General features: G+C 71.4%; 63 protein-coding genes and 1 tRNA gene (1 of these 64 running past the window's edge). 53 read left to right on the top strand and 11 right to left on the bottom strand.

The genetic code is table 11. From position 1 onward, the window contains the following. The first annotated feature begins 3 nt into the window (after positions 1–3). Complete coding sequence (locus tag JN535_RS18040) at positions 4–408, top strand: hypothetical protein (protein WP_205207189.1); 405 nt, start codon at positions 4–6, stop codon at positions 406–408. Between the two features lie 156 nt (positions 409–564). Here JN535_RS18040 and JN535_RS18035 read toward each other — a convergent pair whose 3' ends face one another. Genes JN535_RS18035 through JN535_RS18025 form a run of 3 tightly spaced genes read right to left on the bottom strand, consistent with a single transcriptional unit; the run spans position 565 to position 3178 of the window. Beyond that, positions 565–1233 carry a response regulator transcription factor gene (locus JN535_RS18035; RefSeq protein WP_205207188.1) on the bottom strand — a complete coding sequence of 223 codons (669 nt, stop codon included), beginning with the start codon at positions 1231–1233 and terminating at the stop codon, positions 565–567. After that, on the bottom strand, positions 1230–2849 hold the full coding sequence (locus JN535_RS18030; RefSeq protein ID WP_240201390.1) for a sensor histidine kinase: 1620 nt from the start codon (positions 2847–2849) through the stop codon (positions 1230–1232). Before JN535_RS18030 ends, JN535_RS18035 begins: the two co-directional genes overlap by 4 nt. Next, a complete protein-coding gene (locus tag JN535_RS18025) occupies positions 2846–3178 on the bottom strand; it encodes a hypothetical protein (RefSeq protein WP_205207187.1) in 333 nt (110 codons plus the stop codon). Before JN535_RS18025 ends, JN535_RS18030 begins: the two co-directional genes overlap by 4 nt. Before the next feature lie 113 nt (positions 3179–3291). On the opposite strand from JN535_RS18025, the gene JN535_RS18020 reads away from it, so the two are divergent. Beyond that, positions 3292–4065 carry a methyltransferase domain-containing protein gene (locus JN535_RS18020; protein WP_205207186.1) on the top strand — a complete coding sequence of 258 codons (774 nt, stop codon included), beginning with the start codon at positions 3292–3294 and terminating at the stop codon, positions 4063–4065. Positions 4066–4113: 48 nt separating this feature from the next. On the opposite strand, the gene JN535_RS18015 is transcribed toward JN535_RS18020, so the two are convergent. The 5 genes from JN535_RS18015 to JN535_RS17995 all read right to left on the bottom strand — a co-directional run bounded on the left by JN535_RS18015 (position 4114) and on the right by JN535_RS17995 (position 9101). After that, positions 4114–5133, bottom strand: a complete 1020-nt coding sequence (locus JN535_RS18015; protein WP_205207185.1) for an adenosine deaminase — start codon at positions 5131–5133, stop codon at positions 4114–4116. A 102-nt stretch (positions 5134–5235) separates the two neighbouring features. Then, positions 5236–5907 (bottom strand): response regulator, encoded by a 672-nt coding sequence (locus JN535_RS18010; RefSeq protein ID WP_240201389.1) that lies wholly within the window; start codon positions 5905–5907, stop codon positions 5236–5238. Further along, entirely contained in the window at positions 5904–7229 is a 1326-nt protein-coding gene (locus tag JN535_RS21630) for a sensor histidine kinase (protein ID WP_307868923.1), read from the bottom strand. The genes JN535_RS18010 and JN535_RS21630 overlap by 4 nt, the downstream gene beginning before the upstream one ends. Then, on the bottom strand, positions 7216–8088 hold the full coding sequence (locus JN535_RS18000; protein ID WP_205207184.1) for an ABC transporter permease: 873 nt from the start codon (positions 8086–8088) through the stop codon (positions 7216–7218). Before JN535_RS18000 ends, JN535_RS21630 begins: the two co-directional genes overlap by 14 nt. Continuing rightward, on the bottom strand, positions 8085–9101 hold the full coding sequence (locus JN535_RS17995; RefSeq protein ID WP_205207183.1) for an ABC transporter ATP-binding protein: 1017 nt from the start codon (positions 9099–9101) through the stop codon (positions 8085–8087). Before JN535_RS17995 ends, JN535_RS18000 begins: the two co-directional genes overlap by 4 nt. A 206-nt stretch (positions 9102–9307) precedes the next feature. Between JN535_RS17995 and JN535_RS17990 the strand changes: the two genes are divergently transcribed. From JN535_RS17990 to rplA, 5 genes are all read left to right on the top strand, one after another. Then, positions 9308–9380: transfer RNA gene (locus JN535_RS17990), tRNA-Trp, on the top strand. A 160-nt stretch (positions 9381–9540) separates the two neighbouring features. Beyond that, positions 9541–9768, top strand: coding sequence for a preprotein translocase subunit SecE (gene secE / locus JN535_RS17985; RefSeq protein ID WP_307868925.1), 228 nt, complete (start codon positions 9541–9543; stop codon positions 9766–9768). Between the two features lie 114 nt (positions 9769–9882). Further along, the gene (nusG, locus tag JN535_RS17980) at positions 9883–10668 is read left to right on the top strand and encodes a transcription termination/antitermination protein NusG (protein WP_205207181.1); all 786 of its coding nucleotides are present in this window, start codon (positions 9883–9885) and stop codon (positions 10666–10668) included. A gap of 96 nt (positions 10669–10764) precedes the next feature. Next, on the top strand, positions 10765–11196 hold the full coding sequence (rplK, locus tag JN535_RS17975; protein ID WP_021482529.1) for a 50S ribosomal protein L11: 432 nt from the start codon (positions 10765–10767) through the stop codon (positions 11194–11196). A 164-nt stretch (positions 11197–11360) separates the two neighbouring features. Beyond that, positions 11361–12077 (top strand): 50S ribosomal protein L1, encoded by a 717-nt coding sequence (gene rplA / locus JN535_RS17970; RefSeq protein ID WP_047233800.1) that lies wholly within the window; start codon positions 11361–11363, stop codon positions 12075–12077. A 100-nt stretch (positions 12078–12177) separates the two neighbouring features. On the opposite strand, the gene JN535_RS21305 is transcribed toward rplA, so the two are convergent. Continuing rightward, entirely contained in the window at positions 12178–13500 is a 1323-nt protein-coding gene (locus tag JN535_RS21305) for a glycosyl hydrolase family 18 protein (protein ID WP_205207180.1), read from the bottom strand. 452 nt (positions 13501–13952) lie between these two features. On the opposite strand from JN535_RS21305, the gene JN535_RS17960 reads away from it, so the two are divergent. From JN535_RS17960 to JN535_RS17750, 43 genes are all read left to right on the top strand, one after another. Continuing rightward, positions 13953–14588, top strand: a complete 636-nt coding sequence (locus JN535_RS17960) for an RNA polymerase sigma factor (protein WP_047233802.1) — start codon at positions 13953–13955, stop codon at positions 14586–14588. Next, positions 14585–15082 carry a hypothetical protein gene (locus JN535_RS17955; RefSeq protein WP_205207179.1) on the top strand — a complete coding sequence of 166 codons (498 nt, stop codon included), beginning with the start codon at positions 14585–14587 and terminating at the stop codon, positions 15080–15082. The genes JN535_RS17960 and JN535_RS17955 overlap by 4 nt, the downstream gene beginning before the upstream one ends. 143 nt (positions 15083–15225) lie before the next feature. Beyond that, positions 15226–17058 (top strand): S8/S53 family peptidase, encoded by a 1833-nt coding sequence (locus JN535_RS17950; RefSeq protein ID WP_205207178.1) that lies wholly within the window; start codon positions 15226–15228, stop codon positions 17056–17058. 32 nt (positions 17059–17090) lie between these two features. Next, entirely contained in the window at positions 17091–19670 is a 2580-nt protein-coding gene (locus JN535_RS17945) for a CHAT domain-containing protein (protein WP_205207177.1), read from the top strand. Positions 19671–19962: 292 nt separating this feature from the next. Beyond that, the gene (rplJ, locus tag JN535_RS17940; RefSeq protein ID WP_021483443.1) at positions 19963–20493 is read left to right on the top strand and encodes a 50S ribosomal protein L10; all 531 of its coding nucleotides are present in this window, start codon (positions 19963–19965) and stop codon (positions 20491–20493) included. A 114-nt stretch (positions 20494–20607) separates the two neighbouring features. Further along, positions 20608–21000, top strand: coding sequence for a 50S ribosomal protein L7/L12 (rplL, locus tag JN535_RS17935; protein WP_024840305.1), 393 nt, complete (start codon positions 20608–20610; stop codon positions 20998–21000). A 511-nt stretch (positions 21001–21511) separates the two neighbouring features. Further along, positions 21512–25024 (top strand): DNA-directed RNA polymerase subunit beta, encoded by a 3513-nt coding sequence (rpoB, locus tag JN535_RS17930; RefSeq protein WP_205207176.1) that lies wholly within the window; start codon positions 21512–21514, stop codon positions 25022–25024. Positions 25025–25140: 116 nt separating this feature from the next. After that, a complete protein-coding gene (locus JN535_RS17925; protein ID WP_205207175.1) occupies positions 25141–29022 on the top strand; it encodes a DNA-directed RNA polymerase subunit beta' in 3882 nt (1293 codons plus the stop codon). 456 nt (positions 29023–29478) lie between these two features. Then, positions 29479–29853, top strand: coding sequence for a 30S ribosomal protein S12 (rpsL, locus tag JN535_RS17920; RefSeq protein ID WP_021479869.1), 375 nt, complete (start codon positions 29479–29481; stop codon positions 29851–29853). After that, on the top strand, positions 29853–30323 hold the full coding sequence (gene rpsG, locus JN535_RS17915; RefSeq protein WP_021479870.1) for a 30S ribosomal protein S7: 471 nt from the start codon (positions 29853–29855) through the stop codon (positions 30321–30323). The genes rpsL and rpsG overlap by 1 nt, the downstream gene beginning before the upstream one ends. Positions 30324–30440: 117 nt before the next feature. Then, positions 30441–32543: an elongation factor G gene (fusA, locus tag JN535_RS17910; RefSeq protein ID WP_205207174.1), complete on the top strand. Its 2103-nt coding sequence runs from the start codon at positions 30441–30443 to the stop codon at positions 32541–32543. Positions 32544–32670: 127 nt separating this feature from the next. Beyond that, positions 32671–33867 carry an elongation factor Tu gene (gene tuf / locus JN535_RS17905; RefSeq protein ID WP_024840309.1) on the top strand — a complete coding sequence of 399 codons (1197 nt, stop codon included), beginning with the start codon at positions 32671–32673 and terminating at the stop codon, positions 33865–33867. A gap of 505 nt (positions 33868–34372) precedes the next feature. Further along, on the top strand, positions 34373–34681 hold the full coding sequence (gene rpsJ, locus JN535_RS17900; RefSeq protein WP_012867945.1) for a 30S ribosomal protein S10: 309 nt from the start codon (positions 34373–34375) through the stop codon (positions 34679–34681). 14 nt (positions 34682–34695) lie between these two features. Next, on the top strand, positions 34696–35358 hold the full coding sequence (gene rplC, locus JN535_RS17895) for a 50S ribosomal protein L3 (protein ID WP_047233811.1): 663 nt from the start codon (positions 34696–34698) through the stop codon (positions 35356–35358). 5 nt (positions 35359–35363) lie between these two features. Continuing rightward, positions 35364–36068: a 50S ribosomal protein L4 gene (gene rplD / locus JN535_RS17890; RefSeq protein ID WP_047233829.1), complete on the top strand. Its 705-nt coding sequence runs from the start codon at positions 35364–35366 to the stop codon at positions 36066–36068. Continuing rightward, positions 36065–36355 (top strand): 50S ribosomal protein L23, encoded by a 291-nt coding sequence (gene rplW / locus JN535_RS17885; RefSeq protein WP_021479876.1) that lies wholly within the window; start codon positions 36065–36067, stop codon positions 36353–36355. Before rplD ends, rplW begins: the two co-directional genes overlap by 4 nt. Before the next feature lie 31 nt (positions 36356–36386). Beyond that, the gene (gene rplB, locus JN535_RS17880) at positions 36387–37223 is read left to right on the top strand and encodes a 50S ribosomal protein L2 (protein ID WP_087471313.1); all 837 of its coding nucleotides are present in this window, start codon (positions 36387–36389) and stop codon (positions 37221–37223) included. Positions 37224–37238: 15 nt separating this feature from the next. Continuing rightward, on the top strand, positions 37239–37520 hold the full coding sequence (gene rpsS / locus JN535_RS17875; RefSeq protein ID WP_021479878.1) for a 30S ribosomal protein S19: 282 nt from the start codon (positions 37239–37241) through the stop codon (positions 37518–37520). Positions 37521–37578: 58 nt separating this feature from the next. Next, positions 37579–37950: a 50S ribosomal protein L22 gene (gene rplV / locus JN535_RS17870; RefSeq protein WP_021479879.1), complete on the top strand. Its 372-nt coding sequence runs from the start codon at positions 37579–37581 to the stop codon at positions 37948–37950. Continuing rightward, positions 37950–38795: a 30S ribosomal protein S3 gene (gene rpsC, locus JN535_RS17865; RefSeq protein ID WP_205207173.1), complete on the top strand. Its 846-nt coding sequence runs from the start codon at positions 37950–37952 to the stop codon at positions 38793–38795. The genes rplV and rpsC overlap by 1 nt, the downstream gene beginning before the upstream one ends. Positions 38796–38798: 3 nt before the next feature. Next, complete coding sequence (rplP, locus tag JN535_RS17860) at positions 38799–39218, top strand: 50S ribosomal protein L16 (RefSeq protein WP_047233815.1); 420 nt, start codon at positions 38799–38801, stop codon at positions 39216–39218. Then, on the top strand, positions 39218–39454 hold the full coding sequence (gene rpmC / locus JN535_RS17855; protein WP_021480429.1) for a 50S ribosomal protein L29: 237 nt from the start codon (positions 39218–39220) through the stop codon (positions 39452–39454). The genes rplP and rpmC overlap by 1 nt, the downstream gene beginning before the upstream one ends. A gap of 11 nt (positions 39455–39465) precedes the next feature. Further along, the gene (gene rpsQ, locus JN535_RS17850; RefSeq protein WP_047233816.1) at positions 39466–39756 is read left to right on the top strand and encodes a 30S ribosomal protein S17; all 291 of its coding nucleotides are present in this window, start codon (positions 39466–39468) and stop codon (positions 39754–39756) included. A 206-nt stretch (positions 39757–39962) separates the two neighbouring features. Beyond that, the gene (gene rplN, locus JN535_RS17845) at positions 39963–40331 is read left to right on the top strand and encodes a 50S ribosomal protein L14 (protein ID WP_021480431.1); all 369 of its coding nucleotides are present in this window, start codon (positions 39963–39965) and stop codon (positions 40329–40331) included. Between the two features lie 2 nt (positions 40332–40333). Beyond that, on the top strand, positions 40334–40675 hold the full coding sequence (rplX, locus tag JN535_RS17840; protein WP_021480432.1) for a 50S ribosomal protein L24: 342 nt from the start codon (positions 40334–40336) through the stop codon (positions 40673–40675). Then, positions 40675–41244 (top strand): 50S ribosomal protein L5, encoded by a 570-nt coding sequence (gene rplE / locus JN535_RS17835; RefSeq protein WP_240201388.1) that lies wholly within the window; start codon positions 40675–40677, stop codon positions 41242–41244. Before rplX ends, rplE begins: the two co-directional genes overlap by 1 nt. Position 41245: 1 nt before the next feature. Next, a complete protein-coding gene (locus JN535_RS17830; protein WP_021480434.1) occupies positions 41246–41431 on the top strand; it encodes a type Z 30S ribosomal protein S14 in 186 nt (61 codons plus the stop codon). An 82-nt stretch (positions 41432–41513) separates the two neighbouring features. Next, positions 41514–41912 (top strand): 30S ribosomal protein S8, encoded by a 399-nt coding sequence (rpsH, locus tag JN535_RS17825; RefSeq protein ID WP_021480435.1) that lies wholly within the window; start codon positions 41514–41516, stop codon positions 41910–41912. Between the two features lie 19 nt (positions 41913–41931). Then, positions 41932–42468 (top strand): 50S ribosomal protein L6, encoded by a 537-nt coding sequence (gene rplF / locus JN535_RS17820; protein ID WP_205207172.1) that lies wholly within the window; start codon positions 41932–41934, stop codon positions 42466–42468. A gap of 2 nt (positions 42469–42470) precedes the next feature. Then, positions 42471–42842: a 50S ribosomal protein L18 gene (gene rplR, locus JN535_RS17815; protein WP_205207171.1), complete on the top strand. Its 372-nt coding sequence runs from the start codon at positions 42471–42473 to the stop codon at positions 42840–42842. 40 nt (positions 42843–42882) lie between these two features. Next, positions 42883–43539, top strand: coding sequence for a 30S ribosomal protein S5 (rpsE, locus tag JN535_RS17810; protein WP_024840322.1), 657 nt, complete (start codon positions 42883–42885; stop codon positions 43537–43539). Next, on the top strand, positions 43539–43721 hold the full coding sequence (gene rpmD / locus JN535_RS17805) for a 50S ribosomal protein L30 (RefSeq protein ID WP_021480439.1): 183 nt from the start codon (positions 43539–43541) through the stop codon (positions 43719–43721). Before rpsE ends, rpmD begins: the two co-directional genes overlap by 1 nt. 2 nt (positions 43722–43723) lie before the next feature. After that, positions 43724–44275, top strand: a complete 552-nt coding sequence (gene rplO / locus JN535_RS17800) for a 50S ribosomal protein L15 (RefSeq protein ID WP_205207170.1) — start codon at positions 43724–43726, stop codon at positions 44273–44275. Between the two features lie 307 nt (positions 44276–44582). After that, entirely contained in the window at positions 44583–45881 is a 1299-nt protein-coding gene (secY, locus tag JN535_RS17795) for a preprotein translocase subunit SecY (protein ID WP_205207169.1), read from the top strand. 50 nt (positions 45882–45931) lie between these two features. Continuing rightward, the gene (locus JN535_RS17790; protein ID WP_205207200.1) at positions 45932–46489 is read left to right on the top strand and encodes an adenylate kinase; all 558 of its coding nucleotides are present in this window, start codon (positions 45932–45934) and stop codon (positions 46487–46489) included. Positions 46490–46523: 34 nt separating this feature from the next. Next, positions 46524–47360: a type I methionyl aminopeptidase gene (gene map, locus JN535_RS17785; RefSeq protein ID WP_205207168.1), complete on the top strand. Its 837-nt coding sequence runs from the start codon at positions 46524–46526 to the stop codon at positions 47358–47360. Positions 47361–47634: 274 nt separating this feature from the next. Beyond that, on the top strand, positions 47635–47856 hold the full coding sequence (gene infA, locus JN535_RS17780) for a translation initiation factor IF-1 (RefSeq protein ID WP_012867920.1): 222 nt from the start codon (positions 47635–47637) through the stop codon (positions 47854–47856). Positions 47857–47951: 95 nt separating this feature from the next. Next, on the top strand, positions 47952–48065 hold the full coding sequence (rpmJ, locus tag JN535_RS17775) for a 50S ribosomal protein L36 (RefSeq protein ID WP_003956441.1): 114 nt from the start codon (positions 47952–47954) through the stop codon (positions 48063–48065). Positions 48066–48302: 237 nt separating this feature from the next. Further along, positions 48303–48677: a 30S ribosomal protein S13 gene (gene rpsM, locus JN535_RS17770; protein ID WP_021479758.1), complete on the top strand. Its 375-nt coding sequence runs from the start codon at positions 48303–48305 to the stop codon at positions 48675–48677. Between the two features lie 113 nt (positions 48678–48790). Continuing rightward, positions 48791–49195: a 30S ribosomal protein S11 gene (rpsK, locus tag JN535_RS17765; RefSeq protein WP_021479759.1), complete on the top strand. Its 405-nt coding sequence runs from the start codon at positions 48791–48793 to the stop codon at positions 49193–49195. A 217-nt stretch (positions 49196–49412) separates the two neighbouring features. Then, positions 49413–50432 carry a DNA-directed RNA polymerase subunit alpha gene (locus tag JN535_RS17760; protein WP_021479760.1) on the top strand — a complete coding sequence of 340 codons (1020 nt, stop codon included), beginning with the start codon at positions 49413–49415 and terminating at the stop codon, positions 50430–50432. Positions 50433–50506: 74 nt separating this feature from the next. Further along, the gene (gene rplQ / locus JN535_RS17755) at positions 50507–51079 is read left to right on the top strand and encodes a 50S ribosomal protein L17 (protein WP_205207167.1); all 573 of its coding nucleotides are present in this window, start codon (positions 50507–50509) and stop codon (positions 51077–51079) included. Between the two features lie 197 nt (positions 51080–51276). Further along, positions 51277–52053, top strand: coding sequence for an alpha/beta fold hydrolase (locus tag JN535_RS17750; protein ID WP_307868920.1), 777 nt, complete (start codon positions 51277–51279; stop codon positions 52051–52053). 5 nt (positions 52054–52058) lie between these two features. Here JN535_RS17750 and JN535_RS17745 read toward each other — a convergent pair whose 3' ends face one another. Further along, the gene (locus JN535_RS17745) at positions 52059–52829 is read right to left on the bottom strand and encodes an ROK family protein (RefSeq protein ID WP_205207166.1); all 771 of its coding nucleotides are present in this window, start codon (positions 52827–52829) and stop codon (positions 52059–52061) included. A gap of 113 nt (positions 52830–52942) precedes the next feature. Here JN535_RS17745 and truA point away from each other — a divergent pair, with 113 nt between their 5' ends. Next, positions 52943–53869 carry a tRNA pseudouridine(38-40) synthase TruA gene (truA, locus tag JN535_RS17740; protein WP_205207198.1) on the top strand — a complete coding sequence of 309 codons (927 nt, stop codon included), beginning with the start codon at positions 52943–52945 and terminating at the stop codon, positions 53867–53869. 25 nt (positions 53870–53894) lie between these two features. Here the strand turns inward: truA and JN535_RS17735 are convergent, their stop codons facing one another. Continuing rightward, positions 53895–54296 carry a DUF5709 domain-containing protein gene (locus tag JN535_RS17735; protein WP_205207165.1) on the bottom strand — a complete coding sequence of 134 codons (402 nt, stop codon included), beginning with the start codon at positions 54294–54296 and terminating at the stop codon, positions 53895–53897. 137 nt (positions 54297–54433) lie between these two features. On the opposite strand from JN535_RS17735, the gene JN535_RS17730 reads away from it, so the two are divergent. Continuing rightward, a complete protein-coding gene (locus JN535_RS17730) occupies positions 54434–54994 on the top strand; it encodes a DUF937 domain-containing protein (protein ID WP_205207164.1) in 561 nt (186 codons plus the stop codon). 109 nt (positions 54995–55103) lie between these two features. After that, positions 55104–55597: the beginning of an ABC-F family ATP-binding cassette domain-containing protein gene (locus tag JN535_RS17725; RefSeq protein ID WP_205207163.1), read on the top strand. 1201 nt of this gene lie beyond the right edge of the window; only the first 494 of its 1695 coding nucleotides appear in the window; it begins with the start codon at positions 55104–55106; its stop codon lies off the right edge, out of view.

Here is a 55597-nt window from a genome sequence, read left to right as displayed (position 1 = left end):
ATCATGAAGGCACGCAGCGCATGGATCGTCACCGGGGCGCTCGGCGCGGTCGGCCTCGGGGCCACGGTGGCCACCGCCCAGGGCGCGTTCGACGCCCCGGAGCCCGCGACCGTCTCGCCGTCGGTCCAGGTGAGCACGTCCTCGAGCACGCCCACCGACGCGCCCGCCGCGTCCGCGACGCCCAGCCCGACCGACGTCCAGAACGGGACGTCGATCACGACGGTCACGGCCAACACCTCCGCCTCCCCGAGCACCGCGGGCTCGGCGAACACGTCCGGCTCGGCCGTGACGAGCCAGACGCCGAACACGCCGAACACGCCGCCGACGGCGAACACCCCGAACACGCCTCAGACGCCCAACACCCCGCCCAGCCCCGTCACGCCGCCGTCGCCGCAGTCGGCCGACTGACGTCGGCGCCCGGCTGATCGGCCGGACAGCGCGGCCGGTCCGAACCCGGGTCCGCGGTCACGAGGGACCACCTCGCGACCCGCGGGCCCGGGTTCGGCGTGTCAGGGTTGCGCCGTACCCGTCGGGGCGACCGGCCCCGCTCGGCGGGTCGGCGGGTCAGCGGGTGGCGTCGGCGAGCCGGTAGCCCATGCCGCGCACGGTGACGAAGTGCTCGGCGCCGAGCTTGTTGCGCAGGTAGCGCACGTAGACGTCGACGACGTTCGAGCCGGGGTCGAAGTCGTACCCCCACACGCGCGACAGGAGCTGCTCGCGGCTGAGCACCTGGCCGGGGTTGCGCAGGAACGCCTCGGCGAGCGCGAACTCGCGCGCCGAGAGATCGACGTCGCGGTCGGCGGTGCGCGCGCGGCGCGTGCGCAGGTCGAGGCTCAGGCCTCCGTGCGTGAGGACCGTGACCTCGCCCGCGGGCTCGCCGCGCAGGCGCAGCCGGATGCGCGCGAGGAGCTCCTCGAAGCGGAACGGCTTGGCCATGTAGTCGTCCGCGCCGCCCTCCAGGCCGGCCACGGTGTCCGTGACCGACGTGCGCGCGGTGAGGATGATGACGGGGATCGCGTTGCCGGTCTCCCGCAGGCGGCGCAGCACCGTGAAGCCGTCCTGGTCCGGCAGGCCGAGGTCGAGCACGAGGAGCGCGAAGTCGCCCGTGCTCGCCAGGTCGAGCGCCTCGCGGCCGGTCGCGACGGTCGTGCTCGCGTAGCCCGCCGAGCGCAGGCCCTTGGCGACGAACGACGCGATCCGCGTCTCGTCCTCCGCGACGAGGATCTGGCTCACCGGGTGGTCCTTCCGTCGGGGGAGGTGGGCGGGGGCGTGCGCGCGGGGAGCACGGGCGTGACGGCCGACGGCGCGCTGGGCACCGTCGGCGCGGTCGGCGCCGGCGCGGGCGGGCCGGACGGTCGTCCCGGGGCGGCGTCGTGCGGTCCCCCGAGGTCGGGGGAGGCGGCGGCGAGCGGGAGGTCGAGCGTGAACGTGGACCCGACGCCGGGCGTCGACGCGACGAGCACCCGGCCGCCGTGCCCCTCGGCGATCGCCGCGACGATCGCGAGCCCCAGCCCGGCCCCCTCGGGATGGGTCGCTCCCGGTGTCGTCGCCTGGGCGAAGCGCTCGAAGATCCGTCCCTGCTGCTCGGGCGCGATCCCGACGCCCTCGTCGCGGACCCACACGCGCACGCGCGCGCCGTCGTCAGACACCGCCGAGCCGAGCGCGACGACGGACCCGGGCGCCGAGAACTTCACCGCGTTCGCGGCGAGCTGCAGGAGCGCCTGGGTGAGGCGCTGCCCGTCGGCGCGGACCGCCACGTCGGCCCGCGCGTCGACGAGCCAGCGGCGGTCGCCGAGCGTGCGGACCTTGTCGTGCACGTCGTCGAGGAGGCGACCGAGGTCGGTGTGGAGCGGCCGGACGAAGTCGGGCCGGCCGGCGGTCGCGAGCGTCACGAGGTCGTCGACGAGGCGGTTCATGCGGTCGAGCTCGTCGAGCGCGAGGTCGCGCGTCTCGGACGCGTCGGCGGCGTCGCGCGGGTCCATGAGCTCGAGGTGGCCGCGCACCACGGTGAGCGGCGTGCGCAGCTCGTGCCCGACGTCGTCGATGAGACGGCGCTGCGACTCGAACGACCCCTCGAGCCGGTCGAGCATGCCGTTGACCGTGCGCGACAGGTCCGAGAGGTCGTCGTTGCCGGTCACGGGGATGCGGGCGGACAGGTCCGTGTCGCCGATGCGCTGCGCGGTGCGCGAGAGCGTCCGAATCGGCTGGAGCAGGCGCCCGGCGACGACCCAGCCGACGACGCCGATGAGCACGAGCGCACCGAGCGCGACGACGGCGTAGGTCCGGAACACCTGCGCGAACTCGGCGTGCTCGGCCGAGCGGTCGTAGGCGAGCACGAGCGCCGCGGGCGCCTGGTCGGGCGCCGCCCCCGTGCCGCCGACCGGCTGCACGGGGGCGACGAGGGCGCGGTAGTCGGCCGTCGCGGTCCGCGGCGAGCGCAGCACGACGTCGTCACCCGCCACGAGCGGCGCGAGCGCGGTGACGAGCTCCGGGTCCTCCTCGAGCCGGAGCCGCACCTCCTGCTGGGAGACGAGGGGCGTGCGGCCCTCCCGCAGCCCGAGGACGCCCTCGTTGTGCGCGGGCACCGTGAGCTGGATCGAGGCGACGACGACGTCCTCGGCCGACGTGAACGGCTCGCCCGTGACGGGGTTGACGCCGGAGTCGGCGAGCCGCTTCAGCTCGTTCGCGCTCCGGGTCAGGCTCTCGTCGATGCGCGCGTCGATCTGCCCGCGCTGCAGGAACCAGGCGGCGCCGCCCGCGAGCAGCAGCGCGAGGGCGGAGAGCCCGAGGAACGCCGTGAGCATGCGGGTGCGGACGGTCAGCCCCGCGCGGGGCGGTCGGGGGCTCATCCGTCGCCCTGGTCGGATCCGCTGCGGCCGTCGTCCCCGTCGTCGTCCCCGTCGTCGTGGGACCCGTCGTCGTCCCGGTCGTCGTCCCCGTCGTCGCTCGACGGCGGGGCAGGTGTCACGCGGTCGTCGTCATCGTCGTCGTCGGGCGAGATGGGCGGTGTGGGGTCGCCCGTGGCCGTCGGGGCGGGGGTCGTGGGTGCGGGCGTCACGATCACGGCACCCCCGACCTCGCGGTCCTGGGGTCGCGCGGCCAGCGCGCCGGCGGTGGCCGCGCCCCCGAGCACGAGCACGAGCGCCCCCGCGAGCCACGCGACGGTCCGACGAGTCATGGGGCCAGTATCCGAGAGCAGGATGAGACGCACATGAGAAGGGCGGGGGAGCGTGATATCTTGACGTCAAGAATGTTGATATCGAAAGATGATGGCCGACGACTGGAGCACCGATGCCCCGCGACTGGGACCCCGCCCTCTACCTGAGCCACGCCGACGAGCGCTCACGGCCCCTTGCCGACCTCGTCGCACGCGTGCCCGTCGACGACGTCCGGACCGTCGTGGACCTCGGTTCCGGGCCCGGTCACCTGTCGGCCCTGCTGCACGCGCGCTGGCCGGCGGCGACGATCACGGGCGTCGACGCGTCGCCCGCCATGGTCGAGCGCGCGCGCCGGGACGCGTCCGCCCCTTGGGTCCGGTACGAGCTCGCCGACGTGCGCACCTGGGCGCCGCCCGCCCCGGCCGACGTCGTCGTGAGCAACGCGACGCTCCAGTGGGTCCCCGACCACCTCGGCCTGCTCGACAGGCTCGCTGACCACGTGGCGCCCGCCGGGGCGCTCGCCTTCTCGGTCCCGGGCAACCACGACGCCCCGAGCCACCGCCTGCTCCGCGAGGTCGCCGCCCGGCCGCGGTACGCGGCGCACGCGGCCGTCGTCGAGCGCCCCGCCGCGCACGACCCGGAGGTGTACCTCGACCGGCTCGCCGGGCTCGGCTGGGGCGTCGACGCGTGGGAGACGACCTACCTCCACGTGCTCCACGGGCCCGACCCCGTCCTGCGCTGGATCTCCGCGACCGGCGCGCGCCCCGTCCTTCAGTCGCTGCCCGACGCCGAGCGCGCCGCGTTCGTCGCCGAGTACGCCGCGGCGCTCCGGGAGGCGTACCCCGAGCGCGGGTACGGCACCCTCCTGCCCTTCCGCCGCGTCTTCGTCGTCGCGACGCGCGCCTGACGCCGCCCCGCCGCGTGCCCGACCGCGAGCCGGCCGGCGCCGCCGCGGTCAGCCCGTCGCGAGCCAGTCGTCGACGCCGGCCAGGAGCCGCTGCTTCGTGGCCGCGGACGCGCGGCTCGCGCGGATCGACGACCGCGCGAGCGCGGCGAGCTCGTCGTCGGAGAACCCGTGCTCGTGGCGCGCGGTCTCGTACTGCGCGACGAGCCGTGAGCCGAAGAGGAGCGGGTCGTCGGCGCCGAGCGCGACGCGGGCGCCCGCGTCCACGAGCGCCCCGAGCGGGACCTGCCCCGCGTCCTCGTAGACCCCGAGCGACACGTTGGAGGCAGGGCAGACCTCGAGCGCGATCCCGCGGTCCACGAGGTCGTCCAGCACCCGCCGGTCCTCCGCCGACCGCACGCCGTGGCCGAGACGGTCCGGGACGAGCTCCCGGACGACCTCGTGCACGTGCGCCGGGCCGAGCAGCTCGCCGCCGTGCGGCACCGACGCGAGCCCGGCCCGGCGCGCGATCGCGAACGCGCGCGCGAACTCCGCCGTGTCCCCGCGGCGCTCGTCGTTGCTCAGGCCGAACCCCACGACCTCGCCGGCCCCCTCGCCCGCGTACTGCGCCGCGAGGCGCGCGAGCGTGCGTGCGTCGAGCGGGTGCCGCATCCGGGAGGCGGCCACGACCACCGCGACCTCCGTCCCCGTCGCGGCGCTCGCGGACCGCGCCGCGTCGAGCACGATCTCGACGGCCGGCGTGATGCCCCCGACGAACGGCGCGTACGACGTCGGGTCCACCTGGATCTCGAGCCGCCCCGACCCCTCGGCCGCGTCGTCCTGCGCGGCCTCGAGCACGATGCGCCGCATGTCGGCCTCGGAGCGCACGCACGCGCGCGCGGCGTCGTACAGACGCTGGAACCGGAACCAGCCCCGCTCGGTCGGCGGCAGGCGCAGCGGGTCGCCGTCGACGAGCGCGTGCGGCAGCCGCACGCCGTACTGCGCGGCGAGGTCGCGCAGCGTCTCCGGGCGCATCGACCCGGTGAAGTGCAGGTGCAGGTGGGCCTTGGGAAGCGTCGCCAGGTCTCGCACACGGGGAGTCTGTCACGCGGACCCGGCCCCCGCCGTCGGGCACGAGCCACGTCCCGGACGGCGGCCGGCCCCCTGCGCGGGGCCGCCGCGCCGGCCGTCGGATCAGGTCCCGGTGAGGAACCCGCGCTGCATGGCGACCGTCACCGCGGCCGTCCGGTCGTCCACCCCGAGCTTGGCGAACGCGCGCAGCAGGTGCGTCTTCACGGTCGCCTCCGTGATGAACAGCTCCTGCCCGACCGCCGCGTTCGACAGCCCGCGCGCGACGAGGCGCAGCACCTCGATCTCCCGGTCGGTGAGCCGCTCGGCCGCTCGGACCGACGTGACGAGCCGGGTCGCGACGCTCGGCGCGAGCACGGTCTGCCCGCGCGCCGCGGCGCGCACCCCGGCGACGAGCTCGTCCCGCGGCGTGTCCTTGAGCAGGTAGCCGGTCGCCCCGGCCTCGACGGCGCGCAGGATGTCCGCGTCGGTCTCGTACGTCGTGAGCACGACGACGCGGGGCGCGGTCGGCGCGCCGCCGCGCCCCGCACGCCGGCCGGGCGTGCCGACGATGGCCGCCGTCGCGCCGACGCCGTCGAGCACGGGCATCCGCAGGTCCATGAGCACCACGTCGGGCGCCAGCTCGCCCGCGAGCGCGACCGCCTGCGCGCCGTCGCCCGCCTCGCCGACGACCTCCAGGTCGGGCTCGGCGGCCAGCATGCCGGTGATCCCCGAGCGCACGACCGGGTGGTCGTCCACGACGAGCACCCGGACGATGCCGTTCGCGGCCGGGCTCATCGGGCGTCTCCCGCCCGCGTCGTCGCGCGCCTGCCGGTGGACGGCCCGTCCGGCGACGCGCCGGCGGGCAGGCGGACCGCCACACGCGTCCCGCCGGCGGGGGCCGGACCCACCTCGAGGCTCCCGCCCTCCGCGGCCACGCGCTCCCGCATGCCCCGCAGGCCGTAACCCTCGGTGAACCCCGACGCGTCGGCGGGCAGGCCGCGCCCGTCGTCGGTCACCTCGAGCACCGTGCCCGCCCGGTCCTGCCGGAGGTCGACGCGCACGCAGGACGCGTCCGCGTGGCGCCGGACGTTCGTGAGCGCCTCCTGGGCGGAGCGCAGCAGCACGACGTCCTCGGCGCTCGACAGGCGCAGGGCCTGCGGGGCCGTGAGCTCGACGCGCGTCCCGGTCTCCTCCGCGAACCGGTCCGCGAGCCGGCGCAGCGCCTCGCCGAGCGTGCCGCCCTGGAGCGGGGCCGGGGCCGAGGCGGCGACGAGGGCGCGCGCCTCCGCGAGGTTGTCCCGCGCCGTCGACTCCACGAGCGCCAGGCGTTCGCGCGCCGCGTCCGGGGCGCCCCGGTCGAGGTCGGCGCTCGCGGCCTGGGCGAGCATGACGACGCTCGTGAACCCCTGGGCGAGCGTGTCGTGGATCTCCTGGGCGACGCGCTCGCGCTCGGCGAGCACCCCCGCCTCGTGCGAGGCCCGACCGAGCTCGGCCTGCGTCGCGCGCAGCTCGTCGACGAGCCGCGCGTGCCGCTCGGCCTGCCGCATCGTGTGCGCCGTCCACAGGCCGAGGCTCAGGGCGAACGCCAGCGCGACGCCCATCTGGGGCGCGGAGCTCGCGAGCTCGTCGGGCTCGACCCTGCCCGTCTCCGGGTCGAACGCGAGCGCGAGGGCGGTTCCCGCGGCGAGCACGACGCACAGCACGACCTGCGCCCACAGGTGCTCCGAGAGCATCCAGACCTGCGTGAACACGGCGAACAGCAGGAGCGTGCCGAGCGCGTCCTGCCCCACGACGACGAGCGTGCACGCGATCGCGACGACGAGGTACACGTGCGCCGTCACCTGGTCCCGCGTCCGCGCGGCCCGCCGTCCCCAGCCGAGGTACCCGACGAGGATCACCGCCAGCGCCGTGACCGAGACGGCGAGCGCCGTGCCGCGGACGCCCGCCGTGAGCAGCGCGAGCGCGCTGAGCACGACGATGACGTAGAACGCGACGTCCCACCACCGCACGTCGCGCTCCCAGGTGCCGTCGAGCTGGGCGGTCGCGGCGTCGGCGGACGACCCTGCGACCACCCCCGGGACCGCCCCGCCCGGCGACGGCGTCTCAGCCGTCGTCACGACGCCGCCACCGGAACGAGCGCGCACCGACCACGAGCCCCACGACCAGCCATGCGACCAGTACAGCAGCGGTCGCGCCGTGCTGCCACGACCCGGACGGCTCGAGCGCGGCCGCCTGCTCGGGGAGGAACACCGAGCGCATGCCCTGGGCCATCCACTTGAGGGGGAACAGCGACGCGACGGTCTGCATCCAGGACGGCAGGGCGAAGAACGCGAAGAAGACCCCGGAGACGAACTGGAGCACGAGCACGACGGGCGTGACGACCGCGGTCGCCGACTTGCCCGAGCGCGGGAGCGAGGAGAACGCGACGCCGCACACCGCGCCGGCAGCGCACCCGAGCACGAACACCCACGCGAACGTCGCGAGGCGCGCGCCGCCGTCGGACATCTCCCAGGGCATGGGGACGTCGTAGACCGTCGCGGCGAGCGCCAGGAGCAGCGCGGTCTGCACGACGGACGTCAGCAGGACGAGCCCGACCTTGCCGTAGAAGTACGCGGACGGGGGCAGCGGGGTGGAGCGCAGGCGCTTGAGCGAGCCGTCGTCGCGCTCGACCGCGATGGAGATCGCGAGGGACTGGAAGCTCGTGAGCATGACGCCGGTCGCGATCATGCCGGGCAGGAAGTACTGCGCGAACGGCACGGAGTAGGCGGCCGTGCCCTGGTCCTGCCCGTCGAACACCGTCGCGAAGATCGCCAGCATGAGGAGCGGGTAGGTGAAGATGAAGATCACGGCGTCGCGCTCGCGGAAGAACGCGCGCAGCTCGGCGCGGGTGCGCTCGACCCCCAGCCGGCCGGCGCCGGGAAGGGCGGCGGGCCGGGCGGAGCGCACGGACCGGACGACGGTCGGGGCGGTGGTCACGGGCGGGCCTCCTCGGGGACGACGGCGGTCGTGCCGTCGGGCGTCGGGCCCTCGGCGGGTGCGTCGAGGGAGTCGGGTGCGGTCGTGCGGGCAGGCGCGGCGACGGCTGCCGCGGCCGGCTCGCCGATGAGCTCGAGGTAGACGTCCTCCAGGCTCGGGCGGGTCACCGCGAGTCCGGGGATCTCGCCGTCGGGTCCGGCGTACCGCGCGGCGAGGGAGGCGACGAGCGCTGTGGGGGAGTCGGTGCGCTCCGACCGCCACGTGGCGTCGTCGAGCCAGCGGACCTCCGGTCGGCGCGCGTCCGGGCCGCCGAGGCGGTCGGGCGCGTCGAGGGCGACGACCCGGCCCGCGCGCACGACCGCCGCGCGGTCGGCCAGGTGCGCGGCCTCGTCCAGGTAGTGCGTGGTGAGGAGGATCGTCGTCCCGTCCTCGCGCAGCGAGCGCACGAGCGCCCAGAAGGCGCGGCGCGCCTGGGGGTCGAACCCGGTCGTGGGCTCGTCGAGGAACAGCAGCTCCGGGCGCCCGACGATGCCGAGCGCGACGTCCAGGCGGCGACGCTGACCGCCGGAGAGCTGGCGCGTGCGGGTCCGGGCCTTCTCCCGGAGCCCGACGGCGTCGATCACCTCGTCGGGGTCGCGCGGCGCGGGGTAGAACGTCGCGAAGTGGCGGACGATCTCGGCGACCGTGAGCTCGGCCTGGTCCCGCGAGTCCTGGAGCACGACGCCGATGCGCGAGCGCCACGCGCGGCCCGCGGACTGCGGGTCCTCGCCGAGCACGCGGACGTCGCCCGCGTCGCGCCGCCGGAAGCCCTCGAGGATCTCGACGGTCGTCGTCTTGCCCGCGCCGTTGGGGCCGAGCACCGCGAAGATCTCGCCGCGCTCGACCCGCAGGTCGATGCCGTCGACGGCCTGCTTGGCGCCGTAGGCCTTGCGCAGCCCGCGCACGTCCACGGCCGGTGCGCTCGGCCGGGCGCCGGTGCTGCCCGTACCGGAGGGGAGGGGTGTCGTCGTCATGGGGCCAGCCTGTCGGCGGGGTCCGGGCGCCCGCGACGCCCGTTCGTCCGGACCTCGTGTCCACCGATCGGTGGACGGTGGTTCGACCAGGGGCCTCGCGTCGCGTACAGTAATCCCTCGGTGGTTGACGCCCGCCACGCTGGTCCGCGCCCGTGAGACGTGTCTCGTCCCGGGGCCGGGGGCTCGTGCGGCGTCGTCGAGCACGAAGGGTAGTGGCGCAATTGGTAGCGCAGCGGTCTCCAAAACCGCAGGTTGCAGGTTCGAGTCCTGTCTACCCTGCACGGCGTGGCTCTCGTGGGACCTTCCCGGGATCCGCGCGCGGCCCGGCACCGGGTCGCACCGAGGGTTCGAGCAGGTCCCGTACGTGAGCGATGGGGAAGAACGAGTGAGCGAATCGCCGTCAGAGGCCGTGGGTGCAGGCGGCGCACGCGCCGACGAGGTGAAGAAGAAGGGCCGTCCCTCCACGGACAAGAAGCCCAACATCTTCGCGCGCATCGCCCTTTTCGTGCGCCAGGTGGTCGCCGAGCTCCGCAAGGTCGTCACGCCGACGCGCTCGGAGCTCATCACCTACACGACGGTGGTGCTGGTCTTCGTGGTCGTGGTCATGGCCTTCGTGACCGTCCTCGACCTCGGGATCGGCAAGGCCGTCATGTGGATCTTCGGCTAGCGAGCCAGCATCGCCCGGTCAGGCCGGGTCTCCACGGCAGTCGGCGCCCCTCGGGGCGCCGTCGGCGCTTCCAGAAGAAGTCATCGAGCAGTTCGTCAGAAAGCAGGTTCGTTCGTGTCCCAGGAGTCGCTGGACCAGACGGAGAACGTCGACCCGACGCAGCCCGAGGGTGCCCAGGACGACGTCGAGGAGACCACGGACGCCCCGGCGGTCGACGAGGCTGACGAGACGGTCGAGGACGCGTCGCAGGACGAGGCGTCGGAGGGTGAGCGCCCGGTCGACGAGGACGGCGACGTCATCGAGGACCCGGTCGCGGAGTTCAAGCGCACGCTGCGCTCGCAGCCGGGCGACTGGTACGTCATCCACTCCTACGCGGGCTACGAGAACCGTGTGAAGGCCAACCTGGAGAACCGCATCCAGAGCCTGAACATGGAGGACTACATCTTCCAGATCGAGGTCCCCATGGAGGAGGTGGCCGAGATCAAGAACGCGCAGAAGAAGATCGTCCGACGCGTGCGCATCCCCGGCTACGTCCTCGTCCGCATGGACCTCACCGACGAGTCGTGGGGCGCGGTGCGCCACACGCCCGGTGTCACCGGCTTCGTCGGCCACACCCACCAGCCGGTGCCGCTGACGCTCGACGAGGTCTTCTCGATGCTCGCGCCCATGCTGGCCCCCGCCCCGGAGCCGGGCAAGCCCGCCCAGGCCGCCGCCAAGGCGCCCGTCGAGGTCGACTTCACGGTCGGCGAGTCGGTCACCGTCACGGACGGCCCGTTCGACACGCTGCCCGCCACGATCTCCGAGATCAACGTCGAGAACCAGAAGCTCAAGGTCCTCGTCTCCATCTTCGGCCGGGAGACCCCGGTCGAGCTGTCGTTCAACCAGGTCGCCAAGATCTGACGCGCGGGCGGCCCGAGCCGCCCCGCGTGAGCGCAGTACTGCAACCGGGTCATCGCCCACGGCGTCGGCCCACGAGAAGAAAGCCAGGGAAGAGTCATGCCTCCCAAGAAGAAGGTCTCCGGCCTCATCAAGCTCCAGATCCAGGCCGGTGCGGCGACGCCCGCCCCGCCGATCGGCCCCGCGCTCGGTCAGCACGGCGTGAACATCATGGAGTTCTGCAAGGCCTACAACGCGGCGACCGAGTCGCAGCGCGGCAACGTCATCCCCGTGGAGATCACGGTCTACGAGGACCGCTCGTTCACCTTCGTGACGAAGACCCCGCCGGCCGCGGAGCTCATCAAGAAGGCCGCGGGCGTCCAGAAGGGCTCGGCGACGCCGCACACCACCAAGGTCGCGAAGATCACCGCGGACCAGGTGCGCGAGATCGCCCAGACCAAGCTCGAGGACCTCAACGCGAACGACCTCGACGCCGCGTCGAAGATCATCGCCGGCACGGCCCGCTCGATGGGTATCACCGTCGAGGGCTGACGACAGACCACGTCCGTCACGGGTCGCCGTCGGCGCCCCGGACGACGTACCGAGGCCGGCGCGCACCGCGTGCCGGCCTCGGGCACGACGTCGATCCGCGCCCGCGGACGACGGTGGCAGGGTCCGCGCGGACCCGCTGACCACGACTGCAGAAGGAGAAGCAGATGGCAACGCGCAGCAAGGCGTACCGCAACGCCGAGGAGAAGATCGACCGCGAGCGTCTCTACGCGCCGCTCGAGGCGGTCCGTCTCGCCAAGGAGACGTCGACCGTGAAGTACGACGCGACCGTCGAGGTCGTGTTCCGCCTGGGTGTCGACCCGCGCAAGGCGGACCAGATGGTCCGTGGCACGGTCAACCTGCCCCACGGCACGGGCAAGACGGCCCGCGTCATCGTCTTCGCGAACGCTGCGAAGGCGGAGGAGGCCCGCGCGGCCGGTGCCGACGAGGTCGGCGGCGACGACCTCATCGAGAAGGTCGCCGGTGGCTACACCGACTTCGACGCCGCCGTGGCGACGCCGGACCTCATGGGCAAGGTCGGCCGCCTGGGCAAGGTGCTCGGTCCCCGCGGTCTCATGCCGAACCCGAAGACCGGCACCGTGACGATGGACGTGGCGAAGGCCGTGTCCGACATCAAGGGCGGCAAGATCGAGTTCCGCGTCGACAAGCACGCGAACCTGCACTTCATCATCGGCAAGGTCTCGTTCGACGAGAAGGCGCTCGTGGAGAACTACGCAGCGGCCCTCGAAGAGGTCCTGCGTCTCAAGCCGTCGTCCTCGAAGGGCCGCTACATCACCAAGGCGACCCTGACGACGACGATGGGCCCCGGCATCCCGCTGGACCAGTCCAAGACGACGAAGCTGCTCGAGGACGACGCCGCCTGACGGCAGTCCTCCCGCGGGTGGTCCTCCACCCGTACCACGCACGACGGCGCGGCACCCTGCGAGGGTGCCGCGCCGTCGTCGTCTCAGCGGGACGGTCGGGTCAGCAGGCGCCGAGGTCCTTCCAGACGCCCCACTGCCCGCTCTGCGTCGGTTTCTCGTTCGTCGTCCACCACTTGGCCTCGTACGTGCGGCCCTGGAAGGAGACGCGGTTCCCACCGGTGTACACGGCCGACGCCGACCACGCCGGTGCGGTGCACGTGCCCGGGTCGGTCGGGTCCGTGGGGTCGGTCGGGTCCGTGGGGTCCGTCGGGTCCGTGGGGTCGGTGGGGTCCGTCGGGTCCGTGGGGTCGGTGGGGTCCGTCGGCGTGGTCGGGCCGCTCGCGAGGCGCGAGCCGATGACGGAGGCGACCTGGTAGTTGTTCGTCTTGTCCCAGTTGATCGACCAGGTCATGACGCCGCCGATCTTGCCGTACGGCGTCGCGGGCTTGAACGCGCCGCACCCGGTGCCGACCTCGAGGCAGTCGACGGCCTTCACGACGTTGGCGAGCGGCTGGTAGCCACCGCCCGCGGCCTTCTGGACCGCCGGCACGCCGATGCCGACCTGGTCGGGGCGCAGCCCCATCTCGAGCTGGATGCAGGTGAGCGCGGTGAGGAAGTCGACGGTGCCCTGCGAGTAGACCTGCTGGTTGCAGCCCATCATCGAGCCCGAGTTGTAGTACTGGGTGTTGACGATCGTGAGGATGTCCTTGATCGCCAGGGTGAGCTGGTAGTACCCCATGCTCGTCGCCTGGTAGTCGATGGTCTGCGGCGCCATCGTGAGGATGAGGCTCGGACCGGCCTTCGCGGAGAGCTGGCGCAGCGCACTCGTCATGTAGGTCGCGTTGATGCCGTGCTCGAGGTCGATGTCGACGCCGTCGAAGCCGTACTCCTGCATGAGGCCGTACGCGGTGTCGGCGAAGTTCTTGGCCTCCGTCGCGTTGGAGACGATGACGTTGCCCTTCTCGCCGCCGACCGAGAGCACGACCTTGCGACCCTGCGAGCGGATCGTCGCGACGTCGGCCTTGAACTGCGCCTCCGTGTAGCCGCCGAGCTCGGCGCTGGCGAGGTTGAACGTGATGCCACCGGGCGTGCCGGCGAGGTTGTCGGCGAAGGCGATCGCCACGAGGTTGTACGCCTGCGGGATCTCCGACAGGCGCATGGTCACGGAGCCGTTGTCGAAGTTGTGCCAGTAGCCGGTGAGCCACTGCGTGCTGCCCGGCGCTGCCGCGGCGGGCGCTGCCACGGCCGGAGCCGGGGCGGCCGTCGCGGGAGCCGCGGCCAGGGCGCCGCCCGCGGCGACGGTCGCGGCGGCGACGACGGTGGCGAGGGCGCGCAGCGCGCGCCCGGTGCGGCCGCGCGTGCGGCCGGAGAGGACTGTTCTCACGGAAGTGCTCCTCGTGCTCGGGCGGGGCGCGACGTCGCGGCCCGCCGGTCCGCACCCGCGGTGGGTGCAGGGGTCGTCACGACGCTAGGAGCCCGCGCCGCGCCGTGGCATGAGGGATTCCCCGGCAGTTCAGCAGGCCCGCGTACGGGAGAACCCCTAGACGATGATCCCCGCACGGGCGATCCTGAGGCCGGAGGACACGTCGCCGGGATCGGTGCGCGACGGATGTATCAGGCGGAGGACCTGTCCCTCCTGTCCCGGTGGAGGAGCGTCGGCCCGACGCTCCCGCCCGCGTGTCGAAGGAGCGAGATGGGACGCAGCCGCACGAGCCGCGAGGGGCGTGACCAGTGACGATGGTTGTCGACCCCACCGGCCCGGCTCTAGAATCAGGCGCTTCCGGGGACCCCCCGTCGATGCCTGACCGGACGAGCGTGCCGAGGACGGTGCCCCCCATGACGAGAACGACCGACGAGGTGGCCGACACCGACGAACCGGGTCTGAGCCTGGGGGACCGGGGCGCGTTCGCGCTCCTCGAGTACCGCGACGGTCGCCCCCACGCCCTCGGCGAGTTCGTCCGCGAGGCGACGCCGCTGCTCTGGCACACGGTCCGCGCCCAGGGCGTCGAGCGCGAGCAGGCCGACGACATCGTCCAGACCGTGTGGGTCGCCCTCGTGCGCAACGCGATGACGATCAAGGAGCCGCACGCCGTCCTCAAGTGGCTGCTCATCACGGCCAAGCGCGCCGCGTGGGAGGCGGTGCGCAAGCACCGCGACGAGGCGAAGCGCCGCACCGAGCTCCCCGACGACACGGACGAGGGCGTGCCGGAGCTCCCCTCGGGCGACCCGACGCCGGACGTCGAGGTGCTCCGCAACGAGCGCGACCGCACGCTGTGGGCCGCGCTGGACCAGCTGCCGGACCGCTGCCGGCGGCTCCTGCGACTCGTGTCGCTCGCCGACCGACCCGACTACAAGGCCATCTCGGCCGCGATCGGCATGCCCGTCGGGAGCATCGGCTCCACGCGCGGCCGCTGCCTCGCCAAGCTGCGCGACATCATCGACGACCAGGGGGAATCGTGGGAAGCATCATGAGCACCGAGCCGACGCACAGCCCCGACGAGCCGCTCGACGCCGTCGACCTCGCGCTGCTTGCGGAGCTGGCGCGCATCGCCGAGGAGGTCGACCCCGTGCCCGACGGCCTCGTGGAGCGGTCCCTGTTCGCGATCACCCTCGCCGGCCTCGAGGCCGAGGTCATGGAGCTGGAGTACGTCCAGGTCCCCGAGATGTCCGTGCGGGGCGACGCGCCACCCGTCGAGGCGCGCACCATCACGTTCACGTCCGAGTCCGTCACGGTCATGATCTCGCTGTCGCCGACCGACGACGGCCGCATCCGCATCGACGGCTGGGCCGCCCCGGCCACGGCGCTGCGCGTCGAGCTGCACCGCCCCGGCACCGTGAGCGAGACGACGAGCGACGACGACGGCCGCTTCGTCTTCGACGCCGTCGACCGCGGCCCGGCGAGCCTCGTCGTGCGCCGCGCCGACGGTGCCGGCGGCGCCGTGAGCACCCCGGTCGTCGAGCTGTAGCCGACCTCGTGCCGCGGGCGACCTCTCGCCCGCGGCACGACGGCGTCCCGACCCACCCTTTCCGCGCACCCGTGCGCGAACCGCTGCCGTCGACGACGACGCCCGCGGGCACCGACTGAACGTCATCCCTCGAGGAGGAGCACGTGAGCGAGACCCCTGAACCCCCCGCCGTTCCGCGGGCCACCACGTACGCCGGGCGCGCGATGCGCCTGCTGGACCCCGTGGAGACCCGTCCGCGGCGCGGGCGCCCCCCGTTGCAGTCGACCTGGTACGTCGCGGACCGCCTCATCGTGCAGGGCCCTCCGCCGCGAGCGCTGCGCGACCGCCTGGACCGCACGGCGGACGTCGACGAGCTCGTTGAGTTCGCGGAGGCCGACGACAGGTCCGCGCTCCTGGCGGTCGAGCGGACGGCGCACGAGCTCGGATGGTCGGTCGCGCTCGACACCAGTGGCGACCGAGCTCCGCTGTCCGTCGCCCGGCGCCTCGGAGGGGTGGAGGGAGAAGGCCCCGAGCACGCCGACGACGACGACTACGGGTTCGCCCTGCGACTCGTCCCCGACGACCAGGACGAGGTACCGGACGCCTGGAAGCTCGTCGAACAGCTCGGCGGACGTCTCGACCCCGACGACGGGGACAGCCCGTCGATCACGCTGGACCACGTGATGACCGCGACGCCGTACACCACGCCGCTGCCGTACACGACACCGTTGCCGTACACGACGCCGCTCCCGGTCTCCGCACCGCTGCCGTACACCACGCCGTTGCCGTACACCACGCCGTTGCCGTACACGACGCCGCTCCCGGTCCGGGGTCTGGCCGAGTACGGGCAGGCCGGCACCGGGGGCCGTTCGCCCGTGCAGCGCGTCGGCGGTCCGCCGCGTCGGCGACCGGCGGGTGAGTCCCCGCTGGTCGACCACGAAGGACGTCGGCGCCCGGTGGTCGCCGTGCTCGACACCGGCGTGGGTACGCACCCGTGGTTCGGGGAGTACGACCCCGAGGACCCGACGCGCGGCGACGGCAACGGCGTCGTCCTGAGGTCGGCGACCCTGGACGACGGCCCGATCGGCACGTTCCCGATCGCGGCGCGGCGCGAGGACGACGCCGAGTGGGGTGGCGCGTCGTCGGCCCCGCTGACCGGACCCCTCGACCCCATCGCCGGCCACGGGACGTTCATCGCCGGGATCGTGCACCAGGTCGTGCCGGACGCCCAGATCCTGCCGATCCGGGTGTTCGGTGGCTCCGGCACGGTCCCGGAGTGGGACGTGCTCCAGTCGCTGCGCCGCCTCCTGCGGTTCCACCTGCGCGGGCTGCGAGGCGTCGACGGCTGCTTCCCCGTGGACGTCGCGGTCCTCTCGATGGGCTACTACCACGAGGAGCCGGAGGACGTCGCCTACGACGGTCCGCTGCGTGCGGTCCTGCGGGCGCTGCGGCGCTCCGGGGTGGCCGTCGCCGTCGCCGCCGGCAACGACGGCTCGACGCGGCCGATGTACCCGGCCGCGTTCGCGCCGCACGCCTCGCGCCGGGACGACGAGGTGACCGTGGCGGACGAGGAGCTTTCCCACGACTACCCGCCGCTCCTCGCCGTGGGCGCCAAGAACCCGGACGGGTCCACGGCGCTGTTCAGCAACGAGGGCCCGTGGGTCACCGCGCTCCGTCACGGTGCCGCGCTCGTGAGCACGTTCCCCGTGACGCTCAACGGCCCGACGACCCCGTCGAGGCAGCTGCCGGACACGCGGTTCGGTGGGCTGCGCGCGACCATCGACCCCGAGAGCTTCGCCGGCGGGTTCGGTACCTGGAGCGGGACGTCGTTCGCGGCACCGGCACTCGCGGCCGAGCTCGCCGCGGCCCTCGACGCCGCCCCTGCCGCGGACGGTGACGGTACGCTCGCCTCACAGGTGACGGCCAGGGTCGACGCCGCCTGGGCCGCGGTCACCGCGGCGACGGGGATCGAGAGGCCGGAGCCGCCCGCGACGTGATGCGGCCGCGCCCCGGGGACGGGAGCACGCGGGTGGCGGTCACGACCGTGGCGGAGGCATCCGTCGTGCTCGCGGACGGGCACAGCCTCAACGCCCGTGGCCGACACGCGCACGCGCTGCGACGCTTCCAGGAGGTGATCGACTGGTGCGTCGCCGCGCGTGCGTCGACCGCGCCGGACGAGGAGGAGGGTGCGTCGCAGCGTCGCCACCTCCTCGTCCGGGCTCGGATCGGCCTGGCGATGTGTCGGTTCGAGGTCCACGGGGACGTCGAGGGTGCGCTGTCCCAACTGCGGGCGGCCGAGGCGGAGGCCGACGCGGAGCTCGCTGCTCTCGTCGTGGGCCAGCGCGGCCTCCTGCGCCAGCGGTCGGGCGACGCGCGCGGCGCTCTCCGAGACCTCGACACCGCGCTCGCGCGGGTGCCGACCGGGTGGTCGCGCGATCGCGCCGTGCTGCACATGAACCGGGGAAGCCTGCGGTCCGACCTCGGGCGGCTGGCGGAGGCGGGCGAGGACTTTGCCGCGTCGCTCGAGCTCGCGCATCTGATCGAGAACGACATGTACGCGTCGATGGCGGCGCACAACCTCGGCTGGGTCGTGTACCTCCAGGGTGACCTCCCGACGGCCTTGCGGACCATGGACGAGGCGGCGGAGCGGGCGCCGGACCGGCACGCCGCCGTCGGGCTCATCGACCGGGCGCAGGTGCTGCTCGACGCCGGGCTGCTCACCGAGGCGGACGACGCGCTGCGCGAGGCGCGCGAGCACCTCTCGCGCTACCGCATGCTGCGCGACCTCGCGGAGGTCGAGCTGGTGCGGTCGCGGGTCGTCCTGGGCCTGCGGCGGTACGGTGATGCGCGCCGGCTCGCCCGCTCGGCCTCGCGACGGTTCGAGCGCCTCGGCAACACGCCGTGGATGCTGCGCGCGCGCGTCGCCGAGCTGCAGGCGGCGCTGACGCAGCACCGGTCGGAGCGCGTGACGCCCGCGACGGCACGGCGGCACGCGACCTGGGCGCTCGCCCTCGCGAGCGAGGGCGACGCGCTCGGCGGCGTCGCGGGCCTCGGCGTGACGATCCCGGCGCAGCTTCTCGCTGCCGAGTGGCTCGTGGCCGCGGGAGACGTGCGTGCCGCGCACGAGGTCCTCACGCGGGTCCCCGCGCGTCTCGACCGGGCTCCGCTCCCGGTGCGGCTGCAGCACGAGGCCGTGCGCGCCCAGCTCGCGTTCGTCGCCGGGGACCGTCGCGGCGGTGTTCGTGCGGTGCGTCGCGGCCAGTCGGCCCTCGCCGAGCACCGCGCGCGGCTCGGCTCCGTCGATGCCGTGACGGCGTCTGCGGTGCACGGGGTCCGGCTCGGCAACGTCGACGTCGAGGCGGCGCTGCGGACGCGGCGACCGGGAACCATCTTCGACGCGGTCGAGCGCGGTCGTGCGGCGTTCGCGGGCACGGGCCGCGTGCGACCGCCGTCGGACCCGGTCCTCGCGGACCTCCTCGCCTCCGCGCGCCGTGAGGTCGAGGCCGCCCGTGCGCTCGGCGCTCCGTCGGACCCCTCGCACCTCGCCCGTCGCCAGGACCATCTGCGGGCGGCCCGCCGGTTGCAGGACGACGCGCGTCGCCGGGCCTGGCAGCACGGGGGAGGGGCCGCGACCCCGGTCGCCGCGACGGAGCGCCGGCTCCGGGCCGCCCTCGCCGGGGCGGGCTCCGACGCCGTCGTCGCCGACCTCGTGATCGAGGGCGACGACGTCCTGGCCGTCCGCGTGTCCGCGGCAGGGTCGCGGCTCGTGCGGCTCGCCCCGCGCGCGACGGTCGCGGAGCAGGTGCGCCGCGCCCGGGCCGACTTCGCGGTGCTCTCGAACGTGCTCATCCCCGTCCCGATGCGGGAGGCGGCCGTCGGGTCGCTCACGCGCGCCCTGACCGCGCTCGACGACGCCCTCGTCGTTCCCCTGGAGGTCGACGGCGACCTGCACCTCGCCGCGCGCGACCTGCTGCTCGCGCTCCCGTGGGCCTCGTTGCCCTCGCGGCGAGGCCGGAGGACGTGGGCGAACTCGTGGGTAGACCTGCGGGTCGGGGAGCCGACGCGGCGTGCGGACGAGGCGCTCGTCGTCGCCGGCCCCGGGCTGCGGTTCTCGGGCGCGGAGGCCAAGCTCGTCGCGTCGGTCTGGGAGGGCTCCGAGGCCCTCGCAGGCGAGGACGCCACGTGCGAGGCGGTGGTCGCGGGTCTCCGGACCGCGGGGGTCGTCCACCTCGCCGCGCACGGGACGCACGAGACCGACAACCCGCTCTTCTCCTCGCTGCGCCTGGCCGATGGACCGATGTTCGCGCACGAGCTCGACGGCATCGACCTGCACGGGGTGGTCGTGGTCCTGTCGGCATGCGAGGTCGGGCTCTCGACGCCGCGGATCGGCGGCGAGTCCCTCGGCCTGACGAGCGTGCTGCTGCGCCTGGGCGCGCGTGCGGTGATCGCGAGCGTCGCCCCGCTGCGCGACGACGTCGCCGCGCGCGTCATGCCGTCGCTCCACGCCGAGCTGCGCGACGGCGCCATGCCGGGGACGGCGCTCGCCCGCGCGGTCGCCGACGAGCCCGAGCCCGTCCCGCTCGTGTGCTTCGGCCCGCTGGTGCTCTGACGCGGTGGGGAGCGGAGGCACCCCGGTGAGCGACCGCGGTTTGGAGCACCCGCCGTCGTCCCGTACGATGGGCGTGTACCCAAGACCGCCGGTCGTTCGACCCTGCCCGCAGACTCCGTCTGCAGGACGTGACGGACCGAAGTCCCACCCACGAGGTGGAGGCCAGCGCAGGTAGCGAATCGACGACGTCCGCCCGGCCCCGCCGTGCGTGCGACTGCGAGCCCCGCGCCTGCGCGGGGCTCTTTCTCGTTCCGGGACGGACGCCGGTGGTACCACCACCGGAAGGATTGCCATGGCGAGGCCGGACAAGGCAGCCGCAGTCGCCGAGATCTCGGACAAGTTCCGCGACTCGAACGCTGCCGTGCTGACCGAGTACCGCGGGCTCACCGTCGCGCAGCTCAAGCAGCTGCGTCGGTCGCTCAGCGGCAACGCAACCTACGCCGTGGTGAAGAACACGCTGACCGCCATCGCGGCCAAGGAGGCCGGTGTCGAGGGACTCGACGCCGACCTGCAGGGCCCGTCGGCAATCGCCTTCGTCACCGGGGATCCGGTCGAGGCTGCCAAGGGTCTGCGTGACTTCGCCAAGGCGAACCCCGCGCTGGTCATCAAGGGTGGTGTCCTCGACGGGCGCCCCCTGACCGCCGCGGAGGTCACGAAGCTCGCGGACCTCGAGTCCCGCGAGGTCCTGCTGGCCAAGGCGGCCGGCGCGATGAAGGCCAAGCTCTTCCAGGCTGCCTACGTCTTCACCGCGAACACCGCCCAGGCCGCCCGCGTCATCGATGCCCTGCGTCAGAAGCAGGAATCGGAGGGCGCTGCCGCCTGATCCCGCGCCCGGGGCACGCCCCGGTCCCGTGATCCACGCAGCGCAAGCACACACCCCGCTTCTGGCAGGCCCGCACCGGGCCGCTGCCGAGCACCGACCGAAAGGAACGCCATCATGGCGAAGCTCAGCACCGACGAGCTCATCGAGCAGTTCAAGGGCCTCACCCTCATCGAGCTCAACGAGTTCGTGAAGGCCTTCGAGGAGACCTTCGAGGTCACCGCCGCCGCCCCCGCCGCCGTCGCGGTCGCCGCCCCCGCGGGTGGCGCCGGTGGCGACGCCCCGGCCGAGGAGGAGAAGGACGAGTTCGACGTCATCCTCGAGGCTGCCGGCGACAAGAAGATCCAGGTCATCAAGGAGGTGCGCGCGCTCACGTCCCTCGGTCTCAAGGAGGCCAAGGACCTCGTGGACGGTGCCCCGAAGCCGGTCCTGGAGGGCGCGAACAAGGAGACGGCCGAGAAGGCCAAGGCTGCCCTCGAGGGCGCCGGCGCCACGGTCACCCTCAAGTGATCTCGCCGGCCGGTTCCTGACGGGACCGGTCGCACGCCGCACGAGGCCCGCACCCCGACCGGGGTGCGGGCCTCGTCGTCGTTCGTGCCTCCCGACCGCGCGGGTGGGCGGGAGAGCGTGCGCGTGAGACGTCGTCGGGCACCCGAGCGGCGCACCGGCTTCACGGAACGGCCACGAGTGTGCCACCATGTGCGGGTCGACGACGCAGGACAGCGAGGTCGGCACCAGCAGGTTCGCGGCCCGCGAGACGGGTCGGAGGCGGGCGACGAGGCCCGCGCGAGTACCGGTGAGACGCGCAGGCGTCTGGTTCCGGGCGGGGTCGCACGCCCCGGGGTTGTGTTGCGATGCGTGTTGGGCTATGCTCACGCTTTGCGCTGTCCTGTGCCCCCGATCTCATATACCCCCGACCCCCTCGTCGACGTACGTGCGCGTCCGCGAGGTGTCGTGGCGGCGGTGATCGTGTCCAGCCCGGCGGTGCAGCGTTCTTTCGATCTGCAGGGAAGGACCCCTCTTGGCTGCCTCGCGCACCCCTTCTGCTCCGTCCGCCGACGCCATCGCGAACCGCACCGCGTCGCGTCGCCTCTCCTTCGCCAAGATCTTCGAGCCCCTCGAGGTCCCCGACCTGCTGGGCCTCCAGACCGAGAGCTTCGACTGGCTCCTCGGCAACGAGGCGTGGCAGGCGCGTGTCGCCGCCGCGGCCGAGGCCGGCCGCCAGGACGTGCCCTCGACGTCGGGCCTCGAGGAGATCTTCGAGGAGATCTCCCCGATCGAGGACTTCGGGTCCTCGATGTCCCTGTCGTTCTCCAACCACCGCTTCGAGCCGCCGAAGTACACGGCCGACGAGTGCAAGGAGAAGGACTTCACGTACGCCGCGCCGCTGTTCGTCACCGCGGAGTTCGTCAACTACAACACCGGTGAGATCAAGAGCCAGACGGTCTTCATGGGCGACTTCCCGCTCATGACCGAGCGCGGCACCTTCATCATCAACGGCACCGAGCGCGTCGTCGTCTCGCAGCTCGTCCGCTCGCCCGGCGTCTACTTCGAGCGCGCGGCCGACAAGACGAGCGACAAGGACATCTTCTCCGCGAAGATCATCCCGTCGCGCGGCGCCTGGCTCGAGTTCGAGATCGACAAGCGCGACGCCGTCGGCGTGCGCGTCGACCGCAAGCGCAAGCAGTCCGTCACGGTCCTGCTCAAGGCGCTCGGCCTGACCGAGTCGGAGATCCGCGAGCAGTTCGCCGACTTCCCGTCGGTGCTCGACACGCTCGAGAAGGACCACGTCCACACGCAGGACGAGGCCCTCGTCGACCTGTACCGCAAGATCCGCCCGGGCGAGCCGCCGACCGTCGAGGCCGGCCGCGCGCTGCTCGAGAACTTCTACTTCAACCCGAAGCGCTACGACCTCGCGAAGGTCGGCCGCTACAAGGCGAACAAGAAGCTCGGCATCGACGCGCCGCTCACGGACTCCACGCTCTCCGTCTCGGACGTCGTCGCGACGATCAAGTACCTCGCGGCCCTGCACGCCGACCACGCGTCCATCCCGGGCACCCGCAACGGCGAGGCCGTCGAGGTGCGCGTCGAGACGGACGACATCGACCACTTCGGCAACCGCCGCATCCGCGCCGTCGGCGAGCTCATCCAGAACCAGGTCCGCACGGGCCTGTCCCGGATGGAGCGCGTCGTGCGCGAGCGCATGACGACGCAGGACGTCGAGGCGATCACGCCCCAGACGCTCATCAACATCCGCCCGGTCGTGGCGTCCATCCGCGAGTTCTTCGGCACGTCGCAGCTCTCGCAGTTCATGGACCAGAACAACCCGCTCGCGGGCCTGACGCACAAGCGTCGTCTCTCGGCGCTCGGCCCGGGCGGTCTGTCGCGCGACCGCGCCGGCATGGAGGTCCGTGACGTCCACCCGTCGCACTACGGCCGCATGTGCCCGATCGAGACCCCTGAGGGCCCGAACATCGGCCTGATCGGCTCGCTCGCGTCGTACGGGCGCATCAACCCGTTCGGCTTCATCGAGACCCCGTACCGCAAGGTGACGGCGGGCAAGGTGACCGACGAGGTCGTCTACCTCACGGCCGACGACGAGGACCGCCACGTCATCGCGCAGGCGAACCAGACGCTCAACGCCGACGGCTCCTTCGCGGACGAGCGCGTGCTCGTGCGCACCAAGGGCGGCGAGGTCGAGATCGTGCCCGGCACGCAGGTCGACTACATGGACGTCTCGCCGCGCCAGATGGTGTCGGTCGCGACGGCGCTCATCCCGTTCCTCGAGCACGACGACGCCAACCGCGCCCTCATGGGCGCGAACATGCAGCGCCAGGCCGTGCCGCTGGTCCGCTCCGAGGCCCCGCTCGTCGGGACCGGCATGGAGTGGCGCGCGGCCGTCGACGCGGGTGACGTCGTCGTCGCGACGAAGCCCGGTGTCGTCACCGAGGTCTCGGCCGACCTCGTGCTCGTCGCGAACGACGACGGCACGACCGGCAGCTACCGCATCGCGAAGTTCCGCCGCTCCAACCAGGGCACGAGCTACAACCAGCGCGTGCTCGTCGACGAGGGCCAGCGCATCGAGGTCGGCTCCGTCCTCGCGGACGGGCCGGCGACGGACGAGGGCGAGCTCGCGCTCGGCCGCAACCTCCTCGTGGCGTTCATGTCGTGGGAGGGCCACAACTACGAGGACGCGATCATCCTCAGCCAGCGCCTCGTGCAGGACGACGTGCTCTCGTCGATCCACATCGAGGAGCACGAGGTCGACGCGCGCGACACCAAGCTCGGCCCCGAGGAGATCACGCGGGACATCCCGAACGTCTCCGAGGACGTCCTCGCGGACCTCGACGAGCGCGGCATCATCCGCATCGGTGCCGAGGTCGGCGCGGGCGACGTCCTGGTCGGCAAGGTCACCCCCAAGGGCGAGACCGAGCTCACCCCGGAGGAGCGCCTGCTGCGCGCGATCTTCGGCGAGAAGGCGCGCGAGGTGCGCGACACGTCCCTCAAGGTGCCCCACGGCGAGTCCGGCACGGTCATCGGCGTGCGCGAGTTCAACCGCGAGGACGGCGACGAGCTGCCCGCGGGCGTGAACCAGCTCGTGCGCGTCTACATCGCGCAGCGCCGCAAGATCACGGACGGCGACAAGCTCGCCGGCCGTCACGGCAACAAGGGCGTCATCTCCAAGATCCTGCCCGTCGAGGACATGCCGTTCCTCGCGGACGGGACGCCGGTCGACGTCGTCCTCAACCCGCTGGGCGTCCCCGGTCGTATGAACGTCGGCCAGGTCCTCGAGACGCACCTCGGGTGGGTCGCGAAGCAGGGCTGGGACATCTCGCTGGCCGAGGGCAAGGACCTCTCCTGGAAGGAGAACGTCCCCGAGATCGCCGCGACGTCCGAGCCCGGCCGCCCCGTGGCCACCCCGGTGTTCGACGGCGTCCACGAGGACGCGCTCACGGGCCTGCTCTCGACCACGATCCCGAACCGCGACGGCGACCGCATGGTCGGCGCCGACGGCAAGGCGCGCCTCTTCGACGGCCGCTCGGGCGAGCCGTTCCCCGAGCCGGTGTCGGTGGGCTACATGTACATCCTCAAGCTCCACCACCTGGTCGACGACAAGATCCACGCGCGCTCGACCGGCCCGTACTCGATGATCACGCAGCAGCCGCTGGGTGGTAAGGCGCAGTTCGGCGGCCAGCGCTTCGGCGAGATGGAGGTGTGGGCCCTCGAGGCGTACGGCGCGGCCTACACGCTCCAGGAGCTCCTCACGATCAAGTCGGACGACGTGCCCGGTCGCGTCAAGGTCTACGAGGCGATCGTCAAGGGCGAGAACATCCCCGACTCGGGCATCCCGGAGTCCTTCAAGGTCCTCCTCAAGGAGATGCAGTCGCTGTGCCTGAACGTCGAGGTGCTCTCGAGCGACGGCGTGTCCATCGAGATGCGGGAGTCGGACGACGACGTGTACCGCGCAGCAGAAGAGCTCGGCATCGACCTGTCGCGCCGCCCCAACGCGGCGTCCAGCGTCGACGAGATCTGATCTCGGGCAGGCGGGAGCGGGTCACCCCGCTCCCGCCGACGACCCCCACACCAACCGTCTTTATGGCGTCGGCACCGGCCCCGGCCGGTCCCGGCAGACGAAGGAAGTAGGACAACTTGCTCGACGTCAACGTCTTCGACGAGCTGCGTATCGGCCTGGCCACGGCCGACGACATCCGTGCGTGGTCGCACGGTGAGGTGAAGAAGCCCGAGACCATCAACTACCGCACCCTCAAGCCCGAGAAGGACGGCCTCTTCTGCGAGAAGATCTTCGGCCCGACCCGGGACTGGGAGTGCTACTGCGGCAAGTACAAGCGCGTGCGCTTCAAGGGCATCATCTGCGAGCGCTGCGGCGTCGAGGTGACGCGCTCGAAGGTGCGTCGTGAGCGCATGGGCCACATCGAGCTCGCCGCGCCCGTCACGCACATCTGGTTCTTCAAGGGTGTGCCCTCGCGCCTCGGCTACCTGCTCGACCTCGCCCCGAAGGACCTGGAGAAGGTCATCTACTTCGCGGCGTACATGATCACCTCGGTCGACGAGGAGGGCCGCCAGGAGGACCTCCCCAACCTCCAGAACGAGATCGACCTGGAGAAGAAGGAGATCGCGGACGCCCGCGACAACGACATCAACGCTCGCGCCCAGAAGCTCGAGGCCGACCTGGCCGAGCTCGAGGCCGAGGGTGCCAAGGCCGACGCGCGCCGGAAGGTCCGCGACTCGGCCGAGCGCGAGATGGCGCAGATCCGCAAGCGTGCGGATGCGCAGCTCGACCGCCTCGACCAGGTGTGGGACCGCTTCAAGAACCTCAAGGTCGCCGACCTCGAGGGCGACGAGATGCTCTACCGCGCCCTCCAGGACCGCTACGGCACGTACTTCGAGGGCTCGATGGGCGCCGCGGCGATCCAGAAGCGTCTCCAGGACTTCGACCTGGAGGCGGAGGCCGAGTCCCTGCGCGAGACCATCCGCACGGGCAAGGGGCAGCGCAAGACGCGTGCCCTCAAGCGCCTCAAGGTCGTCAACGCGTTCCTCACGACGACGAACTCGCCCACGGGCATGGTGCTCGACGCCGTCCCGGTCATCCCGCCGGACCTGCGCCCGATGGTGCAGCTCGACGGTGGCCGCTTCGCGACGAGCGACCTCAACGACCTGTACCGCCGCGTGATCAACCGGAACAACCGCCTCAAGCGTCTGCTCGACCTCGGTGCGCCGGAGATCATCGTCAACAACGAGAAGCGGATGCTCCAGGAGGCCGTGGACTCGCTGTTCGACAACGGCCGCCGTGGTCGTCCGGTCACGGGTCCGGGCAACCGTCCGCTCAAGTCCATCTCGGACATGCTCAAGGGCAAGCAGGGTCGTTTCCGCCAGAACCTGCTCGGCAAGCGCGTCGACTACTCGGGCCGTTCGGTCATCGTCGTCGGCCCGCAGCTCAAGCTGCACCAGTGCGGCCTGCCGAAGCAGATGGCGCTCGAGCTGTTCAAGCCGTTCGTCATGAAGCGGCTCGTGGACCTCAACCACGCGCAGAACATCAAGAGCGCCAAGCGCATGGTCGAGCGTGCCCGCCCGGTCGTGTGGGACGTGCTCGAGGAGGTCATCACCGAGCACCCCGTGCTGCTCAACCGTGCACCGACGCTGCACCGCCTGGGCATCCAGGCGTTCGAGCCGCAGCTCGTCGAGGGCAAGGCGATCCACCTGCACCCGCTCGTGTGCGCCGCGTTCAACGCGGACTTCGACGGTGACCAGATGGCCGTCCACCTGCCCCTGAGCGCCGAGGCGCAGGCCGAGGCCCGCATCCTCATGCTCTCGAGCAACAACATCCTCAAGCCGTCGGACGGTCGTCCGGTGACCATGCCCTCGCAGGACATGATCATCGGTCTGTACCACCTGACGAGCGACCGCGAGGGCGCCGAGGGCGAGGGCCGTGCGTTCGGCTCGGTGGCCGAGGCGATCATGGCGTTCGACCAGGGCACCCTGGACCTCAACGCCCGGGTGAAGATCCGCACGACGGACCTCGTCCCGCCGGTCTCCGGCTTCGAGGCCCCCGAGGGCTGGGAGCCGGGTCAGCCGATCCTCTTCGACACCACGCTCGGTCGCGCGCTGTTCAACGAGACGCTGCCCGTCGACTACCCGTACGTGAACTCGGTCGTCGACAAGAAGCGCCTCTCGGCGATCGTCAACGAGCTCGCGGAGCGCTACCCGAAGGTCGAGGTCGCGGCGTCGCTCGACGCGCTGAAGGCGGCCGGCTTCCGCTGGGCGACCCGCTCGGGCGTCACGATCGCGATCTCCGACGTGGCCACCCCGGCGGCGAAGGCCGAGATCCTCGAGCAGCACGAGGAGCGCGCGCTCAAGGTCCAGCAGCAGTACGACCGTGGTCTCATCACGGACGACGAGCGCCGCCAGGAGCTCATCGAGATCTGGACCCAGGCGACGGACAAGGTCGCCTCGGTCATGCGCGAGAACCTCGAGGCGAACGACCGCAACACCGTGTACCGCATGGTCGGCTCGGGTGCCCGTGGTAACTGGATGCAGGTCCGTCAGATCGCCGGTATGCGCGGTCTCGTGGCGAACCCGAAGGGCGAGATCATCCCGCGCCCGATCAAGTCCAACTACCGCGAGGGCCTGTCCGTCCTCGAGTACTTCATCGCGACGCACGGCGCCCGCAAGGGTCTGGCGGACACCGCTCTGCGGACCGCCGACTCGGGATACCTCACGCGTCGTCTGGTGGACGTGTCGCAGGACGTCATCGTCCGCGAGGAGGACTGCGGCACGGAGCGTGGTCTGACCCTGCCGATCGCGGAGGAGCTCGCGGGCATCCTCGTGCGCCACCCGAAGGTGGAGACGAGCGTCTACTCGCGCACCCTCGCGGCCGACCTGGTCGACCCCGACGGGAACGTCGTCGGCAAGGCCGGCGACGACGCGGGCGACGTCCTCATCGACGCCGCCGTGGCCGCGGGCGTGCGCGAGGCCAAGGTCCGTTCGGTCCTCACGTGCGAGTCGCGCGTCGGCACGTGCGCCAAGTGCTACGGGCGCTCGCTCGCCACGGGCAAGCTCGTCGACATCGGCGAGGCGGTCGGCATCATCGCCGCCCAGTCGATCGGCGAGCCGGGCACCCAGCTGACGATGCGTACCTTCCACACCGGTGGTGTGGCCTCCGCGGACGACATCACGCAGGGTCTGCCGCGTGTCACGGAGCTCTTCGAGGCCCGCACCCCCAAGGGTGAGGCGCCCATCGCGGAGTTCTCGGGTCGCATCGCGATCGACGACACGGAGCGCTCGCGCCGTCTGGTCCTCACGCCGGACGACGGCTCGGAGGAGATCGCGTACCCGGTGACGAAGCGTGCCCGCCTGCTCGTGCAGGACGGCGACCACGTCAACGTCGGCACGCAGCTCGTGCAGGGCGCGGTGGACCCCAAGAAGGTCCTGCGCATCCTCGGCCCGCGCGCCACGCAGAAGCACCTGGTGGACGAGGTCCAGGAGGTCTACCGCTCCCAGGGCGTGGACATCCACGACAAGCACATCGAGGTCATCGTGCGGCAGATGCTGCGTCGCGTGACCGTGCTCGACTCGGGCGACTCGCACCTCCTGCCGGGCGAGCTCGCCGAGCGCGGCCGCTTCGAGGACGCGAACCGTCGCGCGGTGGCGGAGGGTGGCCAGCCGGCCTCCGGCCGCCCCGAGCTGATGGGCATCACGAAGGCGTCGCTCGCGACGGACTCGTGGCTGTCGGCGGCCTCCTTCCAGGAGACGACGCGCGTGCTCACCGAGGCGTCGATGAGCGGTCGTCGTGACCCGCTCCTCGGCCTCAAGGAGAACGTCATCATCGGTAAGCTCATCCCGGCCGGTACCGGTCTGCCCCGGTACACCAAGGTCCAGGTCGAGCCGACCGAGCAGGCCAAGACGGAGCTCTACCCGAGCTTCGGCTACGACGAGATCGACTTCCCGGCGCTCGGCATGGGCTCCGGCGAGGCGATCCCGCTCGAGGACCTGGACTTCGGCGACTACCGCTGACGTCTCACGACGGGTGCCCGCCGGCCGTCCACACCTCGTGTCTGGGGCCGGCGGGCACCCGTCGCCGTCTCTCCTGCGGGACGACGACGCGGACCCGGGGGAGCGGCCGCGGTCGCGACCTGCTCCTTTGACTCCTTGCCGAGTGGCAGGTAACCTGGTAAACCGTGCCCGCGCCGTCGGGCCCTCCGTGATGTCCCTGGCGGGGCGGTGTCAGCGAGCGATCGCTCCCACCTCCGCGCAGCGGGCTCCGGACGGGCCGATGTGAGTGCCCGGGCATTCCGGATCCCGGTCCTGGCGGTGCCTCGTGCCCGTGGGCGGGCGACGGACCATCGAGCCGGTGGTAGGTGGCTGCTGCAGCGTGTCTCGCGCTGCGGGTGCCTCGTGCGATCGGCTCCAGCAGCCAGCACGACCACCATCGGGGATAGCCCCGGTAGCTCGAGAAGACACGGAGACGTAGTGCCTACGATCCAGCAGCTCGTCCGCAAGGGGCGGACCTCGAAGGTGGGGAAGTCCAAGACTCCCGCCCTCAAGGGTTCCCCGCAGCGGCGCGGTGTGTGCACGCGCGTGTACACCACCACCCCGAAGAAGCCGAACTCCGCGCTGCGCAAGGTCGCTCGCGTGAAGCTCTCCTCCCAGGTCGAGGTCACGGCCTACATCCCCGGCGTCGGCCACAACCTCCAGGAGCACTCCATCGTGCTCGTGCGCGGCGGTCGTGTGAAGGACCTCCCGGGTGTGCGCTACAAGATCGTGCGCGGCGCGCTCGACACGCAGGGCGTGAAGAACCGCAAGCAGGCCCGCAGCCGCTACGGCGCCAAGAAGGAGAAGAGCTGATGCCTCGCAAGGGCCCGGCCCCGAAGCGGCCGCTCATCGTCGACCCCGTCTACGGGTCGCCCGTCGTCACGCAGCTCATCAACAAGGTGCTGCTCGACGGCAAGAAGTCCACCGCCGAGTCGATCGTCTACGGCGCCCTCGAGGGCGTCCGCGCGAAGACCGACGGCGACCCGGTCGTCGTGCTCAAGCGCGCGCTGGAGAACGTCCGCCCGGCGCTCGAGGTCCGCTCGCGCCGCGTCGGTGGTGCGACCTACCAGGTCCCGGTCGAGGTGCGCCCCGCACGTGCGACGACCCTCGCGCTGCGCTGGCTCACGGACTACTCGCGCGCACGTCGCGAGAAGACCATGACGGAGCGCCTCATGAACGAGATCCTCGACGCGAGCAACGGCCTCGGTGCCGCGGTCAAGCGCCGCGAGGACATGCACAAGATGGCGGAGTCCAACAAGGCCTTCGCCCACTACCGCTGGTAGTCCGCACGACGGGCCCCGGGGACCGAGGCGTCCCCGGGGCCGTCGGCGGGTCCGAGGCCGGTCACCCCGGTCCGAGCAGCGCCCCCGACTCAACCCATCTAACGAGGGAAGCAGACCGTGGCACTTGACGTGCTGACCGACCTGAGCAAGGTCCGCAACATCGGCATCATGGCCCACATCGATGCCGGGAAGACCACGACCACCGAGCGCATCCTGTTCTACACGGGTGTCAACTACAAGCTCGGCGAGACGCACGACGGCGCGTCGACGACCGACTGGATGGAGCAGGAGAAGGAGCGCGGCATCACCATCACGTCCGCCGCCGTCTCGTGCTACTGGAACAAGAACCAGATCAACATCATCGACACGCCCGGCCACGTCGACTTCACGGTCGAGGTCGAGCGCTCGCTGCGCGTGCTCGACGGGGCCGTCGCGGTCTTCGACGGCAAGGAGGGCGTGGAGCCCCAGTCCGAGACGGTGTGGCGCCAGGCGGACAAGTACAACGTCCCCCGCATCTGCTTCGTCAACAAGATGGACAAGCTCGGCGCGGACTTCTACTTCACCGTCGACACCATCATCAACCGCCTCAAGGCGAAGCCGCTGGTGGTCCAGCTCCCCATCGGCGCCGAGAGCGACTTCACGGGCGTCGTCGACCTCCTCGAGATGAAGGCGCTCGTCTGGCACGGGGAGACCCAGCTCGGCGAGGCGTACGACACCGAGGAGATCCCGGCGGACCTCGTCGAGAAGGCCGAGAAGTACCGCGGCGAGCTCGTCGAGGCCGTCGCCGAGGCCGACGAGGAGCTGCTCGAGAAGTACCTCGGTGGCGAGGAGCTGACGGTCGCCGAGCTGAAGGCCGGCATCCGCAAGCTCGTCATCGCGGGCGAGGCGTTCCCCGTCCTGTGCGGCTCCGCGTTCAAGAACAAGGGCGTCCAGCCCATGCTCGACGCGGTCATCGACTACCTGCCGTCGCCCCTCGACGTGCCGGCGATCGACGGTCACGACCCGAAGGACGAGGAGAAGGTCGTCCAGCGTCACCCCGACGCCACGGAGCCGTTCTCCGCGCTCGCCTTCAAGGTCGCGGCGCACCCGTTCTTCGGCAAGCTCACCTACGTGCGCGTGTACTCCGGTCGCGTCGAGCCCGGCCAGCAGGTCGCGAACTCGACCAAGGGCAAGAAGGAGCGCGTCGGCAAGATCTTCCAGATGCACTCCAACAAGGAGAACCCGGTCGACGAGGCGAGCGCCGGTCACATCTACGCGGTCATCGGCCTCAAGGACACCACGACCGGTGACACGCTGAGCGACATGGCGAACCCGGTCATCCTCGAGTCGATGAGCTTCCCGGAGCCCGTCATCGACGTCGCGATCGAGCCGAAGACGAAGGCCGACCAGGAGAAGCTCTCGACGGCGATCCAGAAGCTCGCCGAGGAGGACCCGACCTTCCGCGTCAAGCTGGACGACGAGACCGGTCAGACCGTCATCGGCGGCATGGGCGAGCTCCACCTCGACATCCTCGTCGACCGCATGCGTCGCGAGTTCAAGGTCGAGGCCAACGTCGGCAAGCCGCAGGTCGCGTACCGCGAGACGATCCGCCGCAAGGCCGAGAAGATCGAGTACACGCACAAGAAGCAGACCGGTGGCTCCGGGCAGTTCGCCAAGGTCCAGGTGACCTTCGAGCCGCTCGACACGGCCGAGGGCGAGCTCTACGAGTTCGACAACGCCGTGACCGGTGGTCGCATCCCGCGCGAGTACATCCCGAGCGTCGACGCGGGTATCCAGTCCGCGATGGAGCTCGGCGTGCTCGCCGGCTTCCCGCTGGTCGGGGTCAAGGCGACCCTGCTCGACGGCGCCTACCACGAGGTCGACTCCTCGGAGATGGCGTTCAAGATCGCCGGCTCGATGGTCCTCAAGGAGGGCGTCAAGCGGGCGGACCCGGTTCTGCTGGAGCCGGTGATGGCGGTCGAGGTGCGTACGCCCGAGGAGTACATGGGCGACGTCATCGGCGACCTGAACTCACGTCGTGGAATGATCCAGTCCATGGAGGACGCGACGGGTGTGAAGGTCGTCCGGGCCCACGTACCGTTGTCAGAGATGTTCGGGTACATCGGCGACCTCCGGTCCAAGACCCAGGGCCGCGCCGTGTACTCGATGCAGTTCGACAGCTACGCCGAGGTTCCTCGGAACGTTGCCGAAGAGATCATCAAGAAGACCCGGGGCGAGTGAGTCCCCACAGGTCGAAGACCCGCACAACCATCAACCTGTAGGAAACCGCAACGCCCCGCGGATGTAGGATCTCTCGGTCGACATTCGCAACGTTCGGCACATCTACCCAAGTCCCAGGAGGACCCCAGTGGCTAAGGCCAAGTTCGAGCGGACCAAGCCGCACGTCAACATCGGCACCATCGGTCACGTCGACCACGGTAAGACGACGCTGACGGCGGCGATCTCGAAGACGCTCGCGGACACGTACCCGGACCTGCCGGCGAACGTCCAGCGCAACTTCGACGAGATCGACGCGGCTCCCGAGGAGAAGCAGCGCGGTATCACGATCAACATCGCGCACATCGAGTACGAGACGCCGAAGCGTCACTACGCGCACGTCGACGCCCCGGGTCACGCCGACTACATCAAGAACATGATCACCGGTGCCGCCCAGATGGACGGCGCGATCCTCGTGGTCGCCGCGACCGACGGTCCGATGGCCCAGACGCGCGAGCACGTCCTGCTCGCCCGCCAGGTCGGCGTGCCGTACCTGCTCGTCGCGCTCAACAAGTCCGACATGGTCGACGACGAGGAGATCCTCGAGCTCGTCGAGATGGAGGTGCGCGAGCTCCTCTCCTCGCAGGAGTTCGACGGCGACAACGCGCCGGTCGTGCGCGTCTCCGGCCTCAAGGCGCTCGAGGGCGACCCCGAGTGGACCGCGAAGATCATCGAGCTCATGGAGGCCGTGGACGAGAACGTCCCGGAGCCCGTCCGCGAGCTCGACAAGCCGTTCCTCATGCCCGTCGAGGACGTCTTCACGATCACGGGTCGTGGCACGGTCGTCACCGGCAAGGTGGAGCGTGGCACGCTCGACCTCAACTCGGACGTCGAGATCGTCGGCATCCGCGCGCCCCAGAAGACCACGGTCACGGGTATCGAGACGTTCCACAAGCAGATGGACCAGGCTCAGGCCGGCGACAACACCGGTCTGCTCCTGCGCGGCATCAAGCGCGAGGACGTCGAGCGCGGCCAGGTCGTCGTGAAGCCGGGCTCGATCACCCCGCACACGCAGTTCGAGGCGCAGGTCTACATCCTGGGCAAGGACGAGGGCGGCCGTCACAACCCGTTCTACTCGAACTACCGTCCGCAGTTCTACTTCCGCACGACGGACGTCACCGGCGTCATCACGCTGCCCGAGGGCACCGAGATGGTCATGCCCGGCGACAACACCGAGATGACGGTCGAGCTCATCCAGCCGATCGCCATGGAGGAGGGCCTCGGCTTCGCCATCCGTGAGGGTGGCCGCACCGTCGGCTCCGGCCGCGTCACCAAGATCCTCAAGTGATCTGACGCTGCCTCGCAGCGCTCGTCGAAGGCCCGGTCCCGCCCGCGGGGCCGGGCCTTCGGCCTGCGGTTACCGTCCCCGCGGAGACGGTCCCTGCGGTCACCGTCACAGCCCCCCGGCCGGTCTCGACTTGGACGGGGCGGTCTTCGTGTGGCAGACTGTTCAGGTTGCCTGTTACGGGTGCGCTCTTTCACGTGTCGAACAGTGTGTTGAACCGGTCCTCTCGAGGAGGACCAGGACCCCGGGATCTCGTCCCGGGTCTGCGGGTTGAGCTCTCTGTCGCCATGGATCGAGTACCCCGCGGAACACACGTTCCGACCAGGCTCGCACAAACGTTGTGATCCGGTCCGCGGAGCCGTGCGTCAGCACGGTGCGGACGGTGGATCACATATCCAACGGCCCTGCGCCTCTCGGCGTGTGCGCCCAGGTGCGTCGCGACTACGCGACACGCCCGAGCGCGGGGGTCGGACAGCTAGCGGTTCGAGAGAGAGAGTCAGACGACGCCATGGCGGGACAGAAGATCCGCATCCGGCTCAAGTCCTACGACCACGAGGTCATCGACAGCTCGGCGCGCAAGATCGTCGACACGGTGACGCGCGCTGGTGCAACGGTCGTGGGTCCGGTGCCGCTGCCGACGGAGAAGAACGTCTTCTGCGTCATCCGGTCGCCTCACAAGTACAAGGACAGCCGCGAGCACTTCGAGATGCGCACGCACAAGCGGCTGATCGACATCATCGACCCCACGCCGAAGGCCGTCGACTCGCTCATGCGTCTCGACCTGCCTGCCGACGTGAACATCGAGATCAAGCTCTGAGGCTGGAGGACATCATGACCATTCCCCAGCAGAACGCTCGTCCGGTCACCGCGGTGCTCGGCACGAAGCTCGGGATGACGCAGCTCTGGGACGAGGCCGGTCGCCTCGTGCCCGTGACCGTCGTCGCCGTCGGCACGAACGTCGTGACGCAGGTGCGCACGGCCGACGCCGACGGGTACGCCGCCGTGCAGCTCGCCTACGGGCAGATCGACCCGCGCAAGGTCACGAAGCCGCTCAAGGGCCACTTCGAGAAGGCCGGCGTCACGCCGCGCCGCCACGTCGCCGAGGTCCGCACCACCGACGCCGCCGAGTACTCGCTCGGCCAGGAGATCACCGCGGAGGCCTTCGAGGCCGGTGCCGTGGTCGACGTCGTGGGCACGACCAAGGGCAAGGGCACCGCCGGTGTCATGAAGCGTCACGGCTTCTCCGGCGTGGGCGCCTCGCACGGTGCGCACCGCAACCACCGCAAGCCGGGCTCGATCGGTGGGGCCTCGACCCCGTCGCGCGTGTTCAAGGGCCTGCGCATGGCCGGTCGCATGGGCAACGCCCGCCAGACCACCCAGAACCTGACCGTCCACGCGGTCGACGCCGAGAAGGGTCTGCTGCTCGTCAAGGGCGCGGTTCCCGGCCCCAAGGGCGGCGTCGTCCTCGTGCGCAGCGCCGCGAAGGGAGCGTGAACACCATGTCCGCTCTGACCGTTGACGTACTGGACCCCAAGGGCAAGAAGGCCGGCACCGCCGAGCTCCCCGCCGAGGTGTTCGACGTCGAGCTCAACGTCCCGCTGATCCACCAGGTCGTCGTCGCCCAGCGTGCCGCTGCACGCCAGGGCACCCACGACACCAAGAGCCGCGGCGAGGTCCGCGGTGGTGGTCGCAAGCCGTACAAGCAGAAGGGCACCGGCCGCGCCCGCCAGGGTTCGACCCGTGCGCCGCAGTTCGCCGGCGGTGGCACCGTCCACGGCCCGACGCCGCGCTCGTACGACCAGCGGACGCCCAAGAAGATGAAGGCCGCCGCGCTCCGCGGTGCCCTCTCGGACCGCGCCCGCAACGGCCGTGTCCACGTCGTGACCGGCTTCGGCGTCGACGGCCTGCCGTCGACCAAGACCGCGGTCTCGACGCTCGCCAAGCTCTCCGAGCGCAAGCACGTCCTCGTCGTCACCGAGCGTGGCGACGAGCTGACGATCAAGTCGCTGCGGAACGTCGAGCAGGTCCACCTCCTGGTGGCCGACCAGCTCAACACCTACGACGTGCTCGTCTCCGACGACGTCGTCTTCACGCAGGGCGCGCTCGACGCGTTCCTGGCGGGCCCGGCCACGGGTCGCTCCGCGAAGGCCGTCGCCACCTCCACCGAGGCGGACGAGACTGCTGCCGAGGAGGCCGCGAAGTGACCACCGTGACCAAGGACCCCCGTGACGTGATCCTCGCGCCGGTCGTCTCCGAGAAGAGCTACGGCCTGCTCGACGAGGGCAAGTACACGTTCGTCGTCGACCCGCGGGCCAACAAGACCGAGATCAAGATCGCCGTCGAGCAAATCTTCTCGGTCAAGGTCGCCTCGGTGAACACGATCAACCGCAAGGGCAAGACGCGTCGCACGCGTTTCGGCCTGGGCAAGCGCAAGGACACCAAGCGTGCGATCGTCACCCTCCGCGAGGGCACGATCGACATCTTCGGCTGAGCCGACGAGAGCAGATTGAGGACAGATCCCCATGGGAATCCGTAAGTACAAGCCGACGACGCCCGGCCGCCGCGGCTCGAGCGTCGCCGACTTCGCCGAGATCACGCGCTCGCAGCCGGAGAAGTCTCTGGTCCGCCCGCTCTCGAAGAGCGGCGGCCGCAACAGCTCCGGCCGGATCACCACCCGTCACAAGGGTGGTGGCCACAAGCGTGCGTACCGCGTGATCGACTTCCGTCGCCACGACAAGGACGGCGTGCCCGCCAAGGTCGCGCACATCGAGTACGACCCCAACCGCACCGCGCGCATCGCGCTCCTGCACTACGCGGACGGCGAGAAGCGCTACATCATCGCGCCGGCCAAGCTCAAGCAGGGCGACGTCGTCGAGAACGGCGCGGGCGCGGACATCAAGCCCGGCAACAACCTGCCGCTGCGCAACATCCCGACCGGTACGGTCATCCACGCCATCGAGCTCAAGCCCGGCGGCGGCGCGAAGATCGCCCGCTCGGCCGGTGCGTCGGTGCAGCTCGTCGCCAAGGACGGGCCGTACGCGCAGCTGCGCATGCCCTCCGGCGAGATCCGCAACGTCGACCTGCGCTGCCGCGCGACGGTCGGCGAGGTGGGCAACGCCGAGCAGTCGAACATCAACTGGGGCAAGGCCGGCCGCATGCGCTGGAAGGGCAAGCGCCCGACCGTCCGTGGTGTCGCCATGAACCCGATCGACCACCCGCACGGTGGTGGTGAGGGCAAGACCTCCGGTGGTCGCCACCCGGTGAGCCCGTGGGGCCAGCCGGAGGGTCGTACCCGCCGTCCCAACAAGCCGAGCGACAAGCTGATCGTGCGTCGTCGCCGTACCGGCAAGAAGCGCTGATAGGAGCCTGGAGACATGCCTCGTAGCCTGAAGAAGGGCCCCTTCGTCGACGACCACCTGCAGAAGAAGGTGGACGCTCAGAACGAGAAGGGGACCAAGAACGTCATCAAGACCTGGTCCCGTCGGTCGGTCATCACGCCCGACTTCCTCGGTCACACGTTCGCCGTGCACGACGGTCGCAAGCACACGCCGGTGTTCGTCACCGAGTCGATGGTCGGCCACAAGCTCGGCGAGTTCGCTCCCACGCGGACCTTCCGCGGCCACGTGAAGGACGACAAGAAGGGTCGTCGCCGCTGACCCCCGGGTCAGTCTGGTGACGACCTGGACGGTCAAGAGACAAGAAGGCAGGACAGCAATGGAAGCCAAGGCGCAGGCGCGGTTCGTCCGTGTCACGCCCCAGAAGGCCCGGCGCGTCGTGGACCTCATCCGTGGCAAGCAGGCCTCCGAGGCCGTCGCGGTGCTGAAGTTCGCACCGCAGGCGGCGAGCGAGCCCGTCCGCAAGGTCGTGGAGAGCGCGATCGCCAACGCCCGGGTGAAGGCAGACCGTGCGAGCGAGGCGTTCGAGGAGCAGGAGCTCGTCGTGCGTGAGGCGTTCGTCGACGAGGGCCCGACCCTCAAGCGTTTCCGCCCGCGGGCGCAGGGCCGTGCGAACCGCATCCTCAAGCGCACCAGCCACATCACCGTGGTCGTCGCTCCGCGTGAGAACACGAAGGGAAGTGCCCGATAGTGGGACAGAAGGTTCACCCGCACGGGTACCGCCTCGGCATCACCACCGACCACCGGTCGCGCTGGTTCGCCGACAGCACCAAGCCCGGACAGCGGTACCGCGACTACGTCCGCGAGGACGTCCAGATCCGCAAGCTCATGAGCACCGGTCTCGAGCGCGCCGGCATCTCCAAGGTCGAGATCGAGCGCACCCGTGACCGCGTCCGCGTGGACATCCACACGGCGCGGCCGGGCATCGTCATCGGTCGCCGTGGCGCCGAGGCGGACCGCATCCGCGGCGAGCTGGAGAAGCTCACCGGCAAGCAGGTGCAGCTCAACATCCTCGAGGTGAAGAACGCCGAGGTCGACGCGCAGCTCGTCGCCCAGGGCATCGCCGAGCAGCTCGCGAGCCGCGTCTCGTTCCGTCGCGCGATGCGCAAGGGCATCCAGTCGGCCCAGCGCGCCGGTGCCAAGGGCATCCGCGTGCAGGTCTCCGGCCGCCTCGGCGGCGCGGAGATGAGCCGGTCGGAGTTCTACCGCGAGGGTCGTGTGCCGCTGCACACGCTGCGCGCGTACATCGACTACGGCTTCTTCGAGGCCCGCACCACGTTCGGCCGCATCGGCGTGAAGGTGTGGATCTACAAGGGCGACGTCACCGAGAAGGAGTTCGCCGCGCAGCAGGCCACGGCCGCTCCGCGCCAGGGCCGTGGCGGCCCGCGCGGTGAGCGCGGCGGCGACCGTCGTGGTGGCGGCCGTCGTCCCGAGCGTTCGGCCGAGCGGACCCCCGCGTCCGAGTCGCCGGCGGCGCCCGAGCAGGCTGCTCCCGCCGCGGAGGCGAAGGCCCCTGAGACCGGAACGGAGGCCTGAGTCATGCTGATCCCGCGCAGGCTCAAGCACCGCAAGCAGCACCACCCGTCGCGCTCCGGCGCGGCGAAGGGTGGCACGCAGATCGCGTTCGGCGAGTACGGCATCCAGGCTCTCGAGCCGGCGTACGTCACGAACCGCCAGATCGAGGCTGCTCGTATCGCGATGACCCGTCACATCAAGCGTGGCGGCAAGGTCTGGATCAACATCTACCCGGACCGTCCCCTGACCAAGAAGCCTGCCGAGACCCGCATGGGTTCCGGTAAGGGTTCGCCCGAGTGGTGGGTCGCCAATGTCAAGCCCGGCCGGATCGTCTTCGAGCTGGCCGGTGTCCCGGAGGACCTGGCTCGCGAGGCGATGCGCCGCGCGATCCACAAGCTCCCGATGAAGTGCCGTTTCGTGGTGCGCGAGGGTGGTGGCAACTGATGGCAATCGGAACGAAGGGGCTCGCCCCCGTCGACCTCGACGCCATGGACGACGAGACGCTCGTCGCCGAGCTCAAGAAGGTCAAGGAGGAGCTCTTCAACCTCCGCTTCCAGTCGGCCACCGGCCAGCTGGAGAGCCACGGGCGCCTCAAGGCCGTCCGCCGCGACATCGCGCGGATCTACACGATCCTGCGTGAGCGCGAGCTCGGCATCCGTACCGCGCCGAGTGCCGAGTGAGTGAGGCTGGAATGAGCGAGAACGCAACGAACGCGCCCGAGGCGGCCGAGGAGCGCGCGAACCGCAAGACGCGCCGCGGCTACGTCGTGAGCGACAAGATGGACAAGACCGTGGTGGTCGAGGTCGAGGACCGGGTCAAGCACCCGCTCTACGGCAAGGTCATCCGCCGCACGAGCAAGGTCAAGGCGCACGACGAGCAGAACTCTGCCGGCGTGGGCGACCTGGTGCTCATCATGGAGACCCGCCCGCTGTCCGCGACCAAGCGGTGGCGCCTCGCGGAGATCCTCGAGAAGGCCAAGTGATCCACCGGTCGTGACGGGCGGGCCCCGGCTCGCTCGTCACGACCGCTCTCGTGCCGCACCGCGGTGCGGCAACCAGTGAGGACAGGTCGGGCGGGTCCACCGCCCGGTCCTGGCCGGTTCACCCGCGAGGGACCCGGCACTGACAGCTATCCGTTCGGCAAGGCTCGCCTCGCGCGAGAACCGGCTCGACGACAGGAGTTCATTACATGATCCAGCAGGAGTCGCGACTTCGTGTCGCCGACAACACGGGTGCCAAGGAGATCCTCTGCATCCGTGTTCTCGGTGGCTCGGGCCGTCGCTACGCCGGAATCGGCGACGTCATCGTCGCAACCGTCAAGGACGCGATCCCGGGCGGCAACGTGAAGAAGGGCGACGTGGTCAAGGCCGTCGTCGTCCGCACCGCCAAGGAGCGCCGTCGTCCGGACGGTTCCTACATCAAGTTCGACGAGAACGCCGCCGTGATCCTCAAGAACGACGGCGAGCCGCGCGGGACGCGCATCTTCGGCCCGGTCGGGCGCGAGCTGCGCGACAAGCGGTTCATGAAGATCATCTCGCTGGCTCCGGAGGTGCTCTGACCATGGCCAAGATCAAGAAGGGCGACCTCGTCGTCGTCATCGCCGGCAAGGACAAGGGCAAGCAGGGCCGCGTCCTCGAGGTGCTCACCGACCGTGACCGCGTCATCGTCGAGGGCGTCCAGCGCGTCACGAAGCACACCAAGGTCGGCCAGTCGCAGCGCGGCACGCGGACCGGTGGGATCGAGACCGTCGAGGCCCCGATCCACATCAGCAACGTGATGGTCGTCGACCCGGAGACCAAGAAGGGCACCCGAGTCGGGTACCGCACCGAAGAGGTCGAGCGTGACGGCCGCAAGCGCACCGTGCGCGTGCGTGTCGCGAAGCGCTCCGGGAAGGACATCTGATGAGCACCGAGATCGTCGCCCCCGAGGTGCCCCGTCTGAAGCAGCGCTACCGTGACGAGATCGTCGCCGGTCTGCGCGAGGAGTTCGGGCACGAGAACGTCAACCAGGTCGCCCGCGTCACGAAGATCGTCGTGAACATGGGTGTCGGTGACGCCGCCAAGGACTCGAAGCTCATCGAGGGCGCCATCCGCGACCTGTCCGCGATCACCGGCCAGAAGCCGCAGGTGACCAAGGCCCGCAAGTCCATCGCGCAGTTCAAGCTGCGCGAGGGCATGCCGATCGGCGCGCACGTCACGCTGCGCGGCGACCGCATGTGGGAGTTCCTGGACCGCCTCCTGTCGATCGCCCTGCCGCGTATCCGCGACTTCCGCGGCCTGTCGCCCAAGCAGTTCGACGGGCACGGCAACTACACGTTCGGCCTCACGGAGCAGTCGATGTTCCACGAGATCGACCAGGACAAGATCGACCGTGTCCGCGGTATGGACATCACGATCGTGACCACGGCGACGACCGATGACGAGGGCCGCTCCCTGCTGCGCCGTCTCGGCTTCCCCTTCAAGGAGAACTGACATGGCGAAGAAGGCCCTGATCAACAAGGCGGCCGCCAAGCCCAAGTTCGCGGTCCGCGCCTACACCCGGTGCCAGAAGTGCGGTCGCCCGCACTCGGTGTACCGCAAGTTCGGCCTGTGCCGCATCTGCGTGCGCGAGATGGCCCACCGTGGTGAGCTCCCGGGCGTCACCAAGAGCAGCTGGTAACAACTACGTCGTAGGTCCTGGCGGAGCGCGCCGCACGGCGCGCCTCCGCCCGGATACCACGTCGAGGAAGGGCTAGAGCCCGATGACGATGACCGACCCGATCGCAGACATGCTGACGCGTCTGCGGAACGCGAACTCGGCTTACCACGAGACGGTGACCATGCCGTACTCGAAGCTGAAGTCGCACATTGCCGAGATCCTCCAGGCCGAGGGCTACATCTCCGGCTGGAGCGTCGAGGACGCGACGGTGGGCAAGAACCTCACCATCCAGCTGAAGTTCGGCCCGAACCGTGAGCGCAGCCTCGCCGGCGTGCGCCGCGTGTCCAAGCCGGGCCTGCGCAAGTACGTCAAGTCCACCGAGCTGCCGAAGGTTCTCGGCGGCCTGGGCGTGGCGATCCTGTCCACGTCCTCCGGCCTGCTCACCGACAAGCAGGCCGCCACGAAGGGCGTGGGCGGCGAAGTCCTCGCCTACGTCTGGTAACCCGGAAAGGAGATACGCCATGTCTCGAATCGGCAAGATCCCCGTTCCGGTTCCCGCCGGAGTGGACGTCACCATCAGCGGCGCGCTCGTGACCGTGAAGGGCCCCAAGGGCTCGCTCGAGCACAACGTGCCCGCCCCCATCCAGGTCGCCCAGGAGGACGGCACCCTCGTGGTGTCGCGCCCGGACGACGAGCGCGAGTCCCGCGCGCTGCACGGCCTCACGCGCACCCTCCTGGCGAACATCGTCGAGGGCGTGACGCAGGGCTACGAGAAGAAGCTCGAGATCGTCGGCACCGGTTACCGCGTGACGGCCAAGGGCTCGGACCTCGAGTTCGCCCTCGGCTTCAGCCACCCGGTCGTCGTGACGCCGCCCGCGGGCATCACGTTCGCGGTCGAGAGCCCGACGAAGTTCTCGGTCTCCGGCATCGACAAGCAGCAGGTCGGCGAGGTCGCAGCGAACATCCGCAAGATCCGCAAGCCCGAGCCGTACAAGGGCAAGGGTGTGCGTTACGCCGGCGAGGTCGTCCGCCGCAAGGTCGGAAAGGCTGGTAAGTAACGATGGCTCTGAAGGTTCTCGGCAAGGGCAAGGCCGTCGCGCGTCAGCGCCGCCACCTGCGCCTGCGCAAGAAGATCAAGGGGACCGCCGCTCGTCCGCGCCTCGTGGTGACGCGCTCCACGCGCCACATCACGGCCCAGGTCGTGGACGACTCGATCGGTCAGACGCTCGCGTCGGCCTCGTCGCTCGAGGCGGACCTGCGTGCGCTCGACGGCGACAAGAGCGCCAAGGCCCGCAAGGTCGGCGAGCTCGTCGCCGAGCGTGCGAAGGCCAAGGGCGTCGACGCGGTCGTCTTCGACCGTGGCGGCAACAAGTACCACGGTCGGGTCGCTGCGGTCGCCGACGGCGCCCGCGAGGGCGGTCTGTCCCTGTGACGACGCCGACCATCCCCACACGGAAGCAAAGGATTCTCTGATGGCTGCAGGGCAGCGCAGCAACACCGGCGCCCCCACGGGTGCCGCCAACGAGTCGAGCGACCAGAACGCGCGCGGGGGGCGCCGCGACGACCGTCGTGGTGACCGTCGCGACGGTCGCCGTGGCGACGCAGCCGAGAAGAACGCCTTCGTCGAGCGCGTCGTCACCATCAACCGCGTCGCCAAGGTCGTCAAGGGCGGCCGTCGCTTCAGCTTCACCGCGCTGGTCGTGGTGGGCGACGGCGACGGCACCGTCGGTGTCGGCTACGGCAAGGCGAAGGAGGTGCCCGCGGCGATCGCCAAGGGTGTCGAGGAGGCCAAGAAGAACTTCTTCAAGGTCCCGCGCATCCAGGGCACCATCCCGCACCCCATCCAGGGTGAGGCCGCCGCCGGCGTCGTCTTCCTCCGTCCGGCCGCTCCCGGTACCGGTGTGATCGCCGGTGGTCCGGTGCGCGCCGTGCTGGAGTGCGCGGGCATCCACGACGTGCTGAGCAAGTCGCTCGGCTCGTCCAACGCGATCAACATCGTGCACGCGACCGTCGAGGCCCTGCGCAACCTGGAGCAGCCCGAGGCTGTCGCCGCGCGCCGTGGTCTCCCGCTCGAGGACGTGGCCCCGGCCGCGCTCCTGCGTGCCCGTGCTGCGGGGGTGAACGCCTGATGGCCAGGCTCAAGGTGACCCAGACGAAGTCCGCCATCGGCGGCAAGCAGAACCAGCGCGACACGCTGCGCACTCTGGGCCTCAAGCGGATCGGCGACACCGCCGTGAAGGAGGACCGCCCGGAGATCCGCGGCATGGTCGCGACGGTGGCGCACCTCGTCACCGTTGAGGAGGTCGAGTGACCATGGCTGAGAAGGCCACCAAGGAGACCGCCGAGGCTCCGAAGAAGAAGGCTGCTGCGAAGGCGTCCGCTCCGGCGAAGGCCGAGCAGTCCGCGCAGACCGAGGGTGCCGGCGGCACGCTCAAGGTCCACCACCTGCGTCCGGCTCCCGGCGCCAAGAAGGCCAAGACCCGCGTGGGTCGTGGTGAGGCGTCGAAGGGTAAGACGGCGGGCCGCGGTACCAAGGGTACGAAGGCTCGTTACCAGGTTCCCGAGCGCTTCGAGGGTGGGCAGATGCCTCTGCACATGCGCCTCCCGAAGCTGCGCGGCTTCAAGAACCCGTTCCGCACCGAGTACCAGGTCGTGAACCTGGACAAGCTCGCGGCGCTGTACCCCGAGGGTGGCCAGGTCACCGTCGAGGACCTCGTCGCGAAGGGCGCGGTCCGCAAGGGCCAGCTCGTCAAGGTGCTCGGCACGGGCGAGATCACCGTCAAGCTCGAGGTCGCGGTCGACGCCCTCTCGGGCTCGGCCCGCGAGAAGATCCTCGCGGCCGGCGGTTCGGTCTCGGAGGACTGACACCCCGGACAGGGCCGATGGCGCGCTCGCGCCGTCGGCCCTGTCCGCGTCTGGGGAGGTCCTCCCGCACGACCCGTGGTCCGTCCGGCAGCGCGCCACGGTTAGACTCTCCGACGGTTGTCTTCCCGCACCCCGGGGTGACCGCCGTCACTCGCAGGTCCGCGGCCGGTCCGTCCGGCCGTCGGGACCGACTTGCCGTTCGACGCGGCGCTACGGCTAGGGTGCCTCTTGGCGCCGGTGCCGTGCGTCACACCTCGCCGGGCCTCCCGGCGACACGACATCCCGCCTCGGCGGGCCAGGAGGATAGGTGCTCAGCGCATTCGCCCGGGCTTTCCGGACGCCCGACCTGCGGCGCAAGCTGCTGTTCACGATCGCGATCATGGCGATCTTCCGGGTGGGGTCGTTCATCCCCACGCCGGGTGTGGACTACCCCAACGTCCAGCAGTGCATCGCGGAGACCGCCGACGGCAACGACCTGCTCGGCCTCGTCAACCTCTTCAGCGGCGGCGCACTGCTCCAGCTGTCGATCTTCGCGCTCGGCATCATGCCGTACATCACCGCGAGCATCATCGTCCAGCTGCTGCGCGTCGTGATCCCTCGCTTCGAGGCGCTCCACAAGGAGGGCCAGTCGGGCCAGGCGAAGCTGACGCAGTACACGCGGTACCTGACGATCGCGCTCGCCATCCTCCAGTCGACCACTGTCATCACGACGGCGCGCAACGGCCTGCTCTTCCAGGGTTGCTCGGTCGACGTCATCCCCGACGGCAGCTTCGTCACGATGGCGCTCATGGTCATCACGATGACCGCGGGCACCGGCCTCATCATGTGGCTCGGCGAGCTCATCACCGAGCGCGGCGTGGGCAACGGCATGTCCCTGCTCATCTTCACGTCGATCGCCGCGAGCTTCCCGACCGCGCTCTGGTCGATCGCCGGTGGCGCCAACGGCGCGACGAACTTCATCATCATGATCGCGGTGATCGTGGTCGTCATCGGCCTGGTCGTGTTCGTCGAGCAGTCGCAGCGCCGCGTGCCGGTCCAGTACGCCAAGCGCATGGTCGGGCGCCGCATGTACGGCGGCTCGAGCACCTACATCCCGATCAAGATCAACATGGCCGGCGTCATCCCGGTGATCTTCGCGGCCTCGCTGCTCGCGGTCCCGGGGCTCGTCGCCCAGTTCGGCGACCAGAGCGCCGACTGGGTGATCTGGGTCAGCACGAACCTCGCCGACCCGGCAGCGCCGCTGCACATCGTGCTGTACGTGCTGATGATCCTGTTCTTCTGCTTCTTCTACACGTCGATCACGTTCAACCCGGACGAGGTCGCGGACAACATGAAGAAGTACGGCGGCTTCATCCCCGGCATCCGCGCCGGCCGCCCGACCGCCGAGTACCTCGACTACGTCATCACCCGCATCACCTCAGCGGGCTCCATCTACCTCGCGCTCGTCGCCCTGCTGCCGACGCTGGTCCTCATCGGGCTCGGCGTGAGCACCAACATCCCGTTCGGTGGCTCCTCGATCATCATCGTCGTCGGCGTCGGCCTGGAGACGGTCAAGCAGATCAACTCCCAGCTGCAGCAGCGCCACTACGAAGGGTTCCTCCGTTGAGCAACGCCACCGACGGCCAGTCCGCCGCGCGTCCCGCGCGCCTCGTCATCATGGGCCCGCAGGGCGCCGGCAAGGGGACGCAGGCCGCCCGGCTCGCCGAGCAGCTCTCCATCCCCGCGATCTCGACCGGCGACATCTTCCGGGCGAACATCAAGGGCGGCACGGAGCTCGGTCGGCTCGCGCAGGAGTACACCGCGAAGGGCGACCTGGTGCCCGACTCGGTGACGAACGCGATGGTGCGCGACCGCCTCGCCCAGGACGACGCGGTGCAGGGGTTCATCCTCGACGGCTACCCGCGCAACGCGGCCCAGGTCGTCGAGCTCGACGCGATCCTCGCCGACCTGGGCGTCGCGCTCGACGGCGTCGTGGAGCTCACGGCGGACCGCGACGAGCTCCTCGCCCGCCTCGCGAAGCGCGCCGAGATCGAGGGACGCGAGGACGACACGGAGGAGGCCATCGCCCGCCGCCTCGACATCTACGCCGAGCAGACGGCGCCCCTCACGTCCGCCTACGACGAGCGCGGTCTGCTCGTCCGCGTCGACGGCATCGGCGAGGTCGACGAGATCACCGAGCGCATCGTCGCGGCGCTGACCACGCTCGTCGGCTGAGCGCGGTTCGTCCGCAGGTCTGGAGAGCAGCACGGTGTTCGGTCGCGAACGCATCGAGTACAAGACGCACGACCAGGTCCGGTCCATGCGCAGCGCCGGCCTCGTGGTCGCGCGGGCGCTCTCGACGGTCCGCGAGACGGTGCGTCCGGGCATGACGACCGCGGACCTCGATGCGCTCGCCGCGGCGGTGATCGCGGACGCGGGCGCGACGCCGTCGTTCCTCGGGTACGAGGGCTACCCGGCGTCGTTGTGCGTGTCCGTGAACGACGAGGTCGTGCACGGCATCCCCGGCCCGCGCGAGCTGCGCCCGGGGGACGTCGTCTCCGTCGACTGCGGGGCGATCGTGGACGGCTGGCACGGCGACTCCGCCGTGTCGTTCGTCCTCGGTGAGGGCGATCCTCGGGACGAGGCGCTCGTCGAGGCTACGCGCCGTGCGATGTGGGCGGGCATCGCCGCGCTCGCGACGAGCGAGCGGCTCGTCGACGTGGGCGCCGCGATCGAGGACTCGGTCCAGGCCTCGGGGGAGGCGGACGGCGTCGCCTACGGGATCGTCGAGGACTACGTCGGCCACGGGATCGGCTCGGCCATGCACCAGCCGCCGGACGTCCCGAACTACCGCACGCGTGAGAAGGGACCGCGGCTGCGGCCGGGCATGTGCCTGGCGATCGAGCCGATGGTGACCCTCGGCGACCGGTTCACCGAGGTCTGCGAGGACGACTGGACGGTCGTGACCGACGACGGTGCGCGCGCGGCCCACTGGGAGCACAGCGTCGCGATCCTCGAGGACGGCATCTGGGTCCTCACGTCGCCCGACGGCGGAGCGGCCGAGCTCGCGGAGCTCGGCGTGCGCGTCACGCCGCTCGCCGCCTGACCGCCGTCGCGCTCCAGCGCCGCCCGGCCCAGAGCGGCGGGGGAGTGACGCGTCGCACGACCCTGGACGCCCGTCACGGTTTCGCCTCCCTTGCCGGATGCCGTAGGATGGTCCGTCGGGTGTAGTCCGTGCACGTCGTTCAACCGGCCCCCGTCCCTCGGGACCCGGGCGACCGGCCTCCGCACGCGGCTCCACGCACCTCCCACGATCGGACGACCCTCGGGTCGGGCGTGCGCGGGAGTCCTAGCAGTTCAGACGAGAGTTAGCGGAGGACATGGCAAAGAAGGACGGTGTCATCGAGATCGAGGGCAGCGTGGTCGAGGCCCTGCCGAACGCGATGTTCCGCGTGGAGCTGGCCAACGGTCACAAGGTCCTCGCGCACATCTCGGGCAAGATGCGCCAGCACTACATCCGGATCCTCCCCGAGGACCGGGTCGTGGTCGAGCTGAGCCCGTACGACCTGTCCCGCGGCCGGATCGTCTACCGCTACAAGTAGTCGCCACGCGTCCACCCACTCACCCGCCACGCCACCCGGTCACCGGGGCCGCTCGTCGGTCGCGCCCGGAGCGGGGCACCACTGAGGGAACGAAGATGAAGGTCAAGCCCAGCGTCAAGAAGATCTGCGACAAGTGCAAGGTGATCCGCCGGCACGGTCGCGTCATGGTGATCTGCGACAACCTGCGGCACAAGCAGCGCCAGGGCTGAGCCCGCGCCTGCGCCACAGGTGACGGTCCTCCGGGGCCACGGTCACCGGGCCGCCCGTCACGACGACGGTCGGCCACCAGCGCACCACCACGAACCTGCTCGGCACACCGGACACGAGTCCGGGAGGAGAACGCCACAGGCAGGGGAACCCCCGGCTCGGAGGCCGGGGCCCACGGAGCTCCCCGTGGGAGGGCGGTGCGACAGACCTCCGACGAAGAACGAGGAGCCGAAAGGCACATGGCACGTCTCATCGGCGTCGACCTCCCCCGCGACAAGCGGCTCGAGGTCGCGCTCACCTACATCTACGGCGTCGGCCGTACCCGCGCCCAGCAGACGCTGGCCGCGACCGGCATCAGCCCGGACGCGCGCGTGAAGGACCTCGGCGACGCCGAGCTCGTCGCGCTCCGCGACTACCTCGAGGGCAACTACAAGCTCGAGGGTGACCTCCGTCGTGAGGTGGCCGCCGACATCCGCCGCAAGGTCGAGATCGGCACCTACCAGGGCCTGCGTCACCGCCGCGGCCTGCCCGTGCGCGGCCAGCGCACCAAGACCAACGCGCGCACGCGCAAGGGACCGAAGCGCACCGTGGCCGGCAAGAAGAAGGCCCGCTGAGCCAGTCCGCAGGGCGGGCCCCGCTCGGGTGCTGACGTCGGCCGCACGGTCCACGTCGTCCCGGTCGGAGATCCCCGCGGTCAGACCACCTCAGACCAGGAGAGAAACGAAAGATGCCTCCCAAGACTCGCGCCGCCGCTGGGCGCAAGCCTCGCCGCAAGGACAAGAAGAACGTCCCCGCCGGCCAGGCGCACATCAAGAGCACGTTCAACAACACGATCGTGTCGATCACGGACCCGTCGGGTGCCGTGATCGCGTGGGCCTCCGGCGGCGACGTCGGCTTCAAGGGCTCCCGCAAGTCGACCCCCTTCGCCGCCGGCCTCGCGGCCGAGGCCGCTGCTCGCAAGGCGCAGGAGCACGGCATGAAGAAGGTCGACGTCTTCGTCAAGGGCCCGGGCTCGGGTCGCGAGACGGCGATCCGCTCGCTGCAGTCGGCCGGCCTCGAGGTCGGCTCGATCCAGGACGTCACGCCGCAGGCGCACAACGGGTGCCGCCCGCCCAAGCGTCGTCGCGTCTGACCCTCGTCGTCGGCGTGCCGTCGACGGGCCGCCCGGTCACCGACCGGCCGAGCCCGTCGACGGCGCCCGTCACGGGGCAGCCGCCTCCTGACGGGGCCGACGCTCCCTTCCCGACCGGGTGGACAGAGTCCCGGCCGGGGCCGCGTGCCGCAGGCGCGCACCTCGCCTTGAACCGTGCAGCGTCATATGGCGGACGCTCACCGAAAGGAAACCACCAGTGCTGATCGCACAGCGCCCCACCTTGACCGAAGAGGTCATCTCGGAGAACCGCTCGCGCTTCTCCATCGAGCCGCTGGAGCCGGGCTTCGGCTACACGCTCGGCAACTCGCTGCGTCGCACGCTGCTGTCGTCCATCCCGGGCGCGGCGGTCACCTCCATCCGCATCGACGGTGTGCTCCACGAGTTCACCACCGTGCCGGGTGTGAAGGAGGACGTCACCGAGGTCATCCTCAACATCAAGAACCTCGTCGTCTCCTCGGAGAACGACGAGCCCGTCGTGATGTACCTGCGCAAGCAGGGTGCTGGTGCGGTCACCGCGGCGGACATCGTCCCGCCCGCGGGCGTGGAGGTCCACAACCCCGAGCTGCACATCGCCACGCTCAACGACAAGGGCAAGCTCGAGATCGAGCTCACCGTCGAGCGCGGCCGTGGGTACGTCTCGGCCTCGCAGAACAAGTCGTTCGACGCCGAGATCGGGCGCATCCCGGTCGACTCGATCTACTCGCCGGTCCTCAAGGTGACCTACAAGGTCGAGGCGACGCGTGTCGAGCAGCGCACGGACTTCGACAAGCTGGTCGTGGACGTCGAGACGAAGCCGGCGATCTCGCCGCGCGACGCGCTCGCGTCGGCGGGCAAGACGCTGGTGGAGCTCTTCGGCCTGGCCCGTGAGCTCAACGTCGAGGCCGAGGGCATCGAGATCGGCCCGTCGCCGACGGACGCGGCGCTCGCCGCGGACCTGGCGCTGCCGATCGAGGAGCTCAACCTCACGATCCGCTCGTACAACTGCCTCAAGCGCGAGGGCATCCACCAGGTGGGCGAGCTCGTCGCACGCAGCGAGGCGGACCTGCTGGACATCCGCAACTTCGGTGCGAAGTCCATCAACGAGGTGAAGGAGAAGCTCGCCGAGCTCGGCCTGTCCCTCAAGGACTCGCCGCTCGACTTCGACCCGTCGGCCGCCGCGTACTACGACGGCGACGACGACGAGGCGACGTTCTCGGACACCGAGCAGCAGTACTGAGCCTGCGGCTCTAGACACCTCAGCGCGTCCGGGTCCGCACCTGCGGCGCGATCACTTCCCAAGGAGCACATCCCATGCCTACCCCCGCCAAGGGCCCCCGGCTCGGCAGCGGACCGGCTCACGAGCGTCTGATGCTCGCGAACCTGTCCACCCAGCTCTTCGAGCACGGCCGCATCACGACCACCGAGACCAAGGCGAAGCGCCTGCGCCCGGTGGCCGAGCGCCTCATCACGTTCGCCAAGCGCGGCGACCTGCACGCGCGTCGTCGCGTCCTGCGCGTCGTGCGCGACAAGTCCGTGGTGCACACGCTGTTCACCGAGATCGCCCCGCAGATGGCGGAGCGTGAGGGTGGCTACACGCGCATCACGAAGGTCGGCACGCGCAAGGGCGACAACGCGCCCCTCGCGGTGATCGAGCTCGTGACCGAGCCCGTCAGCCCCAAGCAGGCCGTCGTCCGCGAGGCGGAGAAGGCCGCGGAGAAGGCGAGCAAGAAGAAGGCGGACAAGCCGGCCACGAAGGCCGACGCGGTCGAGGACGCGCCCGTCGAGGACGCGCCCGTCGAGGACGCGCCCGTCGAGGACGCTCCCGCCGAGGACGTCCAGGACGCGCCCGTCGAGGACGCGACCGAGGAGAAGAAGGAGGCCTGAGCCTCCTCGATCGACTCGCGGAGTCCTCCGGGACTCCACGCCGCAGGGCCCGGAACCGTACGGTTCCGGGCCCTGCGGCGTTCCGGGGGACGCGCTGTCCCCGGCGCCGGGCGACGCGGTGCAGATCGGGGAGTGCGGGCGCCCGACGGCGGACCTCCGGCCGAGCGCACGACCGCGCCGCGGCCTAGGGTCGACGGGTGCCCACTCGCGACACCTCCGCCGGTACCGGGCGGGCGGCGTGGCCGCCCGTCGTCCTCGTCCACGGCTCGCGCACGTCGCGGTCGATGTGGCGCGACCAGCTCGCCGCCATGCGCCGCGCGGGGGTCGACGCGCTCGCCGTGGACCTGCCGGGGCACGGCGCGCGGCGCGGCGAGACGTTCACGCTGGACGGTGCCGTGGGGGCGGTCGTGTCGGGGATCGACGACGTGGGCGGCCGCGCGCTCGTCGTCGGTCTGTCGCTGGGCGGCTACGTCGCGATCGAGACCAGGGCGCGGCACCCCGAGCGCGTCGTCGGCCTCGTGGCCGCCGCGTGCTCGACCCCGCCCACCACGCGGCTGCGCGGGGGCTGGCTCCTCGTCGCGCGCGGCATCGAGCGGCTGCCCGACGGCGGAGCGGGGCTGAACCAGGCGCTCGTCGACCGGGCGCTGACGCCCCAGGCCGCGGCCGACCTCGCGGCGGGCGGCTTCGCGCTCGACGTGATGAGCGCGATCCTGCGGGAGGTCGAGGCGGTCGACCCCGCGACGGCCCTCGCCGCCACGGACTCGCCCGTCTGGCTGGTCAACGGCCGGTGGGACCACTTCCGGCTCGGCGAGCGCGGTTTCGTCGAGGCGGCCCGGCGCGGGGGAGCGCCTGCTCGGCTCGTGGTGGTCCCGGGCGCCCGGCACCTCGTGAGCCTCGACGCACCGGTCGCGTTCAACCGGGTCCTGCTCGACGCCCACCGCGCCGTCGCGCCGCGTCGCACCGTCGCGCGCTGAGGCGGTCAGGCGGGCGGCAGGTCCCACGCGCGCGCCCCGCCGACGAGCGCCGCGGAGTTCGGCACGACGACGACGTCGTCGCCGAGGCGGTCGAGGACGCTCGGGGTGATCTGGCGCGAGTTCCCGCCACCCAGGTAGAGCCGGTCCCACCAGAAGACGGGCCGCAGGCCCTCGACGACCGCGAGGACGCGCCGCGACCACAGCCCGTTGCCGAGCCGCCGCCGCTCGGGCTCGCCGACGTACTCGTCGTACGTCGTCCCACGGCGCACCGGGGCGCGCGACCACTCGAGGTGCGGCGCGAGCCGACCACCGTGGAACAGCGCAGAGCCCAGCCCCGTCCCGAGGGTCAGCACGAGCTCCAGCCCGGACGCCGCGACGACGCCCGCGCCGTGCACCTCGGCGTCGTTGAGGACGAGGGCGGGCACGCCGAGGCGCGCGGCCACCGCGGCCTGGACGTCGAAGCTCGTCCATGCCTCGAGGAGATCCGGGTCCACGCGCGAGCGCGGGCCGCTGCGGGTGACGTAGTGCGGCGTGTGCACGACGACGCCGCGCCGGATCATGCCGGGCATGCCGACGGTGACCCGGTCGGCCGGGGGCAGCGTGGCGGCGATCTCGGCGATCGTCTCGACGAGCAGCCCGGGCGGCAGGGGGTAGGGCGTCGGCACGCGGACGGCGGCGGCGTGCGCGGTGCCCGACGCGTCGAGCACGTTCGCCTTGATGCCGCCGCCGCCGCAGTCCACGGCGAGGGTGCGGACGTCTGCGCGGTCGCCGGTCATGGGCGGCAGCGTAGGCACGGCGGCGCGCGCGCCGCACGGCCGGGCGACTACGGTGAACTCCCGTGAGCGACGCCCCTGCCCCCGACGCACGCACCGACGACCCCGCCCTCGGCGTGCCGGCGGCGGCCGCGGGCCCCGGGCCGAGCGGACGGCAGGAGCCGCCCGACGGCGTCGTACGCGTGCGCCTCGACCTCGCCTACCAGGGGACGGACTTCGCCGGCTGGGCGCGCCAGCCGGCGCTGCGGACCGTCCAGGGGTCCATCGAGGACGGGCTCGCGACCCTCCTGCGCGGCCCAGCGCCTCGCCTGACCGTCGCCGGGCGCACCGACGCGGGAGTGCACGCGCGCGGACAGGTCGCGCACGTCGACCTCTCGCGGGACCAGTGGGAGGCTCTCCCCGGTCGCTCCGATCGGTCGCCCGGGGACGCGCTCGTCGCGCGGCTGGGCGGGGTGCTCCCGGGGGACGTCGTCGTGCACCGCGCGGCGCCCGCACCCGTGGGCTTCGACGCGCGGTTCTCCGCGCTCCACCGCGCGTACACGTACCGGGTCGCGGACGACCCGGCGCGGCGCGACCCGCTGCGGCGGGCGTGGGTCCTGTGGAACCGGCGCCCGCTCGACGTCGCCGCGATGGACGCCGCCGTGCGGCCGCTGCTCGGGGTCCGCGACTTCGCCGCGTTCTGCAAGCCGCGTCCCGGCGCGACGACGATCCGCGAGCTCCAGCACCTGTCGTGGTCGCGTCCTGCGGACGGGCCCGACGCGGGCCTCGTCGTCGCGCACGTCCGCGCGGACGCGTTCTGCCACAACATGGTGCGCGCGCTCGTCGGGGCGTCGCTCGCGGTCGGAGAGGGACGGCGCGGGGTCGACTGGCCCGCGCAGCTCCTCGCGAGCCGCCGTCGCGACGCAGGGGCCGGCGTCGTCCCCGCCCACGGGCTCGTGCTCGAGGAGGTCACCTACCCGCCGGACGACGAGCTCGCGGCACGCGCCGACCGCGTCCGCGCCGTCCGGAACGAGGAGGACGTCTGGGACGGGGGCGCCGCCTGACCGGGACGGCCGGGTCGCGGCTCGCTCAGGGCTCCTCGACGACGTGCACGGCCGCCTCCTCGGCGCCCGCGGCGCCCCCGGAGATGCCCTCGTCGTCGGCGTAGGTGTCGTTCTGGCGCCCGTCGAGCGCGTCGGGGTCCGCGACGAGGCGGCCCGAGCGGGAGTCGTCCGATCGCTCGAGCGGGTCGCGGTCCCACTCCTCGGGCTCCTCCTCGGCGAGGCGCTGGTCGAGCGTCTCGCCGTGCACCTCCTCCCACGGCGTCTCGCCGAAGTGGTTCGTGCGGGGGCGGTCAGGAGGCGAGTAGCCCTCGTCGAGCACGTCGTCCACGCCGCGGTCGAGCAGCGTGTCCTCGGCCTGGAGCTGGTCGTTGTCGCCCTCGGCGCCGGTCTCCGGGTCGGGGCTGGTCCCCGTGGTGTCTTCGCTCATGCGTCCACAGTGGCACCTCGTCGGGTCCGACGCAGCATCTGCCGCCCGACCTGCACGGACGTTCCGCCGGCGATACCGTGGGACGGGTCGCGTGCGTCGCGGCCACCCGCGAACGACCCCGAGAACCGAGGACCCTCATGGCCGGCATCGACGACATCCTGTCCACCATCCCGCTCGACCAGCTCGCCGGTCGGCTCGGCGTCGACGAGGCGACGGCGCAGCAGGCCGTGGGTGCGGCCCTCCCCGCCCTGCTGGGTGGTCTCCGGGCGAACGCGCAGGACCCCGCCGGCGCGGCGTCGCTGGGCAAGGCCCTCACGCAGCACGACCCGTCGCTCGTCGAGGGCGGGGTGAACCTCGACGACGTGGACACGGCCGACGGCGAGAAGATCGTCCGGCACGTGTTCGGGTCGAACGAGGAGGCGGTCGTCGCGCAGCTCGCCGACTCGACGGGCACGCAGCAAGGGTTGCTGTCGAAGGTCCTGCCCGCGCTCGCGCCGATCGCGCTGGCGTTCCTCGCGAAGCAGCTCGGGGGCAAGCGCGGCAGTGCGGAGCCCTCGCCGGCGGAGCAGGAGAGCGCGACCGGCGGTCTGGGCGACGTGCTCGGGGGCCTGCTGGGCGGGGGCTCGGGAACGTCCGGCGGCGGCCTCGGAGACCTGCTGGGCGGCCTCGGCGGCCTGCTCGGGGGCGGCCGGCGCTGAGCCCTCGCGCGGGCGCGCTCCGGCTTCCCGGACCGTGCGCCGTCGGGCAGGGCGGGTCGTCGTGCAAAGCGCGTGACCCGGGCGGCGCTCCCGGGGGACCATGGACCCCGTGGGACACCTCGACCTCAGCGACGTCACGTATCACCTGCCCGACGGGCGCACGCTCCTCGACGGCGTGAGCCTGCGCGTCGCGGACGGCGCGCGGGTCGCGCTCGTCGGGCCGAACGGCGTCGGCAAGTCGACGCTGCTGCGCATCGTCACGGGCGACGTCGCGCCGCACGGCGGGGCGGTCGTGCGCAGCGGCGGCCTCGGCGTCATGCGGCAGGACGTGGGGCGCATCGACGACGACCGCACGGTGCGCGACCTGCTCGTCGAGCTCGCGCCGGCCGCGGTCAAGGAGGCGGCGCTCGAGCTCGCCGCGGCCGAGCACGACATCATGACGGTCGACGACGAGCCGGCCCAGCTCCGGTACGCGCAGGCGCTCGTCGACTGGGCCGACGTCGGGGGCTACGAGGCCGAGACGGCGTGGGACGAGGTGACCGACGAGGTCCTGTCCGTCCCGTTCGAGAAGGCGCAGTGGCGCGACGTGCGCACGCTGTCCGG

It is taken from the genome of Cellulosimicrobium cellulans (genome assembly GCF_016921195.1).
Taxonomy (GTDB): Bacteria; Actinomycetota; Actinomycetes; order Actinomycetales; family Cellulomonadaceae; genus Cellulosimicrobium; species Cellulosimicrobium cellulans_F.
This window is presented reverse-complemented; position numbering and strand designations above follow the sequence as displayed.

Bases quoted from the DNA above. Each gene is read 5' to 3' on its own strand.
- JN535_RS18040 (WP_205207189.1), top strand. From the start codon at position 4: ATGAAGGCACGCAGCGCATGGATCGTCACCGGGGCGCTCGGCGCGGTC.
- JN535_RS18030 (WP_240201390.1), bottom strand. From the start codon at position 2,849: ATGAGCCCCCGACCGCCCCGCGCGGGGCTGACCGTCCGCACCCGCATG.
- JN535_RS18025 (WP_205207187.1), bottom strand. From the start codon at position 3,178: ATGACTCGTCGGACCGTCGCGTGGCTCGCGGGGGCGCTCGTGCTCGTG.
- JN535_RS18020 (WP_205207186.1), top strand. From the start codon at position 3,292: ATGCCCCGCGACTGGGACCCCGCCCTCTACCTGAGCCACGCCGACGAG.
- JN535_RS18010 (WP_240201389.1), bottom strand. From the start codon at position 5,907: ATGAGCCCGGCCGCGAACGGCATCGTCCGGGTGCTCGTCGTGGACGAC.
- JN535_RS17995 (WP_205207183.1), bottom strand. From the start codon at position 9,101: ATGACGACGACACCCCTCCCCTCCGGTACGGGCAGCACCGGCGCCCGG.
- rplK (WP_021482529.1), top strand. From the start codon at position 10,765: ATGCCTCCCAAGAAGAAGGTCTCCGGCCTCATCAAGCTCCAGATCCAG.
- rplA (WP_047233800.1), top strand. From the start codon at position 11,361: ATGGCAACGCGCAGCAAGGCGTACCGCAACGCCGAGGAGAAGATCGAC.
- JN535_RS17960 (WP_047233802.1), top strand. From the start codon at position 13,953: ATGACGAGAACGACCGACGAGGTGGCCGACACCGACGAACCGGGTCTG.
- JN535_RS17955 (WP_205207179.1), top strand. From the start codon at position 14,585: ATGAGCACCGAGCCGACGCACAGCCCCGACGAGCCGCTCGACGCCGTC.
- rplJ (WP_021483443.1), top strand. From the start codon at position 19,963: ATGGCGAGGCCGGACAAGGCAGCCGCAGTCGCCGAGATCTCGGACAAG.
- rplL (WP_024840305.1), top strand. From the start codon at position 20,608: ATGGCGAAGCTCAGCACCGACGAGCTCATCGAGCAGTTCAAGGGCCTC.
- rpsG (WP_021479870.1), top strand. From the start codon at position 29,853: ATGCCTCGCAAGGGCCCGGCCCCGAAGCGGCCGCTCATCGTCGACCCC.
- rpsJ (WP_012867945.1), top strand. From the start codon at position 34,373: ATGGCGGGACAGAAGATCCGCATCCGGCTCAAGTCCTACGACCACGAG.
- rplC (WP_047233811.1), top strand. From the start codon at position 34,696: ATGACCATTCCCCAGCAGAACGCTCGTCCGGTCACCGCGGTGCTCGGC.
- rplD (WP_047233829.1), top strand. From the start codon at position 35,364: ATGTCCGCTCTGACCGTTGACGTACTGGACCCCAAGGGCAAGAAGGCC.
- rplB (WP_087471313.1), top strand. From the start codon at position 36,387: ATGGGAATCCGTAAGTACAAGCCGACGACGCCCGGCCGCCGCGGCTCG.
- rpsS (WP_021479878.1), top strand. From the start codon at position 37,239: ATGCCTCGTAGCCTGAAGAAGGGCCCCTTCGTCGACGACCACCTGCAG.
- rplV (WP_021479879.1), top strand. From the start codon at position 37,579: ATGGAAGCCAAGGCGCAGGCGCGGTTCGTCCGTGTCACGCCCCAGAAG.
- rplP (WP_047233815.1), top strand. From the start codon at position 38,799: ATGCTGATCCCGCGCAGGCTCAAGCACCGCAAGCAGCACCACCCGTCG.
- rpmC (WP_021480429.1), top strand. From the start codon at position 39,218: ATGGCAATCGGAACGAAGGGGCTCGCCCCCGTCGACCTCGACGCCATG.
- rpsQ (WP_047233816.1), top strand. From the start codon at position 39,466: ATGAGCGAGAACGCAACGAACGCGCCCGAGGCGGCCGAGGAGCGCGCG.
- rplN (WP_021480431.1), top strand. From the start codon at position 39,963: ATGATCCAGCAGGAGTCGCGACTTCGTGTCGCCGACAACACGGGTGCC.
- rplX (WP_021480432.1), top strand. From the start codon at position 40,334: ATGGCCAAGATCAAGAAGGGCGACCTCGTCGTCGTCATCGCCGGCAAG.
- rplE (WP_240201388.1), top strand. From the start codon at position 40,675: ATGAGCACCGAGATCGTCGCCCCCGAGGTGCCCCGTCTGAAGCAGCGC.
- JN535_RS17830 (WP_021480434.1), top strand. From the start codon at position 41,246: ATGGCGAAGAAGGCCCTGATCAACAAGGCGGCCGCCAAGCCCAAGTTC.
- rpsH (WP_021480435.1), top strand. From the start codon at position 41,514: ATGACGATGACCGACCCGATCGCAGACATGCTGACGCGTCTGCGGAAC.
- rplF (WP_205207172.1), top strand. From the start codon at position 41,932: ATGTCTCGAATCGGCAAGATCCCCGTTCCGGTTCCCGCCGGAGTGGAC.
- rplR (WP_205207171.1), top strand. From the start codon at position 42,471: ATGGCTCTGAAGGTTCTCGGCAAGGGCAAGGCCGTCGCGCGTCAGCGC.
- rpsE (WP_024840322.1), top strand. From the start codon at position 42,883: ATGGCTGCAGGGCAGCGCAGCAACACCGGCGCCCCCACGGGTGCCGCC.
- rpmD (WP_021480439.1), top strand. From the start codon at position 43,539: ATGGCCAGGCTCAAGGTGACCCAGACGAAGTCCGCCATCGGCGGCAAG.
- rplO (WP_205207170.1), top strand. From the start codon at position 43,724: ATGGCTGAGAAGGCCACCAAGGAGACCGCCGAGGCTCCGAAGAAGAAG.
- JN535_RS17790 (WP_205207200.1), top strand. From the start codon at position 45,932: ATGGGCCCGCAGGGCGCCGGCAAGGGGACGCAGGCCGCCCGGCTCGCC.
- infA (WP_012867920.1), top strand. From the start codon at position 47,635: ATGGCAAAGAAGGACGGTGTCATCGAGATCGAGGGCAGCGTGGTCGAG.
- rpmJ (WP_003956441.1), top strand. From the start codon at position 47,952: ATGAAGGTCAAGCCCAGCGTCAAGAAGATCTGCGACAAGTGCAAGGTG.
- rpsM (WP_021479758.1), top strand. From the start codon at position 48,303: ATGGCACGTCTCATCGGCGTCGACCTCCCCCGCGACAAGCGGCTCGAG.
- rpsK (WP_021479759.1), top strand. From the start codon at position 48,791: ATGCCTCCCAAGACTCGCGCCGCCGCTGGGCGCAAGCCTCGCCGCAAG.
- rplQ (WP_205207167.1), top strand. From the start codon at position 50,507: ATGCCTACCCCCGCCAAGGGCCCCCGGCTCGGCAGCGGACCGGCTCAC.
- JN535_RS17745 (WP_205207166.1), bottom strand. From the start codon at position 52,829: ATGACCGGCGACCGCGCAGACGTCCGCACCCTCGCCGTGGACTGCGGC.
- JN535_RS17735 (WP_205207165.1), bottom strand. From the start codon at position 54,296: ATGAGCGAAGACACCACGGGGACCAGCCCCGACCCGGAGACCGGCGCC.
- JN535_RS17730 (WP_205207164.1), top strand. From the start codon at position 54,434: ATGGCCGGCATCGACGACATCCTGTCCACCATCCCGCTCGACCAGCTC.